Below are 55,422 nucleotides of genomic sequence, written 5' to 3'. Positions count from 1 at the left end.
GACGGTCGCCCCGTGCTCACCTTCGGCGGCGCGTACTCGAACCATCTGCGCGCCACGGCGGCCGCCGGCCGACTGCTCGGCTTCGGCACGATCGGGGTCGTACGGGGGGACGAGCTGGCCGGCCGCCCGCTGAACCCCTCGCTGGCGCGGTGCGTGGCGGACGGGATGCGGCTGGTGTTCGTGGACCGGTCCACGTACCGGGCCAAGACGGATCCGACGGTGCTGGCGCGCATCCTGGGGCTCGCGGCGGAGGCGAACCGTGCCGCGGGGGCCGCCATGGACGCCCCGTACGTCGTCCCCGAGGGCGGCAGCAACGCCCTCGCCGTGCGGGGCTGCGTCGAGCTCGGACGCGAACTGCGCGGTGCCGCCGACGTGGTCGCCGTCGCCTGCGGCACAGGAGGCACGCTGGCGGGCCTGGCGGCCGGTCTGGGCCCCGGGCAGAAGGCCCTCGGCGTCCCGGTCCTCAGAGGCGGCTTCCTGGGCGACGAGATACGCGCCCTCCAACACGCCGCCTTCGGGGGCCCCCGCGGCGACTGGAGCCTCGACGAGCGCTTCCACGGCGGCGGCTACGCCCGTACGACCCCCGCCCTGGACGCGTTCGCGCACGACTTCGAAGCGCGGCATGGACTCGCCATCGAGCGGCTGTATGTGGCCAAAATGCTCTACGGACTCGTCACCCTGGCCGAGGAGGGCGCGTTCGCCCCGGGCGTGACCGTCGCGGCGGTGGTCACGGGCACCCCGTCCTGACCTCAGCCGGTCTCCTCGCGGTAGGCCGCCGCCTCCTCCAGGTCCAGTCGGCGCAGCAGGGTGCGCATCATCTCGTCGTCGATGCGGCGCTCGTCCCGGAGCTGCACGAAGACCTCGCGCTCGGCGTCGATCATCTCCCGCGCCAACCGCCGGTAGGTGTCGTCCACCGTCTCCCCGGTGACCTCGTTGACCGCGCCGAGGCGTTCCCACACCGCGTTGCGGCGCCGTTCCAGGACGGTGCGGAGCCGTTCTGCCAGCGGCTGGGGCAGGGCGTTGCGCTCATCGCTCAGCAGGGCGTCGAGACGCTCCTCCGCGGCGCGGGACGCCTCGCTCTGGGCCTGGGCCTCCGCCAGGGTCTCCTGGTACGCGTCGCGGCCCGGCAGCTTCAGGATCCTGATCAGCGGCGGCAGTGTGAGGCCCTGGACGACGAGCGTCCCGATCACGGTCGTGAAGGTGAGGAAGAGGACGAGGTTGCGTGCGGGGAACTCCACACCGTCCGTCGTCACCGGGATCGAGAAGGCGATGGCGAGGGAGACGACTCCCCGCATCCCTGCCCAGCCGACGATCAGCGGCGCCCTCCAGTCCACCCCCGGTTCGCGCTCCCTGATGCGCTCGGACAGCCATCGGGGCAGGAAGGTGGCCGGGTAGACCCAGACGAACCGGACCACGACCACCGCGACGAACACGCCCACGGCGTACCAGATCGCCTCGGCGATCCCGTAGCGCCCGAGGCCCTGGACGACGTACGGCAACTGCAGCCCGATCAGGGCGAAGACGGCGGACTCCAGGATGAAGGCGACCATCTTCCACACGGCCTCCTCCTGGAGGCGGGTCGCGAAGTCCACCTGCCAGTTGCGGTGTCCGAGGAAGAGGCCGACGACGACCACCGCGAGGACTCCGGAGGCGCCGACCTCCTCGGCCGCCGCGTAGGCGATGAAGGGGATCAGCAGAGAGAGGGTGTTCTGCAGCAGGGCCTCGCCGAGCCGGCAGCGGAGCCAGTGGATGGGGACCATCAGGACGAGACCGACGCCGATCCCGCCGATCGCCGCCAGCGCGAACTCGCCGATGCCGCCCGCCCAGCTGACGCCCTCCCCGACCGCCGCGGCGAGCGCGACCTTGAAGGCGGTGATGGCGGTGGCGTCGTTCACCAGGGACTCGCCCTGGAGGATGGTGGTGATCCGGTTCGGCAGCCCCAGCTTGCGGGCGATCGCGGTCGCCGCGACCGCGTCCGGCGGCGCGACGACCGCGCCCAGCACGAGCGCGGCGGTCAGCGGCAGGTCCGGGACGAGGACGTACGCGAGCCAGCCGACGGCCACGGTGGCGAAGAGGACGTACCCGACCGAGAGCAGGGCGACGGGCCGGATGTTGGCCCGCAGATCGAGGTACGAGGAGTCCACCGCCGCCGTGTAGAGGAGCGGGGGCAGGATGAGCGGAAGGATGATGTGCGGGTCGAGGGTGTAGTCCGGGACCCCGGGGACGTACGACGCGGCGAGACCGGCGGCCACCAGAAGCAGTGGCGCCGGTACGGGTGTCCGGCGGGCCAGGCCCGCCACCACGGCGCTCGCCGCGACGAGTCCCACCAGCTGTAGTGCGTCCATCCCTTGGCCCCGTCCCCGTCTTCGTTCCACCACGTAACCTGGCCATCATGAGCGAGTGCCCGCACCTTGCCGACATGCCGCGCCCCGAACCGGCGCCGCTGACCGACACCTGTCCCGAGTGCCTGGCGGACGGCACGCACCCCGTCCAGCTGCGGCTCTGCCTCAGCTGCGGGCACGTGGGATGCTGCGATTCCTCGTCGGGGCGGCACGCCACCGGGCACTTCTCGACCACCGGGCACCCCGTGATGCGGACCTTCGAACCGAACGAACGCTGGCGCTGGTGCTTCGTGGACGGTTCGATCGTCTGAGGGCTGGGTACGACACCCCGGCGATCGACTGCCGGTCGTCGCACAATTGGGCCCCGCAGACCCCTAGCCACTGTCCGTACTCGTGGCCTTACCATGAGTGACAGACGGGGCGGGGGTCCCGCCAAGGACCCACGGCGACACGGCAGGATGGATCGCGATAGCGTCACGGCGGATTGTGCAACCGACTGCGCACCGCCCGGTTCGGGGGGCTTTCTCCCCTCGGGCCCCGAATGAGCTTGTGCCACCTTGGAGGTGAGGGTGTCCCAGATCGCAGGCGAGCCCGGGACCCAGGACTTCGTGGAAGTCCGGCTGCCCGCTGCGGGTGCCTACCTGTCCGTGCTGCGTACGGCCACGGCCGGTCTCGCGGCGCGCTTGGACTTCACCCTCGACGAGATCGAGGACTTGCGGATCGCGGTCGACGAGGCGTGCGCCATCCTGCTCCAGCAGGCCGTACCGGGGTCCGTACTGAGTTGCGTCTTCCGTCTGGTCGACGACTCGCTCGACGTGACGGTGTCGGCCCCGACGACCGACGGGCGGGCGCCGGAGCGGGACACCTTCGCGTGGACCGTGCTCTCCGCACTGGCCGGGAAGGTCGAGTCGTCCGTGGCGGAGGACCGCACCGTCTCCATCAGCCTGTACAAACAGCGCGGCGCGGGGCCAGGCCCGGCGTGAGGAGCGGGGACGCGACGGCCGGCATCCCTGAGCAGCAGGCGCGGCCGCATCCGGAGGTCGAGGTCGAGGTCGCTACGGAGCAGGCGGTCCACATGAGCGAGCACCAGCAGCACAACGAGGTTTCCGAGCCGCGGGAGGCGCCGGAGGCGCACGAGTCCCAGAAGGCTCCGGAGGCGCACCAGGGTGTCCGGGAGGTTCTGGAGACGCCCGAGCCGCGCGAGGCTCCGGATCCGCACGACCGGAGCGGGGCGCGCGCGCTCTTCATCGAGTTGCGCAAGCTCCCGGAGGGCTCTGCCGAAAAGGCGGAGCTGCGCAATCAGCTGGTACGGATGCATCTGCCGCTGGTCGAGCACCTGGCCCGGCGCTTCCGTAACCGGGGTGAGCCGCTCGACGACCTGACGCAGGTGGCGACGATCGGCCTGATCAAGTCGGTGGACCGGTTCGACCCGGAGCGGGGCGTCGAGTTCTCGACGTACGCGACTCCGACGGTCGTCGGCGAGATCAAGCGCCACTTCCGGGACAAGGGCTGGGCGGTCCGGGTGCCGCGCCGTCTGCAGGAGCTGCGGCTCTCGCTGACGACGGCGACGGCGGAGCTCTCCCAGCTTCACGGCCGCTCGCCGACGGTGCACGAGCTGGCGGAGCGGCTCGGGATCTCGGAGGAGGAGGTCCTGGAGGGCCTGGAGTCGGCGAACGCCTACTCGACGCTCTCGCTGGACGTCCCGGACACGGACGACGAGTCGCCGGCGGTCGCGGACACGCTGGGCGCGGAGGACGAGGCCCTGGAGGGCGTCGAGTACCGCGAGTCGCTCAAGCCTCTCCTGGAGGATCTGCCGCCCCGGGAGAAGCGGATCCTGCTGCTGCGCTTCTTCGGCAACATGACGCAGTCGCAGATCGCGCAGGAGGTCGGCATCTCGCAGATGCACGTCTCCCGGCTACTGGCCCGCACGCTGGCGCAGCTCCGGGAGAAGCTCCTCGTGGAGGAGTAGTCACGACACCGGCGGGCCGAAGGCCCGCCGGCAAGCCCGACGCGGGCGTTACGCCTCGCCGCGACGGCCGATGCCCAGGGCCTCGGTCGTCGCCGGGTTCACCAGGAGCACGAGGCCGGTCACGGCGAGGACCGCGAGGGCGATGCCGGCCGGGATCATGGCGCTGTTCGCCTGGAGGAGCTGCCAGGCGACCGGCAGCGCCAGGATCTGGGTGATGATCGCGGGGCCGCGGCTCCATCCCCGGCGCAGCAGCAGACCGCGTGCCGCCGCCCCCGGGATCAGACCGAGCGCGATCAGCGTCGCCCCGCCGGTGACCGCCTGGGTCAGGCTGTCGGGGTTGCCGGTGAGCCCGGTCACGAGCACGTACACGCCCCCGATCACCAGCGCGAGGGCCTCGATACCGGCCACCGCCGCGGCGGCGGTCAACCGGACAGGGCGGGGAGTCTGCTCCGTACTGCTCATACCCGGCAGGGTAGCCGGGGCCCGCTGCGGAGCTGTCCGGCAGGTGGCCGCGACTGGGATCGGTACCGCCGGGTAGGTACGCTGGCGGCCATGCGCGCACTTCTCGTGGTCAATCCGGCAGCCACCACCACCAGTGCGCGCACGCGTGACGTTCTCATCCACGCGCTCGCGAGCGAGATGAAGCTGGAGGCCGTCACCACCGAGTACCGCGGCCACGCCCGCGACCTCGGCCGCCGGGCCGCGGACTCCGCCGACATCGACATGGTCGTCGCCCTGGGTGGCGACGGCACGGTGAACGAGGTCGTGAACGGGCTGCTGCACGACGGGCCGGACCCGGACCGGCTCCCCGGTCTCGCGGTGGTGCCCGGCGGGTCCACCAATGTCTTCGCCCGCGCGCTGGGTCTACCCAACGACGCCGTCGAGGCGACCGGCGCGCTGCTCGACGCGCTTCGTGAGCGCCGGGCACGCACAGTGAGCCTCGGGCTCGCCTCCGGAACCCCGGGGACGGACGACGAGGGGGTGCCGGCCCGCTGGTTCACCTTCTGCGCCGGCTTCGGATTCGACGCCAGTGTCATCGGGCGAGTCGAACAGCAGCGGGAGCGCGGGAAGCGTTCGACCCACGCGCTGTACTTGCGCCAGGTGGTCCGCCAGTTCCTGGGGGAGTCGAACCGGCGGCACGGCACGATCACCCTGGACCGCCCCGGACACGACCCGGTCGAGGGTCTGGTCCTGTCGATAATCTGCAACACCTCCCCCTGGACCTACCTGGGCAATCGCCCGGTGTACGCGTCCCCGGAGGCATCCTTCGAGACCGCCCTGGACGTCCTCGGACTGAGCCGGCTCTCGACCCCGGCGGTGGCCCGGTACGCCACCCAGCTGCTCACTTCGTCCCCCGAGCGGGGCCCCCACGGCAAGCACGCCCTGTCTCTGCACGACCTGACCGACTTCACCTTGCATTCGAAGGTTCCGCTCCCTCTACAGATGGACGGAGACCACCTGGGACTGCGTACGAGCGTGACGTTCACAGGCGTTCGCCGTGCACTGCGTGTGATTGTGTGAGTGGAAGGGCCCAAAGTCCTTTCACTCGAACGTTTAGGCTGTCATCCACCCCTTAGAAGTACGGCTGTGACCTAGTCGACACCGAGGAATCAAAAAAAACTTTCCGGAAGGGGTTGTATCCGCTGCCGAGGTTTGCGAGTCTCTTCTTGGCGATCGGGACGGCCCGCAAGACCGGCCTCCACTGAGAGCCAGAACCCCTCCTCAGTCCAAGGACCACACCAGTTCATCTGGCAGTCGGCCCTTCACTTACGGGGGGATTCGTGAAAGCGTTCACATTCACAAGCAACCAGCTTGTAACACCCTAGAGAGGTAGCAGCCATGGACTGGCGTCACAACGCCGTTTGTCGTGAGGAAGACCCCGAGCTGTTCTTCCCCATCGGCAACACCGGTCCTGCGCTGCTGCAGATCGAGGAAGCCAAGGCCGTCTGCCGCCGCTGCCCCGTCATGGAGCAGTGCCTGCAGTGGGCGCTCGAGTCCGGCCAGGACTCCGGCGTCTGGGGTGGCCTCAGCGAGGACGAGCGCCGCGCGATGAAGCGCCGTGCCGCTCGCAACCGGGCGCGCAACGCCAGCGCCTGAGCACCCTGAAAGCCTGAGGCAAGCGGCGCGTACATCGCGTACGCAATCACCGCCCACGAGCCGCAGCGCGCAGCAGTAACCCACAGCATTCGAGCCCCGGACCGATCTCTTCGGTCCGGGGCTCGCTGCCGTGTTCACACCTTCCGGCCCCGCGCGCCGGCCTACTTCTGCGGCTGTACGGGGATGTCGAGCACGACCTTGGTCCCGCGCTCCGCACCCGGCTGCATGTCGAACGTGCCGCCCAACTCCCCCTCGACCAGGGTCCGCACGATCTGCAGGCCGAGGTTGCCGGCGCGCTGCGGGTCGAAGCCCTCGGGCAGACCGCGGCCGTCGTCCCGGACGGTGATCAGCAGTCGGGCGTCGGCGCGGGGTTCGCCGCGGACGGCCGTGACCTCGACCGTGCCCTGCTCCCCCTGCGCGAAGGCGTGCTCCAGGGCGTTCTGCAGCACTTCGGTGAGAACCATGGACAGCGGGGTGGCCACCTCGGCGTCGAGGATGCCGAAGCGGCCGTTGCGCCGGCAGGTCACCTTGCCCGGCGAGATCTCGGCGACCATCGCGATCACCCGGTCGGCGATCTCGTCGAACTCCACCCGCTCGTCCAGGTTCTGGGAGAGCGTCTCGTGCACGATGGCGATCGAACCGACCCTGCGCACGGCCTCGTTGAGGGCCTCGCGCCCACGGTCGGAGTCCATCCGGCGCGCCTGGAGGCGCAGCAGCGCGGCCACCGTCTGGAGGTTGTTCTTCACCCGGTGGTGGATCTCCCGGATGGTCGCGTCCTTGGTGATCAACTCGCGCTCGCGGCGTCGCAGTTCGGTGACGTCCCGGAGCAGCACGAGCGAACCGATGCGGGTGCCCTTGGGCTTGAGCGGAATCGCCCGCAGCTGGATCACACCGCCGTTGCCCTCGACCTCGGCCTCGCGGGGGGCGTAGCCGGAGGCCAGTTTGACCAGGGCCTCGTCGACGGGGCCACGGGAGGGGGCGAGTTCGGCGGTGATCTGGCCGAGGTGCTGACCGACGAGGTCGGCGGCGAGGCCGAGCCGGTGGTACGCGGAGAGGGCGTTGGGCGAGGCGTACTGGACGATGCCGTCCGCGTCGAGCCTGATCAGGCCGTCGCCGGCGCGCGGTGAGGCGTCCATGTCGACCGCTTCGCCGGGGAAGGGGAAGCTGCCGGCGGCGATCATCTGGGCCAGGTCCGAGGCGGACTGGAGGTACGTGAGCTCCAGCCGGGACGGGGTCCGCACGGTGAGCAGATTGGTGTTGCGGGCGATGACGCCGAGGACGCGGCCCTCGCGGCGTACGGGGATGGACTCGACCCGTACCGGGACCTCCTCGCGCCACTCGGGGTCGCCCTCGCGCACGATCCGGCCCTCGTCGAGGGCGGCGTCCAGGAGCGGGCGGCGGCCGCGCGGGACGAGGTGGCCGACCATGTCGTCCTGGTAGGAGGTGGGACCGGTGTTGGGCCGCATCTGGGCCACGGAGACGTACCGCGTGCCGTCGAGGGTGGGAACCCAGAGCACGAGGTCCGCGAAGGAGAGGTCGGAGAGCAGCTGCCACTCCGAGACCAGCAGGTGGAGCCACTCGAGGTCGGACTCACTCAGAGCGGTGTGCTGGCGGACGAGGTCGTTCATGGAGGGCACAGGTGCGAGCGTACCTGCGGAATTGAGACACGATGAACCTGGATCTCCCGGCGTTCGTGTTGGAGGATGGGCCGGGAAACACCGTGTGCATGTGGATGGACAGACGAGAATGGTCTAGTCCACAATGACGGTGCACCAGTTTCCATGAAGACCTCCGCCCTCCCCGCACAGGAGGGTGGAACGAGGTACCCGGCGCTCTCTGCCCTGACTGCGCCGAGACCTCCCACACGGCCGAGGGACCGCACACCCCCGGCCGGGCAACTCCGGGCTGCGGTGCCGGACGGGTTGAGGGTCCCGTCGGGCGCCGTAGCCCGCGGGTGTTTCCGGGGCCGTCGCCCTCGGTTCAGTTCTGCGCCGGCGCCGGCCACGCCAGCATCGCCGCCGCTGCCACGGCCTCCAGCTCCGTCCTGGTCGCACCGTCCCTGGACTGCTGGGACATACCCTGGATGACGGCTCCGTACAGCCGTGCCAGCGTGCCCGCGTCGGTGTCCGCCGGGAGCTCGCCCGCGTCGACGCCCTGCCGGATCCGGGCCTCGAACGACGCCAGATTGCTGTTGCGCCGCTCGCGCAGCGCCTCCTCGACCTCCGGGGTCGAGCAGTTGATCGCCGCGGAGATCATCAGGCAGCCGCGCGGATGGGACGGGTCGGTGAAGACGTCCGCCGCCTCCACGAGCATCCGGCCGAACGCACCGCGCGCCGTCGGCTCCTCCTCGAACGCCAGGCCGCCGTACGCGCCGTAACTGACGGCGTACGCCTGCACGACCTCCTCGAACAGCGCCTTCTTGTCGCCGAAGGCCGCGTAGAGGCTGGGCGCGCTGATACCCATGGCGCGCGTGAGGTCGGAGACGGACGTGGTCTCGTACCCGTGCTCCCAGAACGCCATCGTGGCCTGCTCCAGCGCCGTGAGGCGGTCGAAGGAGCGGGGGCGGCCGCGCTGCTTGGTCGTCATGGGACAGATTCTATAGCGGCCGTTACGAAACGATGCTACGGTTCTTTGTGTAACGACCGCTATGGAAATAAGGGGGGCGTCCGATGGGTGCGCTCAAGGGGAAGACGGCACTGGTCACGGGCGGTAGCCGGGGCATCGGGCGGGGTATCGCGGAGCGGCTCGGGCGGGACGGCGCGCGGGTGGCGGTGCACTACGGAGCCAACGAGACGGCGGCGAAGGAGACGGTCGCGGCGATCGAGGCGGCCGGCAGCGAGGCGTTCGCGATCGGTCAGGAGCTGGGACCGCCGGGGGACGCGGCGGCGCTGTGGGAGCGGTTCGACGCCCACGAGGACGGGCTCGACATCCTCGTCAACAATGCGGGGATCGGGGCCTCGCGGCCGTTCGCGACGATCGACGAGGCGGAGTACGACCGGCTCTTCGCGGTGAACACGAAGGCCCCGTTCTTCCTGGCGCAGCAGGGTGCCGAGCGGCTGCGCGACGGGGGCCGGATCATCAACATCTCCACCGGGCTGAGCCACGCCGCGATGATGCCGGAACTGATCGCGTACGCGATGTCCAAGAGCGCCCTGGACACCTTCACGCGCTATCTCTCCAAGGTGCTGGGCGCGCGGGGCATCACGGTGAACGCGGTGGCGCCGGGGATCGTGGACACGGACGTCAACGCGGACTGGCTGCGGGGGAACGAAGAGGCGTGGGCGGGCGCGGCGGCGCTGTCCGCCCTCGGGAAGGTCGGCACACCCGCGGACATAGCCGACGTGGTGGCCTTCCTGGCCTCGCACGACGGGCGCTGGGTGACAGGTCAGTGGATCGACGCCACGGGAGGCTCGATCGCCTGACCGGGGGCCGGGCTCCGGTGGCTGCTCGGGCCCCGCCGTTCGACGATGGGGAGGGTCCCGTCCGTCGACTGGAAGGGCCTGAGCGGATGGCCTCGGCTCTGCTAGATTGAACTTTGATTGGTCTATACCACCAGGCCCCTCACCAGCCCCTCACCAGATCGGCAGGCAAAGCGTGGAAGTTGTCATCGTCCCGGACGCCACGGCAGGCGGAGAGCTCATCGCGGACGGCATCGCCGGTCTTCTGCGTCGCAAGCCCGACGCCGTGCTCGGCGTCGCCACGGGTTCGACTCCGCTGCCCATCTACGAGGCCCTGATCGCCCAGGTCAAGGCCGGTTCCGTGGACGCCTCGCGCGCCCGGATCGCTCAGCTGGACGAGTACGTCGGACTGCCCACCGGGCACCCGGAGTCGTACCGCTCCACCGTGCTGCGCCAGGTCGTGGAGCCGCTCGGGCTCTCCCCGGAGGCCTTCATGGGGCCCGACGGCGCGGCGGAGGACGTCCAGGCGGCCTGCGAGGCCTACGACCAGGCGCTGCGCGACGCCGGCGGTGTGGACCTGCAGATCCTCGGCATCGGGACCGACGGGCACATCGGCTTCAACGAGCCGTGCTCCTCGCTCGCCTCCCGGACGCGGATCAAGACGCTCACCGAGCAGACCCGGGTCGACAACGCGCGCTTCTTCGACAACGACATCGAGCAGGTGCCGCACCACGTCATCACCCAGGGCATCGGCACCATCCTGGAGGCCCGCCACCTGGTCCTCCTGGCCACCGGCGAAGGCAAGGCCGACGCCGTGGCCCAGACCGTCGAGGGCCCGGTCGCCGCACTCGTGCCGGCCTCCGCGCTGCAGCTGCACCCGCACGCCACGGTCGTCGTGGACGAGGCCGCAGCGTCCAAGCTGAAGCTCGCGGACTACTTCCGCCACACGTTCGCCAACAAGCCCTCCTGGCAGGGCATCTAGGGCTTCGCCCGCACGACGAGGGGCCCGGCACCTGGTTCAGGTGCCGGGCCCCTCTCGTACCCGTCTCAGAGTCCGGCGATGGCCTCCGCCGCCGCCCGGCCGCAGACCCTGGCCGCGCCGTGCGTGGCGATGTGGAGGGCGCCGCGGGGCTCCGCCTCGTTCAGGCCCATCTCCACCACGACCGTGTCCGGCCGGACCGCGAGGAGGGCGTCCAGGGCCTCGGTCATCCACGGATGCCGATGGGCGTCCCGTACGACCGCGACGATCCGTCGCTCCCCCGCGGCGGCGAGGACCGCGTCCACCGCGGGCCGGTCGTAGGCGCCCGTCTCGGTGCCGGGCAGCAACCGCTCCAGCTCCGCCGCGACACCCCACGGTGTCTCGTCACCGACCGCGATGTTGGCGACCGGAGTGAAGGCGGCGACATAGGGAGCGCGGGTGACCGGGGTGTACGGCCGCTCCCCCGTCGTCCTCACGGCCCGGCGGGCGGCGACCAGTCCGATCTCGGTGCCGGGCGCGGTCCCCTCCTGCACTGCCGCGCCCGGCCCCGATACAGCCCCCCTGGCCCGGTGCGCCTGGGTCCAGGCCGCCAGGGCGCGTACACGCGCCGCGGCGTCGGCCAGCCGCTCCTCGGGCAGTTCACCGGTCCGTACCGCGTCGACCAGCGCGTCGCGCAGTCGCAGTACGGTGTCCTCGTCGGCCAGCCCGCCGCCGACGCAGATGGCGTCGGCGCCCGCGGCGATCGCGAGGACGGATCCACGCTCGATGCCGTACGTCGACGCGATGGCCTGCATCTCCATGCCATCGGTGACGATCAGCCCGTCGAAGCCCAGCTCCTTGCGCAGCAGACCGGTCAGGATCTGCGGGCTCAAGGTCGCCGGACGGTCCGGGTCGAGCGCGGAGAGCAGGATATGCGCGCTCATCACCGCTTTGGTACCCGCCGCGATCGCGGCGCGGAAAGGTACCAGCTCACGGGCGTGCAGTGTGTCCAGATCCACATCGATCCGGGGCATCGCGTGGTGGGAGTCCACGTTGGTGTCGCCATGCCCGGGGAAGTGCTTGGTGCAGGCGGCGACGCCGACGGCCTGGAGACCCTCGACGTACGCGACGGTGTGCCGGGCGACCAGTTCGGGGCCGGGGCCGAAGGACCGGACGCCGATGACCGGGTTGTCGGCGTTGGAGTTCACGTCGGCCGAGGGCGCCCAGTTGAGGTCGACCCCGCACGCGGCGAGCCGGCGGCCGAGCTCCTCGGCCACGGCGCGGGTGAGGTCCACGTCGTCGACGGAGCCCAGCGCGTAGTTGCCGGGGAAGGAGGAGCCGTTCCGCACCTCCAGGCGGGTGACGTCGCCGCCCTCCTCGTCGATGGCGACGAGGACGTCGTCACGCTCGGCCCGCAGCTGCGCGGTGAGCCGGGCGAGCTGATCGGGGGAGGCGATGTTCCGGCCGAACAGGCCGACGGAGGAGAGCCCCTCGCCGATCCTGCGGAGCAGCCAGTCGGGCGCCGTGGTGCCCACGAAGCCGGGCTGGAGGACGGTGAGCGCGTCGCGGGTCAGGGTGTCCGAGGCGCGTACGAGTGTGGTCATGGGGCGGCGTTATCCCTTCACCGCGCCGGCCGTCAGGCCGGCGGCCATCTTGCGCTGGACGAGGAGGAAGAGGATCACGATGGGGACGGCCATCATGGTGGAGCCCGCCATCATCGGGGCGTACTCCGTGCCGTTCTTCGTGATGAAGTTGGAGAGCCAGACGGTGGCCGTCTGGTTCTGCTGGCTCATCAGCATCAGCGCGTACAGGTACTCGTTCCACGCCTGGATGAAGCCGTAGACGGAGGTGGCGACCATGCCCGGGGCGAGCAGCGGGAAGACGACCCGGATGAAGGCGCCGGTGCGGGTGCAGCCGTCGACCTGGGCCGCCTCCTCCAGCTCCTTGGGGATGTTGACGATGAAGCCGCGCAGCGTCCACACCGTGAAGGGGAGGATGAAGGTCAGGTAGGTGATGATCAGGCCGGTGAGCCGGTCGTACTGGCCGAGGTCGTTGAGCATGAGGAAGACCGGGATGATCATCGCGACCAGCGGGACCATCTGGACCGCCAGGATGCCGACGATCACGATCTTGCGGCCGCGGAAGGCGAACCGGGAGATGGCCAGGGCGGCCAGCATGCCGACGACGATGCCGATCAGGACGACGGCGGAGGAGACGATGAGGCTGCGTCCGACGGGTCCCCAGAAGTCCGCGATCTCCAGCGCGCGCTTGAAGTTCTCGAGCGTGAAGGTCGAGGGGAAGAAGTGCGGGTCGGGGTCGATGGCGTCCTTGGCCGGCTTGAACGCCGTGTTCAGCATCCAGTAGACCGGGAAGCCGATCGTCGCGACGACGAAGAGCCCGATGAGGTTCCAGCCGAGCTTGGACTTGCGGCGGCGGGTGACGGCGGGGGCCGCGGTGGTCGTGGTCACTCCACCTCTCCGATCTTGAGCATCTGACGCATGTACACGGCGACCACTCCGAGCAGCAGGACGACCGTGACAAGCGCGATCGCGGAGCCGGTGCCGTAGTCGTTGACGACGAACGCCTTGTCGAACGAGTACGTGGTGAGCAGCTGGAACTCGGCCTCGGGGTGGCCGTTGCGCATCACGTAGACCTGCGGGAAGACACCCATGTCCCAGATCACCGAGAGGGTCGTCAGCATGACGATGATCGGCTTGAGGATGGGCAGGGTGACGAAGCGGAAGACGCCCCAGGCTCCGGCGCCGTCGAGGCGGGCGGCCTCTTCGAGCTCCTTGGGGACCTGGGTGAGGCCGGCGCTCAGGGTGATCACGACGAAGGGCACGGCGCCCCAGACGACGAGCAGCATGATCACGGCGAGGCCCTGCGGCCCGCTGGCGAACCAGTTGTGGCCGATCATGTCGACGCCCGGAAGCCTGCTCAGCAGCCAGTTGAGCACGCCGTAGTCGGCGTCGAAGAGCCACTTGAAGATGGCGGTGGCGACGATGATGGGCATGCCCCAGCTCGCCACGAGCACGATGTTGATGAGGGCCTTGACCCAGCCGGAGACCTTCTGCAGCAGCAGCGCGATCATCATGCCGAGGACCATGGTGAGGACGACCGCGCCGACCGTGAAGATCACGGTGCGCAGGACGACGGTCCAGAACTCGCTGTCGGCGAGGATCTTGGCGAAGTTGGAGAATCCGGCCGACTCCGCCTCCTGGAAGCCCCAGAGCTGCGGCTGTCCGAAGTGCTGGAAGGAGAGGGTGACCAGGCGCACGATCGGATAGCCGAGCACCAGGAGCAGAACGAGCAGGCATGGCGCGAGCAGGAGCCAGGGGACTCCGCCTCCGCCGTTGGTGGGCTTCTTCCCCGGCTTCGGGGCACCGGCCCCCGGGCCGGATGGTGGCGATTGCCGCACCGGCGGCACCTTCGCGGTGGTTGTGTCTGCGGCACTCATCCCGTGCTCCTCAGCGATCCCTCTCGTGGTACGGGAAGCAGGGCCCCGTCGTCGTGACCGACGGGGCCCTGCTCATAGGTCACTTGGTGTTGATGACCTTGTCGATCGCGGCGTCCGCGTCCTTGGCGGCGGCCTCGACCGACTTCTTGCCGTTCGCGATGTCGATCAGCATCGTCTTGAGGATCTGGGCCTTCTCGACCTGACCCCAGCCCGGAGCGGTCGGGACGAACCAGCTGGACTCGGCGGCCGTGGCGGCGACCGTGGTGGCCGGGTCGTTCTTCAGCGGGGCGAGGTCCGCCTTGTTGTTGGGCAGGTTGCCCTTGGCGACGAGGCCCTTCTGGCCCTCGGCGCCGGTGAAGGCGTTGATCCACTCGGCCGCGACGCCCTGCGCCTTGGACTTGACCGGGATGGCCAGGTCGGAGCCGCCGAGGAAGACCGGGAGGTTCTTGCCGGACGGGCCGGGCATCACGAAGTTCTCGAGCTTGTCGGCCAGTCCGCCGACCTTGTCGGTCTTCGGGTCGGCCGCGGTGGCGCCCTCCCAGCCGGCGGCGAACATCGCGGCGGCGTTGCCCTGGCCGAAGACGACCGGGCGGTCGGCCTCGTCCTTGGTCTTGTCGCCGTGCATGTACTTGTCGAGGATGGTCTTGTACTCGTTGAGGCCCTTGAGGGACTCCGTCGAGGACAGGTTCGACTTCCAGGTCTCGCCGTCCTGCTTGGCGATGGAGCCGCCGGCCTCGAAGACGAAGGACATCGCGGCGTACCAGTCGGGCGACGGCTGGTACCAGGCGCTGAACTTGTCGCCCTTCTTCTTCTGGATGGCGTCGAGCGCGGCGGTCAGCTCGGCCCAGGTCTTCGGGGCGGCCTTGACGCCGACCTCGGCGGCGATGTCCTTGCGCCAGGTGCCCACGCGGCCACCGGCGTAGTAGGGGACGCCGTAGGTCTTGCCGTTGTAGGTGACCGAGTCCTTGAGGGCGTCGAGCCACTTGTCCGAGTTCTCGAACTTCGACGCGTCGACCTCGGCGAAGGCGCCCTTGGCCATGTAGCTGATCATCTCGGAGTTGCCCATCTCGACAACGTCCGGGGCCTTGTCCGTGGCGAGCACCGCGTCGAGCTTGGTGTTCTTGTCCGGCCAGCCGTAGTACTCGTGCTTGATCTTGATGCCCGGGTGCTTCTTGGTGACCGCGTCGTCGGCGGCCTTGACCAGCTCGGGCCAGTTGTTCTGGGCGTCGACCGTCAGCCAGACGGTCAGCTCCTTGGCGTCTCCGCCGGCGTTGTCCCCGCTCTTGTCAGTACCGCCACACGCCGCGACGCCGACCATGATGCCCGCGACGCCGATCGCCGCGATGAGCTTGCGCTTCACGCCACCCTCCTCAGGGATGCCTGCAACCCCCCCACCGCGCGAAGACATACGTCGAGTAGTGCTCGTGGGGCTGGGACCTGGCCTTTAATGGTTTAGACCAGTACCCGGAGCTTGGCCTAGACCTTTAGGGGTGTCAAGGGTGTATAAGAAGGGCAGTCGCGTCCGTTATCGGACCGACACCTGAGGGAGGGCGACGACCCGTGACCGGTCCGTGCCACCATGTGAGCCGCGACAGACGGAGGAGCCGGTGACGGCAGCAGCACAGGAGTCGGGAAGGCAGGCCATGGCCACGGACGCGGGCAGTACGGAGAAAGACAGCGGGGTCACCACCCGCACCGCGCGCGTACCCAAGTACTACCGACTGAAGCGGCACTTGCTCGACATGACGGAGACCCTGCCGCCCGGCACACCGGTCCCGCCGGAGCGCACTCTCGCCGCCGAGTTCGACACCTCGCGCACCACCGTGCGCCAGGCCCTGCAGGAGCTGGTCGTCGAGGGCCGGCTGGAACGCATCCAGGGCAAGGGCACCTTCGTGGCCAAGCCCAAGGTCTCGCAGGCGCTCCAGCTCACCTCGTACACCGAGGACATGCGCGCCCAGGGCCTGGAGCCCACCTCGCAGCTGCTCGACATCGGGTACGTCACCGCCGACGACACCCTCGCCGGGCTGCTCGACATCTCGCCGGGCGGACGCGTGCTGCGGATCGAGCGGCTGCGCCTCGCGAGCGGCGAGCCGATGGCGATCGAGACCACACACCTGTCGGCCAAGCGCTTCCCGGCGCTGCGGCGGTCGCTGGTGAAGTACACCTCGCTCTACACGGCACTCGCCGAGGTGTACGACGTCCATCTGGCCGAGGCCGAGGAGACCATCGAGACCTCCCTCGCCACCCCGCGCGAGGCCGGTCTGCTCGGTACGGACGTGGGCCTGCCGATGCTGATGCTCTCCCGCCACTCGCTGGACGCGCAGGGCGAGCCGGTCGAGTGGGTGCGGTCGGTCTACCGCGGCGACCGGTACAAGTTCGTGGCCAGGCTTCAGCGACCCAACGGCTGAGCGGAACACGCCACTTCGGCGTGAACCGATGCCCCGGCACATCCGTGAGGAGTGTCGGGGCATTGTCGTCTCCACTGAGCCGCACAGATCGACACCCGTCCGTTATTCGGACGGGGGTTCCATGGAGCGAAACAGTCCCCTAGATTTCACGCGCATTACGCAGGTGATCCATGCGATCCATGGTGTTCAGCGAGGGGACGGAGTCGCCGTATGTCTGAAGTGACACAAGGGAAACAACCGGTCGTCACACCGGTCCGTGTGGTGGTCGCGCTCTGTCTGATCGCGCCATTCGTGGCGATGCTCTGGGTGAGCTCGTACGCGAAGGTCGAACCGACCTTCGCCGGCATCCCGTTCTTCTACTGGTACCAGATGGCCTGGGTCGTCATCTCGACCGTGCTGACCATGATCGCTTACAAGCTGTGGCAGCGTGACCAGCGCGCCCGCAAGGAAGGTGCGTCGAAGTGAAGGACGGCGTGAACGGCGTCGCACTCGCCGTCTTCATCTTCTTCTTCCTGGCCGTCACGGTCATGGGATTCCTCGCCTCGCGCTGGCGCAGAGCCGAGAACGAGAACAGCCTCGACGAATGGGGTCTGGGCGGCCGCTCGTTCGGCACCTGGGTGACCTGGTTCCTGCTCGGCGGCGACCTCTACACCGCGTACACCTTCGTCGCCGTCCCTGCGGCCATCTACGCGGCGGGCGCGGCCGGCTTCTTCGCCGTCCCGTACACGATCCTCGTGTACCCGCTGATCTTCACCTTCCTGCCCCGCCTCTGGTCGGTGTCGCACAAGCACGGCTATGTCACCACCTCCGACTTCGTCCGCGGCCGCTTCGGCTCCAAAGGCCTGTCGCTCGCGGTCGCCGTCACCGGCATCCTCGCGACGATGCCGTACATCGCGCTCCAGCTGGTCGGCATCCAGGCCGTCCTGGACGTGATGGGCGTGGGCGGCGGCGAGAACACGCACTGGTTCATCAAGGACCTGCCGCTGCTCATCGCCTTCGGTGTCCTCGCGGCGTACACCTACTCCTCGGGTCTGCGCGCTCCGGCGCTCATCGCCTTCGTCAAGGACACGCTGATCTACATCGTCATCGCGGTGGCGATCATCTACATCCCGATCAAGCTGGGCGGCTTCGACGAGATCTTCGCCAAGGCCGGCGAGGCGTACGCGACGATCAACCCCGCCACCGAGAAGCCGCGCGGTGCGCTGGTGCCGGGCGAGATGGGCCAGTGGGGCTACGCGACGCTCGCGCTCGGCTCCGCGCTCGCGCTCTTCATGTACCCGCACTCGATCACGGCGACGCTCTCCTCGCGCAGCCGTGACGTGATCCGCCGCAACACCACGATCCTGCCGCTGTACTCGCTGATGCTGGGCCTGCTGGCGCTGCTCGGCTTCATGGCGATCGCCGCCGGCGTGAAGGTGACCAACGGTCAGCTCGCGATCCCGCAGCTGTTCGAGAACATGTTCCCCGACTGGTTCGCCGGCGTGGCCTTCGCCGCCATCGGCATCGGCGCGCTGGTGCCGGCCGCGATCATGTCGATCGCCGCCGCCAACCTCTTCACCCGCAACATCTACAAGGACTTCCTGAAGCCGGACGCCACGCCGGAGCAGGAGACCAAGGTGTCCAAGCTGGTGTCGCTCCTGGTGAAGGTCGGCGCGCTCGCCTTCGTCCTCACCATGGACAAGACGGTGGCGATCAACTTCCAGCTGCTCGGTGGCATCTGGATCCTGCAGACCCTCCCGGCGCTGGTCGGCGGTCTGTTCACCCGCTGGTTCCACCGCTGGGCGCTGCTCGCCGGCTGGGCCGTCGGCATGGTCTACGGCACGGCGGCGGCGTACGGCGTGGCCAGCCCGACCCAGAAGCACTTCGGCGGCTCGTCCGCCGAGATCCCGGGCATCGGCGAGATCGGCTACATCGGCCTCACCGCCTTCGTGATCAACGTGATCGTCACCGTCGTCCTCACCTTCGTCCTGAAGGCCGTCAAAGCCCCCGAGGGCGTCGACGAGACGTCTCCGTCGGACTACACGGCGGACGCGGGCGACTCGGGCGTGAAGCCGCTGCCCAAGGTCGGCGCCGGTCACTGACCGTTCCGGTCCGCGCGAGGGCCCGGGGTCTCCGAGAGGAGACCCCGGGCCCTTCGCCGTGTCCCCGAGGCAGACTTCACCCCATGGACTTCACCATCAGGGCGGTACGGCCCGAGGAGTACGAGGCCCTCGGCGAGGTCACCGCGCGCGCCTTTCTCGACGACGGACACCTCGACTTCGGCGAGGACGACTCCTATCTGCATGTGCTGCGGGACGTGGCCAGGCGGGACGCCGAGGCGGAGGTACTGGTGGCGGTGGACCGCGCCGGGACGGTGCTCGGCGGCGTGACCTTCGCCATGGGCGGCGGGGAGTGGGCCGACATCGCGGGCGAGGGCGAGGCCGAGTTCCGGATGCTCGCCGTGGCGAAGGGCGCGCGGGGCCGGGGTGTCGGCGAGGCGCTCGTACGGTTCTGTGTGGAGCGGGCCAGGGAGACCCCGGGATGCCGGCGACTGGTGCTCTCCACCCAGTCGACCATGGCCTCCGCGCACCGGATCTACGAGCGGATGGGCTTCGTCCGTACCCCAGAACGGGACTGGAAACCGCTCGCCGACATGGATCCCCTGTACACGTACGGCCTGGAGCTCTGAGCCGCCAACGACACAACATGTGGGGGGTGCTTCGAGGAGCGCCCCCCACATGTATGCTCATGCTCGCTGTCCTCGCAGGGGAATCCGGTGCAAATCCGGAACTGTCCCGCAACGGTGTGGTTTCTGTGTGCTTGCACGCCGGCCGAGTCCGAAGACCTGCGGACAGCGCGCCCGGTCCTTCCGTTCCGGGTGCACAGACGTCCGGGCCTCGCGGAGTGGGCCGCGGCGCGGCGCTGCCCTGCGTACGGGCGCGCCGCCGCCCGCCTTCCCCCGCCGGCCCCGAGCCGAGCGAGGGAGAGCCCCCACGTGACCATCGCGCCCGCCGATCCGGCCGCAGCGATCGAGAGCGACGGACCCGGGACCGTACTTCTGCGGACCCTGACCGACCTCACCGCCGATCTCCCCGACACCGACCCCGGCAAGGTCGCCGCCGCCGCGCTGCGTGGCCGCAACGCCGGTTCGGACGAGGCCGAGCTGCGCGAGCTGGCCACGGAGGCGGCCGCCGGTCTGATCGCCGAGGACCCCGCGTACTCCCGGCTCGCCGCCCGGCTCCTGACCATCACCATCGCCGACGAGGCGGCCGGACAGGGCGCGTACTCCTTCTCCGCCTCGGTCGCCGTCGGTCACCACGAGGGCCTGATCGCCGACCGCACCGCCGAGTTCGTCCGGCTGCACGCCGAGCGGCTCGACACGCTCATCGACGCGGACGCCGACGACCGCTTCGGCTACTTCGGTCTGCGCACCCTCTTCTCCCGCTACCTGCTGCGCCACCCGATCACCCGCAAGGTGATCGAGACCCCGCAGCACTTCATGCTGCGCGTCGCCTGCGGCCTGGCCGAGGACGACTCCACCCGCGCGCTGGACGAGGTCGCGGCGCTGTACGGGATGATGAGCCGGCTCGACTACCTGCCCTCCTCCCCCACGCTCTTCAACTCCGGCACCCGCCACCCGCAGATGTCCTCCTGCTATCTGCTGGACTCCCCGCTGGACGAGCTGGACTCGATCTACGACCGCTACCACCAGGTCGCGCGTCTGTCGAAGCACGCCGGCGGCATCGGGCTCTCGTACTCCCGCATCCGCGCCCGCGGTTCGCTGATCCGCGGCACCAACGGGCACTCCAACGGCATCGTGCCGTTCCTGAAGACGCTCGACGCCTCCGTCGCCGCCGTGAACCAGGGCGGCCGGCGCAAGGGCGCGGCCGCGGTCTACCTGGAGACCTGGCACGCGGACATCGAGGAGTTCCTGGAGCTGCGCGACAACACCGGTGAGGACGCCCGGCGTACGCACAACCTGAACCTCGCGCACTGGATCCCGGACGAGTTCATGCGCCGGGTCAACGCGGACGCCGACTGGTCGCTGTTCTCCCCGGCCGACGTGCCCGAGCTGGTCGACCTGTGGGGCGAGGAGTTCGACGCCGCGTACCGGGCCGCCGAGGCGAAGGGCCTGGCCCGCAAGACCATGCCGGCCCGTGACCTGTACGGCCGGATGATGCGGACCCTGGCCCAGACCGGCAACGGCTGGATGACGTTCAAGGACGCCTCGAACCGTACGGCCAACCAGACGGCCGAGCCGGGCCACACGGTCCACTCCTCCAACCTCTGCACGGAGATCCTGGAGGTCACGGACGACGGGGAGACGGCCGTCTGCAACCTGGGCTCGGTCAACCTCGGCGCCTTCGTCCTGAACGGCTCCATCGACTGGGAGCGGCTCGACGCGACCGTCCGTACGGCCGTCACGTTCCTCGACCGGGTCGTGGACATCAACTTCTACCCGACCGAGCAGGCCGGCAACTCCAACGCCCGCTGGCGCCCGGTGGGCCTGGGCGCGATGGGTCTCCAGGACGTCTTCTTCCAGCTGAAGCTGCCGTTCGACTCCCCCGAGGCACGCGCGCTGTCCACCCGTATCGCCGAGCGGATCATGCTCGCCGCGTACGAGGCGTCCGCCGACCTCGCCGAGCGCAACGGGCCGCTGCCGGCCTGGGACAAGACCCGCACGGCGCGCGGTGTGCTGCACCCCGACCACTACGACGTCGAGCTCAACTGGCCCGAGCGCTGGGCCGCGCTGCGCGAGCGGATCGCCGCCGTCGGGATGCGCAACAGCCTCCTCCTCGCCATCGCGCCGACAGCGACCATCGCCTCGATCGCGGGCGTGTACGAGTGCATCGAGCCGCAGGTCTCCAACCTGTTCAAGCGCGAGACGCTCTCCGGCGAGTTCCTCCAGGTCAACTCGTACCTGGTCGACGAGCTGAAGAAGCTCGGCGTGTGGGACGCGCAGACCCGTGAGGCGCTGCGCGAGTCCAACGGCTCGGTGGCAGGCTTCACCTGGGTCCCGGCCGAGGTCCGCGAGCTGTACCGCACGGCGTGGGAGATCCCGCAGCGCGGCCTGATCGACATGGCGGCGGCCCGTACGCCGTTCCTGGACCAGTCGCAGTCCCTGAACCTGTTCCTGGAGACGCCGACGATCGGCAAGCTGTCGTCGATGTACGCGTACGCCTGGAAGCAGGGCCTGAAGACGACGTACTACCTGCGCTCCCGCCCGGCGACGCGGATCGCCCGCGCGGCCCAGGCCGCGACGCCCACCGCCGCCACCATCCCCGTCCAGCAGGTCGCCGACCCCGACGCCGTCGCCTGCTCCCTTGAGAACCCCGAGTCCTGCGAGGCCTGCCAGTAATGAGCTCCAACGAACAGAAGAACCTCCTCGACCCGGGCTTCGAGCTGACTCTCCGCCCCATGCGCTACCCGGACTTCTACGAGCGCTACCGGGACGCGATCAAGAACACGTGGACGGTGGAGGAGGTCGACCTCCACTCGGACGTCGCCGACCTCGCCAAGCTGACGCCGGGTGAGCAGCACATGATCGGCCGTCTGGTCGCGTTCTTCGCGACCGGTGACTCGATCGTCGCCAACAACCTCGTGCTGACGCTGTACAAGCACATCAACTCCCCCGAGGCGCGGCTGTACCTCTCGCGCCAGCTGTTCGAGGAGGCCGTGCACGTCCAGTTCTATCTGACGCTGCTCGACACCTACCTGCCCGACCCGGAGGACCGCGCCGCCGCGTTCGCCGCCGTCGAGAACATCCCCTCCATCCGCGAGAAGGCGCAGTTCTGCTTCAAGTGGATGGACTCGGTCGAGAAGATCGACCGGCTGGAGACGCAGGCCGACCGCCGTCGCTTCCTGCTGAACCTGATCTGCTTCGCCGCGTGCATCGAGGGCCTGTTCTTCTACGGCGCCTTCGCCTACGTGTACTGGTTCCGGTCCCGCGGTCTGCTGCACGGGCTCGCAACCGGCACCAACTGGGTGTTCCGCGACGAAAGTTGCCACATGGACGCCGCTTTCGCGTTCGTCGACACCGTACGGCAGGAAGAGCCCGAGCTCTTCGACGACGAGCTCGGCCGACAGATCACCGCCATGATCAAGGAAGCCGTCGAAGCGGAACTGCAGTTCGGCCGCGACCTCTGCGGTGACGGCCTCCCCGGCATGAACACCGAGTCGATGCGCGAGTACCTCCAGTGCGTCGCCGACCAGCGCCTCGTACGCCTCGGCCTCTCCCCGGTCTACGGCTCCGACAACCCCTTCTCCTTCATGGAACTCCAGGGCGTCCAGGAGCTGACGAACTTCTTCGAGCGCCGTCCGTCCGCGTACCAGGTGGCGGTCGAGGGCTCGGTGGACCTGGACGAGGACTTCTAGGTCCCGGCCGCAGATGACGAAGGGCCCCGCTCCGGGGGGAGCGGGGCCTTCGTCATGCACTCGTACGAGAGCGGGAGCGAGATCAGTCGTTCGGGACGGTCTCGTAGCGCGGGGTGCCCTCTTCCATCTGGCGCAGCGCGTCCTTGCGGTCGCGCTTGGAGAGGCGGTCGATGTACAGGTAGCCGTACAGGTGGTCCGTCTCGTGCTGGAGGCAGCGGGCGAAGTAGCCGGTGCCGCGGACCTTGATCGGGTTGCCCTGGGCGTCCTGGCCGTGGACCTCGGCGTAGTCCGGGCGGGCCAGCGAGGCGTACGCGGTCGGGACCGACAGGCAGCCCTCGTTGGAGTCGTCCAGAACGCGGCGGTCGGCAGGCAGGTCCTGGAGCACCGGGTTGACGACGACACCGGTGTGCCGCACGCCCTCGTCGTCGGGGCAGTCGTAGACGAAGACCTTGAGGTCCACACCGATCTGGTTCGCGGCCAGGCCCACGCCCTCGGCCGCCTTCTGGCTGGCGAACATGTCGTCGATCAGGGCGGCGAGCTCGTCTCCGAACTCGGTGACCTCCTTGCACTCCTTGTGGAGCACCGGGTTGCCGACGACCGTGATCGGGCGCGCCGTGCCGCGCTCGCGGTACGCGAGCTCACGCGCCTCGCAGTCCTCCGTGTCGACGACGAAACCGTCGTTGATCTGCTCGTCAGTCTCCTGCTGCGCCATTCCGCCGCACGCCTTCCTCAGAACCCCAGTCGATGGTCCCGTACAGCCTAAGGGCAGGATCCGGGCAGTTCAGCAGACCTCTTCGAGATCCCGCCACTCGCGGTTGTCGGGGCTGTCCGCCACCCAGCCGTCGAGGAGCCCGCGGACCAGGCCGACGGGCGCGGCGATCCCGCACTCCCGTTCGGGGACCCAGAGCTCGCCGGGCGAGCGGTGACCGAGGGGGCCGGGGTGTCCCGGTTCGCTGTGGTCGTGGGGGTCGAGATGCTCGCCCTCGCCCTCGGCGCTGGGCATCGTCGACTCGGAGCAGGCGCGACAGAGCAGCCGGACCGACGAGGACCAGTCCTCGGCGGCGAATCCGGCGTCCGCGGCGAGCTGCTCCAGGGCGTCGCGGTCGGCCTCGGTGGCGGCCTCCAGGAGGACCACCCAGGTGGGGACGGGCGAGGGGGCCCACAGCTCGATCTCGTCGAAGACGGGGTAGGAGGGGCCCGCGGTGGTGGTGCGCTCGCCGTTGGGCACGCCGTCGTGGAGGACGACCTCGCCCCAGCGCCGGCCGGAGGACGGCAGCGGGATGGACAGCACCTCGATACGGGCCGGGTCGAGCCTGCGGCCCCACACGACCTCGGCCTCGCCCTCGGGCGAGAGCCGGACGGCGGCGCTGCCGAGCTCCATGCCGGCGGGCTCACCGGTCCCGGAGGAGGCCCCGGGCACCTTCAGCCCGTACGCCTGCCAGGCGCGGCGGGCCAGCGGCCAGTCCTGGAGCGCGGTGGCGGCGATGCCGACATTCCACCAGTCCGGGGCGCCGGTCTCCTTGTCGAGGAGCGCGACGGCGCGCAGCCCGGCGGCCCGCGCCTGCTCCCAGTCGTGCCGGAACTTGTGCAGCAGCGCCAGGTTGAACCAGGACTCCGAGAGCCAGGGCTCCAGATCCGCCGCGCGCGTGAGCAGCGCACCCGCGTCCTCGTACCGGCCGTCGCCGATCAGCGTGAACGCGCGGTCGGTGGCCTGCCGCCACGAGGCGGAGGGCCGATGCCGTACCTTCCCGAAGATCCTCACGATTCCCGCCTGCCGGTCGCTTCACCCTCTTGTTCGCATCCAACCATGCCCGGTTGGACGCGCGCTCATTACCCATGGGTTACCCAGGAGGGACAGGGGTGACGCCGCCCCTTGCCAGGACTCTGGCGAGGGATTCCACGACCTTCGGCTGATGGTCGCGGGCCGTGGACAGGCGGAGCCTTTCGAGGGCGGCGAGCGCCCCGCCGGCGCTGTGGCCCGCGAGGTCGTCGTAGGCGTTGACGGTACGGACGATCCGGGCGGGCAGGGGTTGGTCGCGGTACGGATCGGCCTGCCGTTCCACGACGACGGCCACGGCCGCGGGGACCCCGGTCTGGCGGACGACCGCGCCGCCGAGGAGGGCGATCCGGCGCTGCTCCTCGGCCGGGAGGAGAGCCGTGGCACCCTCCGGGACGGGGTCGACGAGGGAGAGCTGCCCGATGTCGTGCATGAGCGCCGCGTACTCCAGGACGGTCAGCTCGGACCCGGAGAGCCCCAGCTCGCGCCCGACGGCGCCGCTGAGGGCGGCGACGCGGTGGGCGTGGCCGGGCGCGGTGTAGCCGGCGATCTCGGTGGCGCGGGCGAGGGAGGCGATGGTCTGCCGGTTGGTGGTGCGCACGGCCGCGTAGCGCCGGAAGGAGACCTGGGTGAGCAGCAGCGGTACGCAGAAGACGGGCAGCGCCCAGAGCCCCGCGGCGGCCACTCCGAGGGCCATCACGGTGCCGGTGGCGCAGACCGCGGAGCCGATGCCGAGGAGGGCGCGGAGCTCGTCGCGCAGGAGGGGGCCGTACGGGATGGGGGTACTTCCCGTACGCCGCAGGGCGCGACGGGGGAGGGTGCGGGCCCGGAGCATCAGGGCGGCGAGCACGGCGTCGCACAGGGAGGTGAGGACGAGCAGAAGCAGCAGGTAGAGGGCGTAGGAGGGGCCCTGGCCGAGGTAGTGGGTGAGCTCGCCCGAGTTGTAGAGCGGCTGGAAGCAGAGGGCGGCGAAGGCCACCGTGAGAATGCGCCGCTCCAGGTGGTGAAGGCCGGGGCCCTTGCCCCGGGCGATGTGCGGAACGATCCCGGCGAGCCCCGCCGCGACGACGACCGCGATGACCTGGAGCACGCCGTGGGTGGTGGTGCGGCCCCCGCTCTCGCCGAGCAGGGCGTACGCGAGGGCTCCGGCGGCGGCGATCGGCGCGGGTTCCCTGCCCCGGAGCTCGCCGAGCACGGGCGGGGCGCCCCAGCGGGCGAGCTCGCCGAGCGCGATGAGCACGCCGAAGGCGAGGGCGTGACCGGGCTCGTCGATCCCGTACCAGAGCGTGGAGGCGAGTCCGGCGACGGTGAGGACGAGCGCGGTCCCGTGGACCGCGCCGACGGTGACCGCCCCGGGCCTCATGCGCGCCGACCGGGCGGGACGTGGGCCTTCGGCGCAGAGGGGCCCGCGCGGCGGGCCTCGGCGCCGCGGGCGCGAGCGGCCGCGGACGGGACGGCGTCCGCGCGGGGCGCCCGGACGTGGGGAGGAGCGGGGGCGGGGGCGGACGGGTTGCCCGTGCCGGGGCTCCGCGCGGGATCGGGCGGGTCGCCGGCGCCGGAGATCCGCACGGGATCCGGCGGGTCGCCCGCGCCGGAGATCCTCGCCGGCGGAACGCCCGCGCCAGGGAGCGGTGGCTCGTCGGCGGTGACGGCCGTCTGCCAGCCGTGAAGGTCGAGCGCCCGGACCAGGGCCCGTACCATCCGCGGGTCGAAGTGCGTGCCCGCGCACCGCTCCAGTTCCGCCACCGCCGTCCCCACCGGCCGCGCCCTGCTGTAGCACCGGGTCGACGTCATGGCGTCGAAGGCGTCGGCGACCGCCACCACCCGGGCGAACTCCGGGATCTGGGCGCCCCTGAGCCCGTACGGGTAGCCGGTCCCGTCCATCTTCTCGTGGTGGTGCAGGATCGCCGCCCGTGCCTCGCCCAGGAAGCCGATGCCCCGGACCATCTCGTGTCCGTACTCCGGGTGCAGTTCGATGATCCGGCGCTCCTCGGGTGTCAGCGGTCCGTCCTTCGTGAGCACCCGGGTCGGTACGCCGAGCTTGCCGACGTCGTGGAGGATCCCCGCGAAGCGGAGGATCTCCAGGCGCTCCTCCGCCATGCCCAGCTCACGGGCGATCAGCACGGAGGCCCGGCCGACCCGTTCGCTGTGTCCCCGGGTGTACTTGTCCTTGATGTCGACGGCCTGGACCAGGGCGCGGATCGTCGCCTGGTGCGCGGCGCTTTCGCGGTGGTACTGGGCGAAGATCCAGCACGAGATGTACATCGGCAGCAGGACGAAGAGCGCGGCGACGGGGCCGTACGTGCTGCGCCACAGCACCGCCATCATCAGCCCGGCGAGTCCGTGCACGGCGTGCGGGGCGAGGGCGCGGACGAAGAGGCCGCGCCAGGCGGTGCCCGGGGCGAGGCCCTCGGCCGTCGTCCGGATTCCGCCGTCGAGGGCGGTCAGGACCAGGCAGAAGGTGAGCGCGGAGGCCCCGGCCGGCAGCAGGACGTACGGGAAATCGGGGGTGTGCTTCCCGTGGCCGAGGACGTCGTCGCAGCTCAGGACGGCGGCGACCAGGGACGCGGTCCAGACGGCGAGCACGAGCTGACCGGCCCGCCACAGTCGGCGTACGCCGGCCGGCCGCTGCTCGACGCGGGAGAGCAGCGCTCCGGGCAGCGCTGTCAGCGCGGCGGCGGAGGGCGGCAGGAGCAGCGCCGAGGCCAGCAGGACCGGAAAGAACGATCCGGCTCCCAAGGGCACCGAGCCGCCCAGCGCCCGGCCGAGCAGCGGGCAGCGGCCGGGCAGCTCGCACCCGGCGTAGAGGGCGGCGAGCAGCGCGACGGTGCCCCAGGGGGTCTGCGCGCCGGGGTGCAGGGCGGGCAGGACGCACCCGGCGGCGCCGAGGAGGGCGCAGCCGATGTACACCCGTGCCGCTCGCGGAATCGCCATCACGCCCATCACGCCTGTCACGCTAGCGAGTTGGACGGCGCGTGAGGGCGGTCGGCGCACGATTCGCACCATCGGGTGATACAAGCTGATGAACGCCTGAGGGCCGTCGCGATCACCTCGCGACGGCCCTCAGGCGGGATCGGCGGTCACTCCTGGGCGGTCGCCGTGATGTCCATGTCCTGCTCGGGCACCAGCTGGCCGGAGCGGATGAGGTCGATGCGGCCCATCACCTTGGCCCGCAGATCGGTGGGCACGTCGTCACTGCCGCAGCACCGCTTGACGAGCTTCTTCACCGCCTGCTCCAGGCCGTACTTCTCCAGGCACGGGGAGCACTCCTCGAAGTGCACCTCGAACTTGGTGCAGTCACTGTCGGGCATCTCATGGTCGAGGAACTCGTAGAGATGATCCAGGACCTCTGAGCAATCCGTCTCGTGCGGCTCTCCGCAGCTCATGAGCCCGAGCCTTTCAGATCGTTCGACGACTCTCCGGCGCCCGCGGGAACGAGCCCGCGATCACGGGCGTAGTCCTCGAGCATGCCGCGCAACTGGCGGCGGCCCCGGTGCAGTCGGGACATCACCGTACCGATGGGTGTACCCATGATGTCCGCGATCTCCTTGTACGCAAAGCCCTCGACATCCGCGAGATAGACGGCGATGCGGAATTCCTCGGGGATCGCCTGGAGCGCTTCCTTCACGTCGGAGTCCGGCAGGTGGTCGAGGGCCTGGGACTCCGCGGAGCGCAGACCGGTCGACATGTGCGACTCGGCGCGGGCGAGCTGCCAGTCCTCGATCTCCTCGGCGGCGCTGCGCTGGGGCTCACGCTGCTTCTTGCGGTACGAGTTGATGAAGGTGTTGGTCAGAATGCGGTACAGCCACGCCTTCAGATTCGTACCCTCGCGGAACTGGTGGAACGAGCCGTACGCCTTGGCATACGTCTCCTGCACCAGGTCCTCGGCGTCCGCGGGATTGCGCGTCATACGCAGCGCGGCGGAGTACATCTGGTCGAGGAATCCGAGGGCGTCCCGCTCGAAGCGCGCGTTGCGCTCCGCGGTCGTCTCCTCGGGGCCGTCGTCGGTCCCTGTGTCGGTCCCAGTGACCGGACCCACCTCCTCCAACGCTGCGGCGAACCCGAATGCGGACCCGCTCGATTCGGAGGATAGACGAGGAACCGCTCCGCCCGCCGCTCGAATAGGGGCGGCCTTGGGAGCGGGCAGCACTGTCCAGTCGAGGTCAGCGGCCTGCGCGCGCTCGGGGCAGATGGTCGAACCCATGCGACGGACTCCCTCTTCCTTGCTCTCACACCGACATGCGTGACAACCGTGGTCGCACGCTCAACATTCCCGGAGTGACGCGACCCACGAAGTGACTTCTTCGACGATGAGTTCGACGGTCCCGTCCGGTGTGACGGGGGCGCGTTTGGCGACGGCGAAGCTGTGATCGCCGTACGGGACCTCGACGAGTCGGTACGGCCCTTCGGGGAACTCCTCGGGCTTTCCGAAGGAATCGTTGCCGCCCTGGACGACCAGAGTGGGCAGGCCCGTCCCGAGCAGTTCATCGGCCCGGGAACGCTCCGGCCGGCCCGGCGGGTGCAGCGGGAAGCTCAGGGCGAGCACGGCGGCGGCCCCGAGCTCCTTCCCGGTCCGGCAGGCGACCCGGGCGCCGGCGCTGCGACCCCCGGCGATCACCGGGAGGCCGGGCTTCGTGAGCGCGGGCCAGATCCCGCGCCATCCGACGTCCAGGGTCTTCGGCGCGGGTGCCACCTTCTTCCCGGCGACCCGCCACGGCTGCTCGACGAGCGCCACCGTCACCCCCCGCGCCGGCAGCCTCCCGGCGAGGGCCTGGAGGTCCCGCGCCTCGATCCCGCCGCCGGCCCCATGGCTGAGGGCCAGGACCGTCCACGGCTTCTTGCCGGGGTGCCAGGTGATCCGGGCGTCCCCGGCGTCGGTCGTCACGTTCTCGCTCTTGGTCACGCGCCCATCCTGCCGCGCGGGACCGTCCGGGGCGGCGCTCAGAACAGCGTGCCGACCTCCGGGCCCTCCAGCTCGGTCAGGAGCTCCGGGCCGTTGTTGCGGACGTTGCTGACCGCCGTGGCCACCGGGTAGGCCCGCATCAGCCCCTCCGGCGGGGCCGCGAGCATCCCGCGCAGGTCCTCCACGTCCGTGTGCCGAGGGTCCAGCCAGGCGTCCCAGCGGTCCGGGGTCAGCATCAGCGGCATCCGGGGGTGGATGTCCGCGAGCGAGTGGGGACCCTCCTCCGGGGCGACGCCCAGCGGTCCCTTCTCCGCCTCCGTCGTGATCACGGAGCACGTCACCCACCACGCCGACGGGTGGTCGTCGGGCAGCGTGCGGTCGCGCCAGAACTCGTAGAGTCCGGCCATCGCGAAGACCGAGCCGTCCGCCGGGGTCACGAAGTAGGGCTGCTTCCGCGGCCGCTTCTTCTTCCCCTCGACCTCCAGCTCCCGCTCCCCCGAGCCGGTCACCCACTCGTAGTAGCCGTCGGCGGGCAGGATGCACCGCCGCGCGGAGAAGGCCCGCTTGAACGACGGCTTCTCGGCGATCGTCTCCGCCCGCGCGTTGATCATCCTGGCAGCGCCCTCCGGCGACTTCGACCAGGACGGCACCAGGCCCCACTTCAATGTCCGCAGCTGGCGAACCGGGCGTGGTGAATCCGCGTCTTTCAGGGGGCGTTCCAGGACCGCGTAGACCTCCTTGGTCGGGGCCACGTTCCAGTCGGGAGCCAGGGTCTCCTCGGGCTCCCACTTCTCGACCTCGAAGACACCCACCAGGTCCTCGGGCCGACGACTCGCTGCATACCGTCCGCACATACGTGCCACACTGCCACTCCCTCCCGTCTCCCGACCACCACCCCGCAACGACGGTGCTTCGCACCGGCACCAGTCTGATCCGACCCCGCTGAGGAGCCGATCCAGAAAATGAACGAAGTCCTCGGCACGCAGCCCGCCCCGGAAGAGTGGCTGGTGATCGTCACCGGCGTGGCCGCGCTGCTCGTCACGGTCCCCCGCGCGATATGGCGGCTGTCCCGCAACGCCATCACCATCGCCCACGAGGGCGGCCACGGTCTGATCGCCCTCCTCACCGGCCGCCGGCTGCAGTCCATCCGGCTCCACTCGGACACCAGCGGCCTCACGGTCTCCCGCGGCCGCCCGACCGGCATCGGCATGATCCTCACCGCCGCCGCCGGTTACACCGCCGCCCCGCTGCTCGGCCTCGGCGGCGCGTGGCTGCTGGCCGACCACCGGGTCACGCTGCTGCTCTGGCTGGCCACCGCGCTCCTGCTGGCCATGCTGGTGATGGTCCGCAACGCGTACGGGATCTTCACCGTGCTCCTGACCGGCGCCGCGTTCCTCCTGGTCTCCTGGCTGACCGGCCCGGACGTCCAGTCGGCGTTCGCGTACTCGGTCGTCTGGTTCCTGCTCCTCGGCGGCGTCCGGCCGGTCTTCGAGCTCCAGGGCAAGCGGCGCCACGGCGGCGCGCCGGACTCGGACGCCGACCAGCTCGCCCGTCTCACCCATGTCCACCCGGCCCTCTGGCTGTTCTTCTTCCACGCCGTCTCGATCTGTTCCCTGATCGGCGGAGGCCGCTGGCTGCTGGGGCTGTAGTCGGTGCGGGCCCCACTAAAGTGAGGGCATGACCGAAACCTCCTCGCACACCGACCTGCAGACAGACCCCTGGCCCGCCCCGCACGCGAGCGGTCCTGTCGACGCGACCGTCACCGTGCCCGGATCGAAGTCGGTCACCAACCGCGGCCTGGTCCTCGCCGCGCTCGCCGCCGAGCCGGGCTGGCTGCGCCGCCCGCTGCGCTCCCGCGACACGCTGCTGATGGCCGAGGCGCTGCGCACGCTGGGCGTGCGGATCGAGGAGGGCGTGGGCCCGGACGGTACGGGCGAGGCGTGGCGGATCATCCCGGCCGCGCTGCGCGGCCCGGCGACGGTGGACGTCGGCAACGCCGGTACGGTCATGCGCTTCCTGCCGCCGGTCGCGGCCCTCGCCGACGGCCCGGTGCACTTCGACGGCGACGCCCGTTCCCACGAGCGGCCGCTGAACGGCGTGATCGACGCGCTGCGTGTGCTCGGCGCGCGGATCGACGACGACGGGCGTGGCGCGCTGCCGATGACCGTGCACGGCGGCGGGGGGCTGGACGGTGGCCCTGTGGAGATCGACGCCTCCTCGTCCTCGCAGTTCGTCAGCGCGCTGCTGCTCTCCGCGCCGCGCTTCAACCAGGGCGTGGAGGTACGCCACGTCGGCGCGAACCTGCCCTCCATGCCCCACATCCGGATGACCGTCGACATGCTGCGCGTGGTCGGCGCCCAGGTCGACGAGCCGGAGACCGGGGGCGAGCCGAACGTTTGGCGGGTCTCTCCCTCGGCCCTGCTCGGCCGGGACCTGACCGTCGAGCCCGATCTGTCCAACGCCCAGCCGTTCCTGGCCGCGGCCCTGGTCACCGGTGGCCGGGTCACCGTTCCGGACTGGCCGGCGCGAACCACTCAGCCCGGTGACGCGCTGCGCGAGATCTTCACCGAGATGGGTGGCTCCTGCGAGCTGACCGAGGCGGGTCTCACCTTCACCGGCACCGGCCGGATCCACGGCATCGACGTCGACCTGAGCGAGGTCGGCGAGCTGACACCCGGCATCGCGGCGGTCGCGGCACTGGCCGACTCCCCCTCCACCCTGCGCGGCGTCGCCCATCTGCGGCTCCATGAGACGGACCGCCTGGCGGCCCTGACCAAGGAGATCAACGAACTCGGCGGCGATGTGACGGAGACCGAGGACGGTCTGCACATCCGCCCGCGCCCGCTGCACGGCGGTGTGTTCCACACGTACCACGACCACCGCATGGCGACGGCGGGCGCGATCATCGGCCTCGCGGTCGAGGGCGTGGAGATCGAGAACGTGGCGACGACCGCCAAGACCTTGCCCGACTTCCCCAGGATGTGGACCGAAATGCTCGGAGTCTGATCCATGCGGCGCTACGGCAAGCACACCGACGAGGACGACATCCGCCAGCGGCCCAACCGCAAGGGCAACCGTCCCCGTACCAGCATCCGTCCCAAGCACGAGGACGCGGTCGAGGGCATGGTCCTCACCGTGGACCGTGGCCGGCTCACGTGTCTCGTCGACGACCGGGTCGTCATGGCGATGAAGGCCCGCGAGCTGGGCCGCAAGGCCGCGGTCGTCGGCGACCGGGTCTCCCTCGTGGGCGATCTGTCCGGCGAGAAGGACACGCTGGCCCGGATCGTACGGATCGGTGAGCGCAGCTCCGTGCTCCGCCGCACGGCCGACGACGACGATCCGTTCGAGCGCGTGGTCGTGGCCAACGCCGACCAGCTGGCGATCGTCACGGCGCTCGCCGACCCCGAGCCCCGTCCGCGGCTCATCGACCGCTGTCTGGTCGCCGCGTACGACGGTGGACTGACCCCGCTCCTCGTCCTGACGAAGTCGGACCTGGCCAAGCCGGACGAGCTCCTGGAGATGTACGGCGCGCTCGGTGTGCCGCATGTGGTCACCACCCGCGACGAGTTCGTGGACGGGGTCGCCGCCGAGCGGGTGCACGAGCACCTCAAGGGGCGGACCACCGCGTTCGTCGGGCACTCCGGTGTCGGCAAGACGACCCTGGTCAACGCGCTGGTCCCGGCGGACCGGCGGCGGACCACGGGTGTCGTCAACGCGGTGACGGGCCGCGGCAGGCACACCACCACCTCCGCGCTCGCCCTGCCGCTCAACGACAAGGAGGGCGGCTGGGTCATCGACACCCCGGGCGTGCGCTCCTTCGGCCTGAACCACGTCGACCCGTCCCGGGTGATCCTCGCCTTCCCCGATCTCGTACCGGGTACGGAGAACTGTCCGCGCGCCTGCAGCCACGACGAGCCGGACTGCGCGCTGGACACATGGGTGGCCGAGGGGCACGCCGATCCGGCGCGGCTGTATTCACTGCGACGACTGCTCGCGACCAGGGAGCGACGCGAAGGCGACTGAATCGTGCACGTTTGCGGTCGGCTGCTGCTGGTAAGTGCATAATCGCACCAAGTGAGACGAAGCAGTCAGCGACGGCGTGGGAGGCACTGACGATGGCGTGGCTGCTGGTGGTGGTGGCGGGGCTGCTGGAAACGGGCTTCGCCGTCTGCCTGAAGCTCTCGCACGGGTTCACCCGGTTCTGGCCGACCGTCGCCTTCGCCTGCTTCGCCCTCGGGAGCTTCGGACTGCTGACCCTCGCCCTGCGCAAGCTGGATGTGGGCCCCGCGTACGCGGTGTGGACCGGCATCGGCGCGGCCGGGACGGCGATCTACGGCATGGTCTTCCTGGGTGACGTCGTGTCCACCCTGAAGATCGTCTCGATCACGCTGGTGATCGTCGGCGTCGTCGGCCTCCAGCTCTCGGGTTCGGCCCACTGACCGTCCGCCGCGGACGGCCCCGGGGCGACGACGTACGACAGCGCGAGGCGCAGGGCGACCTCGCACGACCGCAGCACGTCCTCACGTCCGCTCCCGGCGAGCGCCGTCGCGGCCCGGTCGCGGGCGAGTCCGAGCAGGTCCGCGGGCGAGGGCACCCCGGCGTCGGCGCGCCGCTGGGCGGGTACGGCGGAGGCGCGGGCACCGGCCCTCGTCGGGCGGGGCGTCGGGAGCCGCTCGCCCCAGGAGCCGGTGAGCAGCGCGCGCAGCACCGGGCGCGCGCCGGCCGCGGCGACGGTCCACTCGGCGACGGCGGCGAGGTTGCGCACGGGCGGGACGGGCCGGGCGAGGACCTGGTCCACGCCCTGGAGGTAGGCGTCCGCCTCGCGCCGTACCAGCGCGCGCGCCAGTCCTTCTTTGCTGCCGAACTCGTTGTAGAGGGTCTGCCGGGAGACTCCCGCGGCGGAGGCCACGTCGACCATCCGGACCGCGGACCAGGGCAGCCCCCCGAGCGCCGCCAGCGCGGCGTTCAGCAGGGCCTCACGGGCAGTAGGCATCGTCGCCTCCCGGCCAGAACGGTACTGCGCACAGAGTTGACGTGTGGCAACGCGCTGTCAAGGACTCCCGTAAGGCCACGTCCCTTCGAGGGATAGAGTTTCGACCATGGCCGATTACCACGACGATCTCCGCCTCGCCCATGTCCTCGCGGATGCCGCCGACGCGGCCACCATGGACCGGTTCAAGGCGCTCGACCTGAAGGTCGAGACCAAGCCGGACATGACGCCGGTCAGCGAGGCGGACAAGGCCGCGGAGGAGCTGATCCGCGGTCAGCTCCAGCGCGCCCGGCCGCGCGACGCGATCCTGGGCGAGGAGTACGGCGTGGAGGGCACGGGCCCGCGCCGCTGGGTGATCGACCCGATCGACGGCACCAAGAACTACGTGCGCGGCGTGCCGGTCTGGGCGACGCTGATCGCGCTGATGGAGGCCGGTGACACCGGCTTCCAGCCGGTGGTGGGCGTGGTCTCGGCTCCGGCGCTCGGCCGCCGCTGGTGGGCGGCGAAGGGAGCGGGCGCGTACACGGGCCGCAGCCTGACGTCGGCGACGCGGATCCAGGTCTCGAAGGTCTCGGAGCTCGGTGACGCCTCCTTCGCGTACTCCTCGTTGAGCGGCTGGGAGGAGCGCGATCGCCTCGACGGCTTCCTCGACCTCACGCGCGCGTGCTGGCGGACACGGGCGTACGGCGACTTCTGGCCGTACATGATGGTCGCCGAGGGCGCGGTGGACATCTGCGCCGAACCCGAGCTGTCCCTCTGGGACATGGCGGCCACGGCGATCGTCGTCCAGGAGGCGGGCGGCACGTTCACCGGCCTCGACGGGCGGCACGGCCCGCACAGCGGCAACGCGGCGGCGTCGAACGGCCTGCTCCACGGCGAGCTGCTGAGCTATCTGAACCAGAAGAGCTGACCCCCGCGCGCGGGGACCGTCTCGCACGCCCCCCGCGCCCCGCGTACTTGGTCACGCCCTCTTGTCGACCCCCTCGACCGATGCCACGCTGAGAGTCCCCCCACTTGTGAACTTGTGAAACCGTTCTCGTTGAAGGCGGGAACGGTTCACGAAGGAGGTGGCTCCCTTCATGCTCGTCCGTGACGCCATGAGCACGGTGGTCCTCACCATCGGCCCCGCCCACACCCTCCGTCAGGCCGCAAGACTGATGTCGGCGCGCCGCGTCGGCGCGGCCGTCGTCCACGACACCGACGCCGGCGGGCTCGGAATCCTCACCGAGCGCGACATCCTCAACTCGATCGGCGCCGACCAGAACCCCGACCACGAGACCGCGAGCTCCCACACCACCACCGACGTCGTCTTCGCCGCACCCACCTGGACCCTGGAGGAGGCGGCCGCCGCCATGACCCACGGCGGATTCCGCCATCTCGTCGTCCTGGACGGACACGGACCCGTGGGCATCGTCTCCGTACGCGACATCATCCGCTGCTGGACCCCGGCACACCGGCACGCGGCGCCCATGGCGAGCTGACACCGGAGCGGGCCGGACCTCCGTACGGAGGTCCGGCCCGCTCCTTCGCCACGACAAGCACCCTCGGCCGCGCAGGGCCTGGACGGCGGCGTCGAGCCGCTTGCCGAGGTCACCGATGGCCTTCAGCCTTGGCCAATGCCGTCGTCGATCCTACGATGGACAATGTCCAAGTCAAGTAGACATCCAAAGTAACACCCGTTCGGGACACCGATTCAGCCACTGTTAGTCTGGTTCTCATGAGTGACCTGTTGGAACGACTGCGCGGCCGCGGCTGGCGAATGACCGCGCAGCGACGCGTCGTGGCCGAGGTCCTCGACGGGGATCATGTGCATCTGACCGCCGACGAGGTCCATGCCCGTGCCGTGGAGCGACTGCCCGAGATCTCCCGGGCGACCGTCTACAACACGCTGGGCGAGATGGTCACCCTCGGTGAGGTCATGGAAGTGGCGACGGACGGCCGTGCCAAGCGGTACGACCCCAACGCCCACCGCCCGCACCAGCACCTGGTCTGCGGGCGTTGCGGTGCCATCCGCGACGTCCACCCCTCCGGCGACCCGCTGGCGGACCTGCCGGACACGGAGCGCTTCGGCTTCACGATCTCGGGCGTCGAGGTCACGTACCGCGGCCTCTGCCCGAACTGCGCCACCACAGCCTGAGACGACCGGACGACGGTCTCGGAGCCCCCACCGGACGGTGGGGGCTCCTTCCGTACCCCTCCGCGTGGGCACGCACGACGAAGGCCCGGATCCAGTGACTGGATCCGGGCCTTCGTTTGCTACTGAGTAGCGGGGACAGGATTTGAACCTGCGACCTCTGGGTTATGAGCCCAGCGAGCTACCGAGCTGCTCCACCCCGCGTCGGTGAACCCAACCTTACGGGACGCCCACGACCAGCGCAAATCACTTAAGCGGTCAGCTCCTGGTGCAGCGCCTCGCTCAGCCGGGCGGCCCGCTCGGCCACCTCCGCCGGGCCGAGCTCGACGGCCTTCGCACACCAGCGCCGGCCCTCCGACAGCTCACCCCGCCGGGCCGCGAGCAGCGCGAGCCGCAGGGCGGCGCGCCCGTGCCCGGCACGGGCGGCGCGGGTCCACCACAGCGCGGCCTCCCGCTCGCTGCCCTCGCGGGCGAGGAGCAGGCCGAGGTTGAAGGCTCCGTTACGACTGCCGGCCTCGGCCGCCTCGCGGTACCAGTGGGCCGCCTCCGTCACGTCGCCGCGCGCCGCGGCGAGCATCCCCACCCGCACCTGGGCGCGCCGGTGGCCCTGCTGAGCGGCCCGCTCGTACCACTCCTCGCACTCGGTCTTCGCCTCCTCGCGCGGCGCCCCGAGCGCGGGCGGGCCGGGGTCCGGCCGGCGCGCGTCGAGGACGGTGGCGAGCCGGAACGCGGCCTCGGCGCTGCCGCCGCCCGCCGCGCACCGCAGATGCCGCTCGGCGGACTGCTCGTCGCCGTCGCGCAGGCCGGCGATGCCGACCTGGAGGGCGGCCTCGGTGTGCCCCGCCGCGGCCGCGCGCTCGTACCAGCTCAGCGCCGTACGGTCGTCGTCGCGACCCGCGTAGAGGATGCCGAGATTGAAGGCGGCATCGACGCTGCCGGCCTCCGCGGCCTTGGAGAACCAGGGCTCGGCGCCGTCCGTGTCCCCGGCCTGGAGGAGGAGCACGGCGAGCGCGTTGGCGGCCTCGCGGTGACCCGCGTAGGCGGCGCGGCGGTACCACTGCTCGGCGTGCTGGACGCGGTCCTGGGCGGCGCAGAGCAGCCCGAGGTTGTACGCCCCGTTCACATCGCCCGCGTCCATGGCGGCGCGGTACCAGCGCTCGGCGGTCTGCTGCTCGCCCCGGGCCGCGTGCAGGGCGCCGAGCGCGTTGGCCGCGTTGCCGTCACCGTCCTGGGCGGCACGCAGCCACCACACGGCGGCGCTCTCCTCGTCGCCGGCGTCGCGCAGCAGGAAGCCGAGCGCGCAGGCGGCCTTGGCCTCGCCCTCCTTGGCGGAGCTCAGGTACCAGCGGCCGGCCTCCTTGAGCTCACCCCGCTTCTCCAGGATCGCCCCGAGGTGCAGCGCGGCCCGTCGGTGTCCGCGCGCGGCGGCCTGCCGGAACCACTGCTCGGCCTCGGCGAGTTCACCGGCGGGCGCACCGGTGGAGCCGGGGTCGCCCTTGACCGAATCGGCCTGCGCGGTGTCGTGGACGAGCGCGTCGCGGGCCGAGAGGCCGGAGGCGGACGGGCCTCGGGTCACCTCCTGGGCGCGCCGCTCCAGGGCGAGGGCGAGTCGGTACGCGGCCTCGCGGTGACCGCGCTCGGCGGCGGCGCGCAGCCAGCGCTCGGCGCCCACGTCGCTGCGGTGCTCCAGGAGGTCGGCGAGCGCGTAGGCACCCAGGGCGTGGCCCTGCTCGGCGGACTGGCGCAGCCAGTACTCCGCGGCGGGCTCGTCTCCGCGCTCGCGGTGGTGGCGGCCGAGCGCGTGGGCGGCGGGCGCGGAGCCCGCGACGGCGGCGACCCGCCACCAGCCCGCGGCCTCTTCGGCGTAGCCACGCTGGTGCAGCAGGACGCCCAGGTTGTTGGCGGCCGCGCGGTCCCCCTCGGCGGTGGCACCCCGCAGATACGGCTCGGCGCCGTCCAGGTCACCGCGGCGCAGCAGCAGCGCGCCGAGCACGCTCATGGACGCGGCGTCGCCGCTCTCGGCGGCACGCCGGTGGCGCGCCTCGGTCTCGGTCTCGTTCTCGGCGGTGGTGTCGATGGCCTCATCGCCGGCCACCACGGCCTCGATGATGTCGTCTGCGGCACTCTTGACATGCCGCTGCACAAACCGCCCTGTCTCCAACAGAGTTGCCCTGTCCCCCATAAATTCCATCGTCGCACCACCCGCAACGCGCGTACACCTGGTATACCGCAGCCAGTGAGGTCACTTCAGCGTTTTGTCGACATGCCCACAGAGAGATAAGTCAAACACGTCTCACCCCAACTCGCCCCATCCCCACCGCGCTTCGCGGCCCCCGCGCCCCCGCCGAGCACGACGAGGGCCCGGATCCTGATGGATCCGGGCCCTCGTCTTTCAGTAGCGGGGACAGGATTTGAACCTGCGACCTCTGGGTTATGAGCCCAGCGAGCTACCGAGCTGCTCCACCCCGCGTCGTTGTGTCTTTAAGGTATCACGACGCGGGGGTAGTGCCTGACCAGGCTGATCAGCCGCTCGATGGGGTCCCGACGGTCGACGGGCTCGGGCTGGTCGACGGTGTCGCCGCCGGCTTCTGCTCTCCCGGCTTCTGTTCCGCCGGCTTCTGCTCTCCCGGCTTCTGTTCCGCCGGCTTCTGGTCGGACGGGGTCAGCTTCGCGCCCGCGTCCGCCGCCTTCTGGAGCGCGTCCTGCAGGGCCTCCTGGGCCTTGCCGTAGGCGGTCCAGTCACCCTTCTGCAGAGCCGCCTCACCGTCGTCGTACGCCTTCTGCGCATCGGCGATGGCCTGCTTCAGCGCGGCGTCGTTCGTGCTCGGCGTCGTCGGCGGCTTCGTGCCCGGCTCCTCCGGCTTCTCGGGCGGCGTAGCGCCCTCCACCCCGAAGACGGCGTTGAGCGCCGCGGTGAGGTTGTCCTCGAACACCGTGGTGTCCTTGGTCGTGTCACCGTCCGGCTGGTCCGCGTCCACGTACGACACCGCGACCTTCTTCAGCAGCGGGTAGTGCGCGTTGCGGCCCTGGGCGTACACCGGCTCGACGTACAGGAATCCGCCGTCGAGCGGCACCGTCAGCAGGTTGCCGTACTGGATGTCGGAGTCGGCACCCTTCATGTCACGGACGAACGTGGCCACCGACGGAAGGCTGTTGAGCTTGTTCTGCACCTGCTCGGGTCCGGGGACCTCGGAGGTGACTCTCAACAGCCTTATGCGGCCGTAGTCCTTGCTGCCCGCGTCGGCGTCGACCGCCATGAAGCCGCCCAGGTTGGGCCGCCCGTTCGGGGTGAACGTCGTCGTCAGCGAGAACCGCTGCTGCTGGTCCCCGGGCATCTTCATGCTCAGGTAGTACGGCGGGACCGCGTTGCCGTCCTTGTTGGTCGGGTCGTTCGGCACCTGCCAGGCGTCCGAGCCGCTGTAGAACTGCGCCGGGTCCTTCACGTGGTACCGGGTGAGCAGCTCGCGCTGGACCTTGAACATGTCCTGCGGGTAGCGCAGGTGCTGCATGAGGTCGGGACTGATCGACTCACGCGGCTGCACCGTGTCCGGGAACGCCTTCATCCACGTCTTGAGGACCGGGTCTTCCTTGTCCCACTGGTACAGCTTGACCGTGCCGTCGTAGGCGTCGACGGTGGCCTTCACCGAGTTGCGGATGTAGTTGACCTGGTTCTGCTGGGCGACCACCGTTCGCTGCTGGTTGCCGACCGTCAGCGCGTCGGCCGTGGACTCGCCCAGCGTGGTGCGCGAGGCGTACGGGTAGCCGTTCGTCGTCGTGTACGCGTCGACGATCCACTGGATCTTGCCGCCGACGACGGCCGGGTAGGCGTCGCCGTCGATGGTCAGCCAGGGTGCGACCGCCTCGACGCGCTCCTTGGGCGTGCGGTTGTAGAGGATCCGCGAGCCCTCGCCGATGGCCCCCGAGTAGAGGATCTGCGGCTCGCTGAACGCGACCGCGTAGGCGGCGCGATTGAAGGTGTTGGAGAGGTTGACCCCGCTCTTGCCCTCGTAGCTGGTGGTCTTCTCGCCGTTCTCCTCGTAGTCCAGCTCCTTCTGCGGGCCGCCGACGATCGAGTACTGATCCGTCTTCTCGCCGTAGTAGATCCGCTGCTGGTACGGGCCGAGCATCCCCGTGGTCGGCAGACCGGCCTCGGTGAAGACCGGGGAGCCGTTGGCGTCCGTCTGCGTGCCCGCCGCCATGATCGCGCCATAGCCGTGGGTGTACGTGAAGTGGTCGTTGATCCAGTTCCGCTTCGGGATGCCCTTGATGTTGAGCTCACGCAGGCCGACGACGGTGTCCTGGCCCTTGTAGCGGTCGACGTCGAGGGTCGTCGGGAACTGGTAGTACTTCCGCTTCTGCTCCAGCTGCTGGAACGTCGGCGAGACGATGTTCGGGTCGATCAACCGATAGCTGGCCGCCGTGTCGGAGTTGGCGCGGAGCTGGTCCTTGGCCTTGACCGTGGACTTGCCCGAGTAGTTCTCCGGCTCGGTGCTGTCGATGTCGTACGCCTTGCGCGTGGCATCGATGTTCTTCTGGATGTACGGCGCTTCCTTGGCCTGCTCGTTCGGCTGGACCTGGAACTTCTGCACGATGGCCGGGTACAGGCCGCCGATCAGGATCGCCGACAGGACCATGAGGCCGAAGCCGATCACCGGCAGCTGCCAGGTGCGGCGCCACAGCGTCGCGAAGAACAGCACGGCGCAGATCGCGGCGATGCAGAAGAGGATCGTCTTCGCCGGCAGGTAGGCGTTGGCGTCGACGTACCGCAGACCCGTCCAGTTTCCGGCCGCCTTGAAGTCGCTGGACTTCACGGCGAGGCCATACCGGTCGAGCCAGTACGCCACGGCCTTCAGCGAGACGAAGACGCCGAGGATCACCGACAGGTGGCCCGTCGCGGCGGCGGTGGCGCGGGCACCGGGGCTGGTGACGCGCAATCCGCCGTACAGGTAGTGCGTCAGCGCGGCGGCGATCAGCGACAGGACGGTGGCGGCGAAGCCGAAGGCCAGCAGGAAGCGGTACCAGGGCAGGTCGAAGGCGTAGAACGACACGTCCAGCTGGAACTGGGGGTCCTTCTGGCCGAACGGAACCCCGTTCACCCACATCAGCCAGGTCCGCCACTGGCCGGAGGCCGAGGCGCCGGCGATCAGGCCCACCAGAGCGGTGATCGCGAGGAGCACCCACTTCTTGTAGGGGGCCAGACCCATCCGGTACCGGTCGAGGCTCTGCTGCTCCAGCGACATCGCGCTCAGCGGCGGCCGCAGTCGGTGCGCCAGCCAGATGTTGAACCCGACGGCGAGCCCCATGAGGAGACCGAAGACGGCGAAGAGGCCGATCTTGGTCCACAGGGTGGTGGTGAACACGGACGAGTACGCGACCGAGCGGTACCAGAGCCAGTCCGTCCAGAACCCGGCGAACATGACGAACGCCATGGCCAGGACGGCCAGCACGCCCAGGGTCATGAGCAGGGTGCGGGCCCGCCGGGACGGCCGACCGACTCTGATCCTTGGCCCGGACGGGCCCCCGCCGCCTCCGCGGTCCGGCATCTGGAAAGCCAACGTGCGCCCCTCGAGGTTGATGCGTCGATAAGCAGGCTCCGCGATCGTAGAGCCCACTGATGCAACTTACTGAGGCTTTACCTAGTTCCCGTCTTCGGGGGCAAAGGAGGCAGGATATGGGTCATGTCCAACGTTTCCTCCTCCGGCACCCCCATGGCCGCGAGCCCCCTCACCCGCGCGGTCCTCGAGATCGACGAGTACGCCTCCGGTCTCGGCTGGGACCGGCCGGCCCGGCTCTTCGCCCTCGTCGACACCGCCCGACTGCGTGCCAAGGAGCCGGGACTCGCCTCCCAGCTCGGTCTCGAAGGCGCGGAAGCCGCCGCCTTCACCCCCATCGAGCAGGAGGAGCTGCCGAAGGGGAAGGCCCTCGACGAGTTCCTCGGCACGATCGCCTGGCCGGACGCCGTGGCCGGCTGCGCGCTGACGGTGGAGCGGCTGATGCTGCCCCCGTCGGCCGAGGCGTCCGTGCCGGACGGCCTGGACGAGGCCGGTCTGGCGAAGTGGGTGGCACGGCACCCGGACCGCCAGGAGGTCCGGATGACCGTGGCCGTCCTCCGTGACGGAGCCCGCGAGGCGGCCATCCGGCTGCGCGAGAAGGACTCCCCGAACGAGGTGCTCACCGGGGCGGACCTGGTGCCGGGGCTCGCGGACGCCCTCGCGGCGACCTTCGAGTCCTGAGGCGTACGTGAAGGGGGCGCCCCGGTCGTCGACCGGGGCGCCCCCTTCACGTACGGGTGCGCGATCTAGCTCTTGGAGCAGCTGGGCAGGCTCTTCGTGTCGCCCTTGCGGAGCTTCTCCAACGACTTCGTCGCGTCGTCGATGGTGTCCACCTTGATGAGCGTGAGACCGTCGGGGATGTCGGAGGCGGCGGCCTCGCAGTTGTCGGCCGGGGTGAGGAAGTACCGGGCGCCCGCGTTGCGCGCGCCGACCAGCTTCATCTCGATACCGCCGATGGGGCCGACCTTGCCCGTCTCGTCGATGGTGCCGGTACCGGCGATGAACTTGCCGTCGGTGAGGCTCTCGGGCGTCAGCTTGTCGACGATGCCGAGGGCGAACATGAGACCGGCGCTGGGACCGCCGACGTCGGCGAGCTTGATGTCGATGGTGAACGGGAAGACGTGGTCGGTACCGGCCTGAATGCCGACGATCGCCCGGTCGCCCTCCTGGGACTTGACCGTGGTGATCGTGACCCTCTCGGTGGTGGTGGGCTCCTTGCCCGCCTTCTCGGCCGCGGCCGCCTCCTTGGCGGGGACGATCGTGAACTCGACCGGATCGCCCGGCTTGCGCTTGGTCACCTGCTTGGCGACGTCACCCGGCTCCTTCACGGCGACGCCGTCGACGGACTTGATGACGTCCCCGGCGTGCAGCTTGCCCTGGGCGGGGCTGTCCTTCACGACGGTGGCGACGACGACCCGGGTGGTCACCGGGATCTTCAACTCGTTGAGGGCCGCGACCTTGGCGCTCTCCTGGGACTGGGAGAACTCCTCGGCGTTCTCCTGGCTCGACTCCTCCTCCGTCTTGCCGTCCGGGTAGAGGGTCTCCTTGGGGACCACGACGTTGTCGTGGGCGAGCCAGCCGTAGACGGCCTCGACCACGTTCATGCGGTAGTCCGCACTGGTGACGCGGACCGTCGTCATGTTGAGATGCCCGTCGGTGGGGTACGTCCGGTGACCCGAGATCTGGAGGACCGGCTCCCCGTCGGCCTCGCCGAGCGTGTTGACCGTCGGACCGGGGCTCATCTCCGCGTACGGCACCGGCACCAGGACGCCCACACAGAGCAGAGTGATCAGGACCAGGGTGGAGGCGAGCATCGTCGCGGTGCGGCGTGGCATGGAACGACAGTACGGGACCGGTCTGTGAGTGCACCTGTGGGGCGGGTCCGTACGAGGCGGCCGGCGGTGGAAGATCAGCCGGAGACGTGGCTACTGCGTACGGTGGACGGCGACGTCGCCGCGGTCATCTGAGGGTCTTCACCTGCGATACCGGAATGGGAACGCTCCATCGCGTCCCGGAACCGTGCGTAGCCCGCGAGCTCGGCCACGTCCCCGATGGTCTTGCTCCTCTGGGCCCAGCTTCCCCATATCGCCGCAACGACGACTGCGAAAAGCGGAATCAGCAACCAGGCAAGCGCTGCCATCCCGACCTCCCATCCCCAAGAGCACCGCAATCGGCCGGGACCCGGCCGATCAGCAGATTAACGATCTGCAGCTACAACGCTGCTGCCAGGGGGCCGGTTACGCAAATCGGGGCAGGCGACTACACGACGTCGGCGCGGCGCCTTGCCAAGCGCTCCCGAGCGCCCAGCCCGGGGCGGGCGCTCAGCAGAAGCCGGCTCTCTCCCTGACTCCGTCCGGGTGACCCCCGGGCCCGGGGCGGGGCTCAGCAGGAGCCGACCCACTCCTCGGTGCCGTCGGAGAAGGTCTGGTGCTTCCAGATGGGGACCTCGTGCTTGAGGTCGTCGATCAGCTTGCGGCAGGCCTCGAAGGCCTCCCCGCGGTGAGGGCAGGAGACCGCGACGACGACCGCGAGGTCGCCCACCTGCAGGTCGCCCACCCGATGGACGGCGGCCAGCGCGCGGACGGGGTAGTCGGCGACGACCTTCTCGGCGACCCGGCGCAGCTCGGCCTCGGCGGACGGGTGGCAGGAGTACCCGAGCGCGTCGACGTCCGCGCCGCCGTCGTGGTTGCGCACGGTGCCCACGAAGAGGGTCGTGCCCCCGGCCGCGTCGTCGCCGACGGCCCGGAAGACCTCGTCGACGGAGAGCGGGGTCTCACGGATCGCGAGCAGCTTGATCGGGTCGGCTGCGACCTGCTCGCCGGGGTGGTCATGGGTGCGTGCCATGGGCCCATGGTGCCGTACCGAACGGACATCCCGGAATAGAGCTTTCGACCGGTGGGACGGACCCTCCGTAGGAGGGTCCTACATGCCGCGCCGCTTCCGCATCTGGCGCACGAGCGCAGCCGTGCCCAGCAGCGCCACCGTCGCACCGGCCGCGCCCGCCGCCGTGGCGTCCTTGCGGCCGAGCCGACGGCCCGCGACCGTGTGCCGGCCCTCGACCTCCTCCAGGAGCGCGGCGAGCACCTCTTCGTTGGTCCACCGCGGCCGCCAGCCGGCGTCGTGCAGCCGTCCGACGCTGACCACCCAGGGGTGCATCGTGTACGCCAGGTCCCCCGCCGGTGAGGGCGTGAGCCCGATCCGGTGCAGCCGGGCCGCCGCGCCGAGGGCGACCGCGGAGGGCAGCTCCATGCGCCGGATCCCGGAGAGTTCCTCGACCTCCTCCTGCTCCAGCCATCCGTCGCAGCCGACCGCGAACTCGCCGTCGACCTTCTCCAGGGCCGCGTACTCCAGCGCGCTGACAAGGTCGTCGACGTGGCAGAACTGCCAGGTGGGACGGGATCCGGCGACGACGAGCAGCCGCGGCGACTCGAAGTAGCGGGTCAGGGCGGTGTCCGTACCGCCGACCAGGACCGCGGGCCTGACGACGGTGACGTGCAGGCCCGGGTGGGCGCGGGGCGCGCGGCGGCCGAGCCGCTCGATCTCCAGCAGGTCACCGACGCCGGTCGCCTCGGCCGTCGCCCGCAGCTCGGCGTCCTCGGAGAGCGGGATGTCGTTGTCGGGCAGCGCGCCGTAGACCATGGCGGAGGTGCAGAGCACCACCCGGTGCACGCCCGCCGCCGCGGCGGCGGTGAGGACGGTCTGCGCGCCACGCACGTTGTAGGCCGTTCGGGCGGCGGCGTCCGACTCCAGGTCGAGGTCGACGGCGAGGTGCACGACGACGTCGGCGCCCCGCAGCTTCTCGGCGATCGCCGGGTCACGGACGTCGAGGATGTGCCACTGCGCCTCGGAGACCTCGCCGCGGCGCTCGTCGATCGCGATGACCTGCTTGATCTCCTCCGAGGCGGCAAGGCGCCTGGTCAGCAGGTCGCCGACCCCGGAGGCGGCGCCCGTGACCGCGACCACGGGGCCGCGCCCGGCGGACCGGGTTGAGATGTTTCGCGCTGCGCGAACCTGAGGATCTGGGGAACTCACCGGGCGTCTCCAGCGGTTGTCTTCAGTACGTACACGAATGACGCGTACGTACCAGGTGGCGTCCATCCTGCCGCAGGCCACGTCCCGGCGGAGCACCGAGCCCATATCCGGCCCGGATGTCTACGCTGGTGGTGTGCAGCCGGGCATCGAGCCGAGCCAGGAAAGCCGCCGTCGGAAGGAATCCGGCGGCCCTACGAGCCGAGGAAACCTGTGAGTGACTCCCCATTCGGATTCGGCCTTCCGCCGGAGGAGCCGGAGAACGGCGACGAGGGCAAGAAGAAGGACCCCGCCGGAGGTGGCCAGGGGTCCGGTGGCCAGGGCGGCGGCAACCCGTTCGGGGCCAATCCGTTCGGCTTCGGCGGTCTGCCGGGGATGGGCGGTCCCGGTGGCGCGGACAATCCCTTCGCCGCGATGTTCGGCTCGCTGAACCCCAACGACCTGGGCGCGGCCTTCCAGCAGCTCGGCCAGATGCTCTCGTACGAGGGCGGTCCCGTGAACTGGGACATGGCCAAGCAGATCGCCCGCCAGGTGGTCGCACAGGGCACGCCCGACGGCACCAAGGACGCCAGTGTCGGTCCGGCGGAGAAGGCCGCGGTCGAGGAGGCCGTACGCCTGGCCGACCTGTGGCTCGACGGTGTGACCTCGCTGCCCTCGGGGGCGAGCACGTCCGTGGCGTGGAGCCGTGCGGAGTGGGTCGAGGCGACGCTGCCGGCCTGGCAGCAGCTGGTGGACCCGGTGGCCGAGCGGGTCGGCGCGGCGATGGGTGATGTGCTGCCCGAGGAGATGCAGGCCATGGCGGGCCCGCTGATCGGCATGATGCGCTCGATGGGCGGTGCGATGTTCGGTCAGCAGATCGGGCAGGCCGTCGGCGCGCTCGCGGGCGAGGTCGTCGGTTCGACCGATGTGGGTCTGCCGCTGGGCCCGGCCGGCAAGGCGGCGCTGCTGCCGCTGAACATCGAGTCCCTCGGCAAGGACCTGGGTGTCCCCAAGGACGAGGTGCGGCTGTACCTGGCCCTGCGCGAGGCCGCCCACCAGCGGCTCTTCGCCCATGTGCCGTGGCTGCGCTCGCATCTGTTCGGCGCGGTCGAGGGCTATGCCCGAGGGATCAAGGTCGACACCTCGAAGCTGGAGGAGGCGGTGGGTCAGCTCGACCCGACGCACCCGGAGCAGCTTCAGGAGGCGCTGCAGCAGGGCATGTTCCAGCCCGAGGACACGCCGGAGCAGAAGGCCGCTCTGGCCCGTCTGGAGACGGCGCTCGCGCTGGTCGAGGGCTGGGTGGACGCGGTGGTCCACGAGGCCGCGAAGTCCCGGCTGACCTCGGCGGACGCGCTTCGCGAGACGCTGCGCAGGCGCCGGGCGAGCGGCGGTCCCGCCGAGCAGACCTTCGCGACCCTGATCGGTCTCGAACTGCGTCCGCGCCGGCTGCGGGACGCCTCGCGGCTGTGGGCCTCGCTCACGGACGCGCGCGGTGTCGACGGCCGCGACGACCTGTGGGAGCACCCGGACATGCTGCCGACGGCGTCCGATCTGGACGACCCGGACGGCTTCGTCCACCGCGAGCAGCTCGACTTCTCGGAGATCGACAAGATGCTGGGCGAGGCGGCCCGCGGTGACGGCGACGACGAGGGCAAGGACGACGGCGCCAAGTGAGCCTGCACGAAGACGCCGTTCTCGTACTGAAGTCGTACGGGTCGAACGGAGCGCAGGACGAGCTGCGCCAGACGTATCTGGACCACCTCGCGGCGCACGAGGACGGGATGTGGAAGGCCTGCGAGGCCGGGCATCTGACGGCCAGTGCGCTGGTGGTGGACCCGGAGCGCGGGCGGGTGCTCCTGACGCTGCACAAGAAGCTCGGCATGTGGCTGCAGATGGGCGGTCACTGCGAGCCGGGTGACACGACGCTGGCGGAGGCGGCGCTGCGGGAGGCGACGGAGGAGTCCGGCATCCCGGGCCTCACGCTGCTGCCCGGTGGCCCCGTGCGGCTCGACCGGCATCCGATCCCGGCGCCGTGCCACTGGCATCTGGATGTGCAGTACGCGGCGCTGGCACCGGCCGGCGCGGTGGAGGCGATCAGCGAGGAGTCGCTGGATCTGCGCTGGTTCGCGTACGACGAGGTGGCGTCCGTGGCCGACACCTCGGTCGTACGGCTGCTGGAGGGCACCCGCGCCCGTCTGTAGAGCAGGTATGAGCAAGGGGCGGCCTCATGGGAGGCCGCCCCTTGTCTGTGCCCGGTTCCCGGTGCGTCAGTTCCAGGCGTTGTTCTGGTTCTGCGCGTGCGAACCGTGCTGGCCCGCACCGAACTGGGCGGCGATGCCCTGGCCGATGGCCGCGTTCTGCGGCGGCATGACCTCGCTGGGCTGGACGAGGGCGAAGCCCTGTCCGAGGAAGCTGAGCTCCCAGCCCTCGCCCGTGTCGCCACGGCGGCGGCGGATGCTGGAGTTGTGCGTCTGCGCCTGCATCTGCACCCGCAGCCCGGTGGACCAGGCGACGATCGCGTCCGCGTCGACGTTGACGTACTTGTCCGGCGTGACGTGCATCATCAGCGGCTGACCGGAGGTCATCAGGGCGACCTTGCCGCGGCCGGAGATGTTCAGCTGGTACTTGCCGGAGCCGGAGATGCCGTACTGGCTGTCCACGGCGATGACCTCGGTGTTGAGGGTCGAGTCCAGCGCCAGGACGTAGGCGCTGTCGACGGTCATGCCCTCCTGCTCGACCTCCACGACGTGGATGTACTGGGCGAGGTTGGCGAAGTAGACCGTGCCCTGGCCGGAGCAGCGCATGAGGTCGAGACCTTCACCGGTCCGGGCCTGGGCGCGTCGCTGGCTGGGCGTCTTGTACTCGCCGTCGAAGTCGACGAGGCCCTGGTAGGCGACCATGGCGCCCTTGCGGGCGAGGATGTCGTCCGAGCCGTTCAGGGCGACCCGCAGCAGCTGCGGGTTCTGGATGACGTACCGTTCCTGGCTCTGCTGCTCGGCGTAGTTGAAAAGCGGGCTCTGCATGGTGTGTTCTCGCTCCCCCTCAGCCCCGGATCCGCAGGCGGTCGGTGCTGTCCTCGCTCGGCTGTACGACGACGATGCCCTGGCCGGAGAAGGCCATCTGGTACGCCTCGCCGCTGCCCCGCCCGATCAGGGAGGAGGCCTTGAAGCTGCGCTTGCCCTTGACCTTGAGCGCCGGCGACCAGGCGACGAGCGCGTCGGGGTCGACGTACGTCTCGTCCTCGCCACGCCCGCAGTCGACCACGATCGGCGTGCCGCGCGAGGTCAGGGCGACCCAGCCGGTGCCTGCGATCTCGACGTTGAACAGGCCCTGCCCGGCGAACTTGGCGAGGCCCTTGACCTTCTCGACGCCCCACTGGAGGTGGGCGTCGAAGGCCAGCAGGTTGGTGCCGTTGACCGACAGCGAGTCGTTGTTGAGGTTGATCACGACGACGTCCGCGCCGTAGTCGGCGAGGTAGAGCAGACCGTCGCCCGAGCACTTCATGATGGGCGCGCCCTCGCCGGTGACCCACTGCTGGGCGACCTGGCGGGCGGCGGGCGGGTTGGGCTCGTAGGTGACGAAGCCCTCGTAGGCGACCATCGAGCCGGTGCGCGCGTAGAGGTCCTGGCCGGAGGCCATGGCCACCTTGAGCATCGTGCGGCCGTGGTTCTCCATCCGGGCCGCCATCGGGGTCGGGGCGAAGCCCGCGAGTTGCTGGTTCATTCTTCGGGCTCCCTCAGACCTCGTACGGCTGGACGACGATGAAGTTGCCGGGGGCGCCCCGGAACTGGAGGTTCACCGTCTCCCCGCTGTGCCCGGGGTACGCGTTGCGGCGCAGCCGGACCTGGCTGGAGAGGATCACCTGCGACGCGGACGACCAGGCGACGACGGCGTTGCAGTCGGCGAAGGTGGTCGGCGTGACGGGCAGGACGACCGGGGTGCCGTGCGTCTTGACGACGACGGTGCCGGTGCCCTGGAACTGCATGGTGAACAGGGCGCCGCCGGGGATGCCGTGGCCCTCGACCCTCCGTACTTCGTACTGGAGGGACTCGTCGAAGGCGAGCACGTTCTCCGCGGAGACGCAGATGCCGTCGCCCTGGAGCTCGATCGGGTGGAGGTGGGCGCCCTCCTCCGCGAGGAAGACCTGGCCGCGGCCGGTGCAGCGCATCAGCTGCATCTCCTGGCCGGTGGCGTTGCCGACGATCCGGCCGGTGAACCCGGCGCCCTTGTGGCTGAAGTCGACCTTGCCCTGGTACATGACCATGCTGCCCTGGCGGGCGAGGACGGGGACGCCGCCCATCTGCAGGTCTACCCGCATGAGCTGCTGGTTCTGCGGGGTCCAGCGGGCGCCGGTCGCGGTCTCCTTGTACGGCTGGAGCGCGGCGGCGAGCCCGGCGCCGGTGGCCGGCACGCCCTGCGGGACGCCCATGTGGCCCGGCTGCATACCCGGCGGCGTGCCGGGGGGCTGCTGGCCGAACTGCGGCTGTCCGTACGGCGACGGCGCGGGCTGGCCGTACGCCGGTGCCTGGCCGTACGCCGGTGCCTGGCCCGGGACCTGCCCGAACTGCGGCTGCTGGGGCTGCTGCGGCATCGGCTGCTGCGGCTGGCCGTACGGGGACGGCGCGGGCGCGGGTGCGGCCGGAGGGGCCATGGGAGCGGCCATGGTGGGGGCCGCGTGCACCGGCTGGACCGGGGCCTGCGGCGCCGGAGCGGGCGCGGGCGCGGTCGGCGCACCGAACGCCGGCGGGGCGGTGGCCTGCGCGGGCGGGCCGAAGCCGGGGGCTCCCTGCGGTGCCTGGGCCGCGGGCTGCTCCTCGGCGACCTCGCCGCCGAAGTTCTTCAGCAGCGCGTCCAGGCCGCCGTCGAAGCCCTGCCCGATGGCGGCGAACCGCCAGACGTCCTTGAGGTAGAAGTCGCCGAGCATGACGGCGCGCTCGGTGGAGAACTCCGTTCCCGTGAACGGGTATCGGACGACCTCTTCACCACCCGCCACGATGCGGATGTAGCCCGGTCCGACCTGCGACATCTGGCCGGCACCGTCGATGGTCGCGGTGAACGACAGCTTGTGGATGTTCGCCGGGATACGGTCCAGCGTGACGCGGAAGGACTCGGTGTCGCCCGACTGCGCGCCGAGCAGCTGAATGGACTCCTCCGGCGACTTCGGCTGGTTGAAGAAGATGAAGTACCGGTCGTCCGACAACTGCTCGTTGGCGTCGAGGCCGAAACAGCTGATGTCGAAGGTCAGTCCGGGCGCGGAGATCTGCACCCCGACGTACAGATCGGTCCCCGGTGTCAGATCACTGATCTTGGCCTTGTGGCCGCGTTGGAATTCCCTGGCCATGCGTAACGACCGTCCCCCATCCCGAATGTGAATGCGTCGCGCCAGGCTAACGGCTGTACGTGACATTGAGCCAAGCTGGTACGCATTCGGTACAGGATTGACCAGCGGGGCGAGTGGGGGTGCTACTCCCCGCGTGCGGCGGGCAGATGCGGCAGCCGGTCCGCCGCGACCACGCCTTCGAGGTATCCGCGGGCCCGTTCGGTGCGCGGGTACGCCTCCAGGAGCCGCCAGAACCGGGGGCCGTGGCCCGGCACGAGGAGATGGGCCAGCTCGTGCACGAGGACGTAGTCGACGACGTACTCGGGCATGCCCTGGAGTCGGTGCGAGAGACGGATGCTGCCTTCCGATGGGGTGCAGGAGCCCCAGCGGGTGTTCTGGTTGGTCACCCAGCGTACGGACGTCGGCCGTGCCCGGCCGGCGAAGTACTGCTCCGACAACCGCTCGGCACGCTCGGTGAGTTCACTGTCGCCGAGGAGCCGCTTGCTCTCCTGGGCGGCCAGCTTGTCCAGCATGACCGTCACCCAGCGTTGCTCCTCCGCCTCGGACATCCGGGCCGGGATGAGCACGATGGTCCGGTCGCCCTCGCGGTAGGCGGAGACGGTTCTGCTCCGCCGGGAGCTTCTGCGGACCTCGACCGCACTCGTCCCCGAGCCGCGGGGCGGTTTGCTTGTCACGCTGCGCTGTGGGTCGGCGGGCACGGGCCCGACGTTACCCGCTGTCAGCATGGGAAGTCCCGCCTCCGGGACGGTTCGGCCGTGATCCCTTCACAGCGTGCACCATTTGAATGATTAATACCCCGCCCCTGTGGACAACTTTCCGCGTCCGTCTCGACTCGCGGGCAATCTGATGTTCGGCCGGCGGGGAACGGCCGAGCGCGAAGAGGACGACGGATCAAGATCACGGGGGCGGAAATGCATCCGATGCTGAAACCGGCGCTGCGGCGCGCCTGGCGGAATCTGCAGAGCGTGCAGTTCGGGGCCACTCCCGCACACGCGGTGGTGCTGGGCCCGGTCGACACGGCCACCGGCAGTCTGCTGGGTCTGCTCGACGGCACCCGCGGCATGGAACGGCTGCGGGACGAAGCCCGTGCGCTGGGGCTGCCGGACGGGGTGCTCGAGAGGCTGCTCGGACGGCTTGCGGAGGCGGGGCTGATCGCCGACGGCGCGGCCGGCCGGCCGGGAAAGGCCGGTGGCGCCACGCCGGCGAACAGCGCGCTCGATCCGCTCCGTGCCGATCTGGCCTCACTCTCCGTGATCCACCGGGAGCCGGACGGGGCGTTACGAAGACTGGCCGCCCGGCGCGCCCTGCGCGTCCAGGTCCGGGGCGCGGGACGGGTCGGCTCGGCGGTCGCCGCCCTGCTCTCGGCGTCCGGCGTGGGCCGCGTGGAGGTGCTGGACTCCGGATCGGTGGAGCCCTGGGAGGTGTCGCCGGGCGGGCTGCCGCCCGACGCGGTCGGCGAACGGCGGGCGGTGGCGGCGCGCAGACTCGTGGCGCGGTCGGCCCCGGGCGGCCGCGGACCACGGGCGCCGCGGCGCGAGCCGGGTGAGAGCGGGCACGAGCCCGGACTCTCACTCGTGGTGGTGACACCGAGGGACGGCCTCGCCGCCTACCTCCCGGATCCCGTCACCGCCGAGAGCTGGATCACGACGGGCATTCCCCATCTCTACGCGGGGGTGTTGGAGGCCACGGGTGTCGTCGGTCCGCTGGTGCTGCCGGGTGCGACGGCCTGTGCGGGGTGCATGCAGGAGACACGGACGGACCGGGAGCCGGTGTGGCCCCGGATGCTGGCGCAGTGGCGCTCGGGCCCGCCCCACGCCCTGCCGGCCTGTGATCTGGGTCTCGCGACGGCGGTGGCCGGATTGGCCGCGTCCCACGCCCTGGCGTTCCTGGACGGTGAGTTGCCGGCCTGCGCGGGGGCCCGGTTCGAGGCGTCGCTGCCGCTCCTGGAGTGGCGGGAGGAGCGGATGAGGCCACACCCGGCGTGTTCGTGCGGCGCGGTGGGGCGCGGAGAGGGGGAGCATGAGGCGGGGGTCCCGACCCCGCACGACACAATGGCGGGGTAACCGCCCTGCGCGGCACGGCATCTGGGTTTTGGAGGGGCGTATGTCTGATCTACCCCGGAAGGCGGTCACCCGGACCGCCAGGTTGGCCGCGTTGCCCTTGGGCTTCGCAGGACGGGCCACCTGGGGACTGGGCAAGCGGATCGGCGGCAAGTCCGCCGAGATCGTCGCCCGCGAGCTGCAACAGCGCACGGCCGAGCAGCTTTTCAAGGTGCTCGGGGAACTTAAGGGCGGGGCGATGAAGTTCGGGCAGGCCCTGTCCGTCTTCGAGTCGGCGCTGCCGGAGGAGGTGGCGGGCCCCTACCGGGCCGCGCTCACCAAGCTCCAGGAAGCGGCGCCCCCGATGCCGACCCGCACGGTGCACGGGGTGCTCGAGGAGCGGCTCGGCGAGGAGTGGCGTGAGCTGTTCGTGGAGTTCGAGGACAAGCCCGCGGCGGCGGCCTCCATCGGCCAGGTGCACCGGGCGGTGTGGCACGACGGCCGCGAGGTGGCGGTGAAGGTGCAGTACCCGGGGGCGGGCGAGGCGCTGCTGTCGGATCTGACGCAGCTGAGCCGGTTCGCCCGGCTGCTGGGCCCGCTGATCCCCGGCATGGACATCAAGCCGCTGATCACCGAACTGCGCGACCGTGTCTCGGAGGAGCTGGACTACGGCCTCGAGGCCCAGGCCCAGCGGGAGCACGCCGAGGTGTTCGAGGGCGACCCCGATGTGGTGGTGCCGCGGGTCGTGCACCAGTGCGAGCAGGTCCTTGTGACGGAGTGGATCGACGGGATTCCGCTCTCCGAGGTGATCGCGGACGGCACCGAGGAGCAGCGGAACCGGGCCGGCCAGCTGCTGGCGCGCTTCCTCTTCTCCGGCCCCGCCCGCACGGGGCTGCTGCATGCCGATCCGCACCCGGGCAACTTCCGGCTGCTGCCGGGCGGTGACGGCGAGGAAGGTCCGGAAGGCTGGCGGCTCGGGGTGCTGGACTTCGGCACCGTGGACCGGCTGCCGGGCGGGCTGCCGGAGACGATCGGCACCTGTCTGCGGCTGACCCTGGAGGGTGACGCGGAGACGGTCTACGAGCTGCTCCGCGAGGAGGGCTTCGTGAAGGAGTCCGTCGCTCTCGATCCGGACGCGGTGCTGGAGTACCTGCTGCCGATCATCGAGCCGGCCGAGGCCGAGGTGTTCGGGTTCACCCGGGGATGGATCAGGACCCAGGCCGGCCGGATCGCGGACCCCCGCTCCCCCGCGCACCAGCTGGGCAAGCAACTGAACCTGCCGCCGTCGTATCTCCTGATACACCGTGTGACGCTCAGCACCATCGGGGTGCTCTGCCAGCTGAACGCGAAGGTGCGGCTGCGGGACGAGCTGGAGGAGTGGCTGCCGGGCTTCGTCGCGGCCGAGTGAGCCGGCCGGGGAGACACCGCCGGGGCCGCCGTCACCACCAGGAGGAGTCGAGGCGGCCCTCGATGGACCGGATGTTCTCGCGGGCGCAGGCTTCGCAGAGATAGTGGCGGGCGCCGTTCTCCACCGAACAGGTCCACGTCACCGGGAGCTCCTCGGCGGTCTTCCCGCAGCGGGCGCAGACGATGGGCTCCTTGACGGGCGGGGCGTCGTTCACCCTCCTGACGATAGTCCGGAGGCGCCCGCACCGCGCCGCAACGCACCGCGGGGGCCGGTCCGTTCGGACCGGC

The 55,422-nt window shown here is 70.5% G+C and carries 54 protein-coding genes, 2 tRNA genes and 1 riboswitch (1 of these 57 cut by a window edge); of the genes, 26 read left to right on the top strand and 30 right to left on the bottom strand.

From position 1 onward, the window contains the following. Positions 1-747: the 3' portion of a 1-aminocyclopropane-1-carboxylate deaminase/D-cysteine desulfhydrase gene (locus tag ACZ561_RS31490; protein ID WP_471001457.1), read on the top strand. It extends 177 nt beyond the left edge of the window; 747 of the gene's 924 nt are visible here — the last part of the coding sequence; its start codon lies beyond the left edge, outside the window; its stop codon occupies positions 745-747. A 2-nt stretch (positions 748-749) separates the two neighbouring features. Here ACZ561_RS31490 and ACZ561_RS31485 read toward each other — a convergent pair whose 3' ends face one another. Continuing rightward, positions 750-2,345, bottom strand: a complete 1,596-nt coding sequence (locus tag ACZ561_RS31485; protein WP_471001454.1) for a Na+/H+ antiporter — start codon at positions 2,343-2,345, stop codon at positions 750-752. 47 nt (positions 2,346-2,392) lie between these two features. On the opposite strand from ACZ561_RS31485, the gene ACZ561_RS31480 reads away from it, so the two are divergent. The 3 genes from ACZ561_RS31480 to ACZ561_RS31470 all read left to right on the top strand — a co-directional run bounded on the left by ACZ561_RS31480 (position 2,393) and on the right by ACZ561_RS31470 (position 4,311). Then, complete coding sequence (locus tag ACZ561_RS31480; protein WP_471001450.1) at positions 2,393-2,653, top strand: UBP-type zinc finger domain-containing protein; 261 nt, start codon at positions 2,393-2,395, stop codon at positions 2,651-2,653. A gap of 258 nt (positions 2,654-2,911) precedes the next feature. Continuing rightward, positions 2,912-3,325: an ATP-binding protein gene (locus tag ACZ561_RS31475; protein WP_015036094.1), complete on the top strand. Its 414-nt coding sequence runs from the start codon at positions 2,912-2,914 to the stop codon at positions 3,323-3,325. Continuing rightward, entirely contained in the window at positions 3,322-4,311 is a 990-nt protein-coding gene (locus ACZ561_RS31470) for an RNA polymerase sigma factor SigF (RefSeq protein WP_376441436.1), read from the top strand. Before ACZ561_RS31475 ends, ACZ561_RS31470 begins: the two co-directional genes overlap by 4 nt. Positions 4,312-4,359: 48 nt before the next feature. On the opposite strand, the gene ACZ561_RS31465 is transcribed toward ACZ561_RS31470, so the two are convergent. Then, complete coding sequence (locus ACZ561_RS31465) at positions 4,360-4,773, bottom strand: hypothetical protein (protein WP_383558617.1); 414 nt, start codon at positions 4,771-4,773, stop codon at positions 4,360-4,362. A gap of 90 nt (positions 4,774-4,863) precedes the next feature. Between ACZ561_RS31465 and ACZ561_RS31460 the strand changes: the two genes are divergently transcribed. Continuing rightward, positions 4,864-5,832: a diacylglycerol/lipid kinase family protein gene (locus ACZ561_RS31460; protein ID WP_376441430.1), complete on the top strand. Its 969-nt coding sequence runs from the start codon at positions 4,864-4,866 to the stop codon at positions 5,830-5,832. A gap of 318 nt (positions 5,833-6,150) precedes the next feature. Next, complete coding sequence (locus ACZ561_RS31455) at positions 6,151-6,408, top strand: WhiB family transcriptional regulator (protein WP_003953983.1); 258 nt, start codon at positions 6,151-6,153, stop codon at positions 6,406-6,408. Between the two features lie 161 nt (positions 6,409-6,569). Here ACZ561_RS31455 and ACZ561_RS31450 read toward each other — a convergent pair whose 3' ends face one another. Together ACZ561_RS31450 and ACZ561_RS31445 are read right to left on the bottom strand one after the other, a co-directional pair. Beyond that, a complete protein-coding gene (locus tag ACZ561_RS31450) occupies positions 6,570-8,036 on the bottom strand; it encodes a sensor histidine kinase (RefSeq protein ID WP_376441461.1) in 1,467 nt (488 codons plus the stop codon). Between the two features lie 352 nt (positions 8,037-8,388). Then, positions 8,389-8,994 (bottom strand): TetR/AcrR family transcriptional regulator, encoded by a 606-nt coding sequence (locus ACZ561_RS31445; RefSeq protein ID WP_471001446.1) that lies wholly within the window; start codon positions 8,992-8,994, stop codon positions 8,389-8,391. A gap of 83 nt (positions 8,995-9,077) precedes the next feature. On the opposite strand from ACZ561_RS31445, the gene ACZ561_RS31440 reads away from it, so the two are divergent. Both ACZ561_RS31440 and nagB read left to right on the top strand, forming a co-directional pair. Then, complete coding sequence (locus tag ACZ561_RS31440; protein ID WP_471001443.1) at positions 9,078-9,830, top strand: SDR family oxidoreductase; 753 nt, start codon at positions 9,078-9,080, stop codon at positions 9,828-9,830. 172 nt (positions 9,831-10,002) lie between these two features. Then, positions 10,003-10,788 (top strand): glucosamine-6-phosphate deaminase, encoded by a 786-nt coding sequence (gene nagB / locus ACZ561_RS31435; protein ID WP_376441422.1) that lies wholly within the window; start codon positions 10,003-10,005, stop codon positions 10,786-10,788. Between the two features lie 65 nt (positions 10,789-10,853). Here nagB and ACZ561_RS31430 read toward each other — a convergent pair whose 3' ends face one another. From ACZ561_RS31430 to ACZ561_RS31415, 4 genes are all read right to left on the bottom strand, one after another. Further along, a complete protein-coding gene (locus tag ACZ561_RS31430; RefSeq protein ID WP_471001440.1) occupies positions 10,854-12,368 on the bottom strand; it encodes a glycoside hydrolase family 3 protein in 1,515 nt (504 codons plus the stop codon). Between the two features lie 9 nt (positions 12,369-12,377). Then, the gene (locus ACZ561_RS31425; protein ID WP_471001438.1) at positions 12,378-13,232 is read right to left on the bottom strand and encodes a carbohydrate ABC transporter permease; all 855 of its coding nucleotides are present in this window, start codon (positions 13,230-13,232) and stop codon (positions 12,378-12,380) included. Further along, complete coding sequence (locus tag ACZ561_RS31420; RefSeq protein ID WP_471001435.1) at positions 13,229-14,221, bottom strand: carbohydrate ABC transporter permease; 993 nt, start codon at positions 14,219-14,221, stop codon at positions 13,229-13,231. Before ACZ561_RS31420 ends, ACZ561_RS31425 begins: the two co-directional genes overlap by 4 nt. A 79-nt stretch (positions 14,222-14,300) precedes the next feature. After that, on the bottom strand, positions 14,301-15,581 hold the full coding sequence (locus ACZ561_RS31415) for an extracellular solute-binding protein (protein WP_471001432.1): 1,281 nt from the start codon (positions 15,579-15,581) through the stop codon (positions 14,301-14,303). Positions 15,582-15,864: 283 nt separating this feature from the next. Between ACZ561_RS31415 and ACZ561_RS31410 the strand changes: the two genes are divergently transcribed. From ACZ561_RS31410 to ACZ561_RS31385, 6 genes are all read left to right on the top strand, one after another. After that, positions 15,865-16,629 (top strand): GntR family transcriptional regulator, encoded by a 765-nt coding sequence (locus ACZ561_RS31410; RefSeq protein WP_329125380.1) that lies wholly within the window; start codon positions 15,865-15,867, stop codon positions 16,627-16,629. A 210-nt stretch (positions 16,630-16,839) separates the two neighbouring features. Next, on the top strand, positions 16,840-17,094 hold the full coding sequence (locus ACZ561_RS31405; RefSeq protein ID WP_361436479.1) for a DUF3311 domain-containing protein: 255 nt from the start codon (positions 16,840-16,842) through the stop codon (positions 17,092-17,094). Then, a complete protein-coding gene (gene mctP / locus ACZ561_RS31400; protein WP_471001428.1) occupies positions 17,091-18,710 on the top strand; it encodes a monocarboxylate uptake permease MctP in 1,620 nt (539 codons plus the stop codon). Before ACZ561_RS31405 ends, mctP begins: the two co-directional genes overlap by 4 nt. Positions 18,711-18,793: 83 nt before the next feature. Then, positions 18,794-19,297, top strand: coding sequence for a GNAT family N-acetyltransferase (locus ACZ561_RS31395; protein ID WP_471001425.1), 504 nt, complete (start codon positions 18,794-18,796; stop codon positions 19,295-19,297). A gap of 53 nt (positions 19,298-19,350) precedes the next feature. Continuing rightward, positions 19,351-19,475: riboswitch (cobalamin riboswitch) on the top strand. 128 nt (positions 19,476-19,603) lie between these two features. Further along, positions 19,604-21,967 carry a ribonucleoside-diphosphate reductase subunit alpha gene (locus ACZ561_RS31390; RefSeq protein WP_471001422.1) on the top strand — a complete coding sequence of 788 codons (2,364 nt, stop codon included), beginning with the start codon at positions 19,604-19,606 and terminating at the stop codon, positions 21,965-21,967. Further along, positions 21,967-22,983, top strand: a complete 1,017-nt coding sequence (locus ACZ561_RS31385; protein WP_471001419.1) for a ribonucleotide-diphosphate reductase subunit beta — start codon at positions 21,967-21,969, stop codon at positions 22,981-22,983. The genes ACZ561_RS31390 and ACZ561_RS31385 overlap by 1 nt, the downstream gene beginning before the upstream one ends. An 82-nt stretch (positions 22,984-23,065) precedes the next feature. Here ACZ561_RS31385 and def read toward each other — a convergent pair whose 3' ends face one another. The 8 genes from def to ACZ561_RS31345 all read right to left on the bottom strand — a co-directional run bounded on the left by def (position 23,066) and on the right by ACZ561_RS31345 (position 30,517). Further along, positions 23,066-23,695, bottom strand: a complete 630-nt coding sequence (gene def, locus ACZ561_RS31380; protein ID WP_376441391.1) for a peptide deformylase — start codon at positions 23,693-23,695, stop codon at positions 23,066-23,068. Positions 23,696-23,764: 69 nt separating this feature from the next. Beyond that, positions 23,765-24,745, bottom strand: coding sequence for a tetratricopeptide repeat protein (locus ACZ561_RS31375; protein ID WP_471001416.1), 981 nt, complete (start codon positions 24,743-24,745; stop codon positions 23,765-23,767). A gap of 79 nt (positions 24,746-24,824) precedes the next feature. Further along, positions 24,825-26,123, bottom strand: coding sequence for an HD-GYP domain-containing protein (locus ACZ561_RS31370; protein ID WP_471001413.1), 1,299 nt, complete (start codon positions 26,121-26,123; stop codon positions 24,825-24,827). Beyond that, positions 26,120-27,697, bottom strand: coding sequence for an HD domain-containing phosphohydrolase (locus ACZ561_RS31365; protein WP_471001511.1), 1,578 nt, complete (start codon positions 27,695-27,697; stop codon positions 26,120-26,122). Before ACZ561_RS31365 ends, ACZ561_RS31370 begins: the two co-directional genes overlap by 4 nt. Positions 27,698-27,840: 143 nt before the next feature. Next, the gene (gene rsrA, locus ACZ561_RS31360; RefSeq protein ID WP_376441382.1) at positions 27,841-28,146 is read right to left on the bottom strand and encodes a mycothiol system anti-sigma-R factor; all 306 of its coding nucleotides are present in this window, start codon (positions 28,144-28,146) and stop codon (positions 27,841-27,843) included. Next, the gene (locus ACZ561_RS31355) at positions 28,143-28,799 is read right to left on the bottom strand and encodes a sigma-70 family RNA polymerase sigma factor (protein ID WP_055641410.1); all 657 of its coding nucleotides are present in this window, start codon (positions 28,797-28,799) and stop codon (positions 28,143-28,145) included. Before ACZ561_RS31355 ends, rsrA begins: the two co-directional genes overlap by 4 nt. 225 nt (positions 28,800-29,024) lie before the next feature. After that, a complete protein-coding gene (locus ACZ561_RS31350; RefSeq protein WP_471001409.1) occupies positions 29,025-29,663 on the bottom strand; it encodes an alpha/beta hydrolase family protein in 639 nt (212 codons plus the stop codon). A 38-nt stretch (positions 29,664-29,701) separates the two neighbouring features. Continuing rightward, positions 29,702-30,517, bottom strand: a complete 816-nt coding sequence (locus ACZ561_RS31345; protein ID WP_471001406.1) for an SOS response-associated peptidase — start codon at positions 30,515-30,517, stop codon at positions 29,702-29,704. Between the two features lie 108 nt (positions 30,518-30,625). Between ACZ561_RS31345 and ACZ561_RS31340 the strand changes: the two genes are divergently transcribed. From ACZ561_RS31340 to ACZ561_RS31325, 4 genes are all read left to right on the top strand, one after another. Then, positions 30,626-31,312: a M50 family metallopeptidase gene (locus ACZ561_RS31340; protein WP_471001403.1), complete on the top strand. Its 687-nt coding sequence runs from the start codon at positions 30,626-30,628 to the stop codon at positions 31,310-31,312. 28 nt (positions 31,313-31,340) lie between these two features. Then, positions 31,341-32,669, top strand: coding sequence for a 3-phosphoshikimate 1-carboxyvinyltransferase (gene aroA / locus ACZ561_RS31335; protein ID WP_471001400.1), 1,329 nt, complete (start codon positions 31,341-31,343; stop codon positions 32,667-32,669). A 3-nt stretch (positions 32,670-32,672) separates the two neighbouring features. Next, positions 32,673-33,686, top strand: a complete 1,014-nt coding sequence (gene rsgA, locus ACZ561_RS31330) for a ribosome small subunit-dependent GTPase A (RefSeq protein ID WP_471001397.1) — start codon at positions 32,673-32,675, stop codon at positions 33,684-33,686. A 92-nt stretch (positions 33,687-33,778) separates the two neighbouring features. Further along, on the top strand, positions 33,779-34,102 hold the full coding sequence (locus ACZ561_RS31325; protein WP_376441362.1) for a DMT family transporter: 324 nt from the start codon (positions 33,779-33,781) through the stop codon (positions 34,100-34,102). Here ACZ561_RS31325 and ACZ561_RS31320 read toward each other — a convergent pair. Next, entirely contained in the window at positions 33,994-34,656 is a 663-nt protein-coding gene (locus tag ACZ561_RS31320) for a TetR/AcrR family transcriptional regulator (RefSeq protein ID WP_471001394.1), read from the bottom strand. The two genes, ACZ561_RS31325 and ACZ561_RS31320, sit on opposite strands and share 109 nt — an antisense overlap. Positions 34,657-34,762: 106 nt before the next feature. Here ACZ561_RS31320 and hisN point away from each other — a divergent pair, with 106 nt between their 5' ends. The 3 genes from hisN (at position 34,763) to ACZ561_RS31305 (ending at position 36,790) form a co-directional block, all read left to right on the top strand. Next, the gene (gene hisN / locus ACZ561_RS31315; RefSeq protein ID WP_376441356.1) at positions 34,763-35,563 is read left to right on the top strand and encodes a histidinol-phosphatase; all 801 of its coding nucleotides are present in this window, start codon (positions 34,763-34,765) and stop codon (positions 35,561-35,563) included. Positions 35,564-35,732: 169 nt separating this feature from the next. Next, entirely contained in the window at positions 35,733-36,134 is a 402-nt protein-coding gene (locus tag ACZ561_RS31310; protein WP_471001391.1) for a CBS domain-containing protein, read from the top strand. A gap of 236 nt (positions 36,135-36,370) precedes the next feature. Further along, a complete protein-coding gene (locus ACZ561_RS31305; protein ID WP_471001388.1) occupies positions 36,371-36,790 on the top strand; it encodes a Fur family transcriptional regulator in 420 nt (139 codons plus the stop codon). 127 nt (positions 36,791-36,917) lie between these two features. Here the strand turns inward: ACZ561_RS31305 and ACZ561_RS31300 are convergent. The 4 genes from ACZ561_RS31300 to ACZ561_RS31285 all read right to left on the bottom strand — a co-directional run bounded on the left by ACZ561_RS31300 (position 36,918) and on the right by ACZ561_RS31285 (position 42,330). Then, a tRNA-Met gene (locus ACZ561_RS31300) sits at positions 36,918-36,991 on the bottom strand. Between the two features lie 46 nt (positions 36,992-37,037). After that, entirely contained in the window at positions 37,038-38,978 is a 1,941-nt protein-coding gene (locus ACZ561_RS31295) for a tetratricopeptide repeat protein (RefSeq protein ID WP_471001385.1), read from the bottom strand. 205 nt (positions 38,979-39,183) lie between these two features. Next, positions 39,184-39,257: transfer RNA gene (locus ACZ561_RS31290), tRNA-Met, on the bottom strand. Between the two features lie 52 nt (positions 39,258-39,309). Beyond that, positions 39,310-42,330, bottom strand: coding sequence for a UPF0182 family membrane protein (locus ACZ561_RS31285; RefSeq protein WP_471001382.1), 3,021 nt, complete (start codon positions 42,328-42,330; stop codon positions 39,310-39,312). A gap of 135 nt (positions 42,331-42,465) precedes the next feature. Between ACZ561_RS31285 and ACZ561_RS31280 the strand changes: the two genes are divergently transcribed. Beyond that, complete coding sequence (locus ACZ561_RS31280; RefSeq protein ID WP_383563469.1) at positions 42,466-43,020, top strand: PPA1309 family protein; 555 nt, start codon at positions 42,466-42,468, stop codon at positions 43,018-43,020. Between the two features lie 65 nt (positions 43,021-43,085). Here ACZ561_RS31280 and ACZ561_RS31275 read toward each other — a convergent pair whose 3' ends face one another. The 4 genes from ACZ561_RS31275 to ACZ561_RS31260 all read right to left on the bottom strand — a co-directional run bounded on the left by ACZ561_RS31275 (position 43,086) and on the right by ACZ561_RS31260 (position 46,371). After that, positions 43,086-44,174: a YlbL family protein gene (locus ACZ561_RS31275; RefSeq protein ID WP_471001379.1), complete on the bottom strand. Its 1,089-nt coding sequence runs from the start codon at positions 44,172-44,174 to the stop codon at positions 43,086-43,088. Between the two features lie 74 nt (positions 44,175-44,248). Next, positions 44,249-44,479, bottom strand: a complete 231-nt coding sequence (locus ACZ561_RS31270) for a hypothetical protein (protein ID WP_471001376.1) — start codon at positions 44,477-44,479, stop codon at positions 44,249-44,251. A 242-nt stretch (positions 44,480-44,721) separates the two neighbouring features. Beyond that, positions 44,722-45,183, bottom strand: coding sequence for a molybdenum cofactor biosynthesis protein MoaE (locus ACZ561_RS31265; protein ID WP_471001373.1), 462 nt, complete (start codon positions 45,181-45,183; stop codon positions 44,722-44,724). Positions 45,184-45,261: 78 nt separating this feature from the next. Next, positions 45,262-46,371, bottom strand: coding sequence for an SDR family oxidoreductase (locus ACZ561_RS31260; protein ID WP_329116249.1), 1,110 nt, complete (start codon positions 46,369-46,371; stop codon positions 45,262-45,264). Between the two features lie 210 nt (positions 46,372-46,581). On the opposite strand from ACZ561_RS31260, the gene ACZ561_RS31255 reads away from it, so the two are divergent. Beyond that, positions 46,582-48,021: a zinc-dependent metalloprotease gene (locus ACZ561_RS31255; protein WP_471001369.1), complete on the top strand. Its 1,440-nt coding sequence runs from the start codon at positions 46,582-46,584 to the stop codon at positions 48,019-48,021. Next, positions 48,018-48,548 (top strand): NUDIX hydrolase, encoded by a 531-nt coding sequence (locus tag ACZ561_RS31250; RefSeq protein WP_471001366.1) that lies wholly within the window; start codon positions 48,018-48,020, stop codon positions 48,546-48,548. Before ACZ561_RS31255 ends, ACZ561_RS31250 begins: the two co-directional genes overlap by 4 nt. Before the next feature lie 66 nt (positions 48,549-48,614). On the opposite strand, the gene ACZ561_RS31245 is transcribed toward ACZ561_RS31250, so the two are convergent. From ACZ561_RS31245 to ACZ561_RS31230, 4 genes are all read right to left on the bottom strand, one after another. Beyond that, the gene (locus tag ACZ561_RS31245) at positions 48,615-49,370 is read right to left on the bottom strand and encodes an AIM24 family protein (RefSeq protein WP_376445891.1); all 756 of its coding nucleotides are present in this window, start codon (positions 49,368-49,370) and stop codon (positions 48,615-48,617) included. Positions 49,371-49,389: 19 nt separating this feature from the next. Beyond that, positions 49,390-50,070: an AIM24 family protein gene (locus ACZ561_RS31240; protein ID WP_329116257.1), complete on the bottom strand. Its 681-nt coding sequence runs from the start codon at positions 50,068-50,070 to the stop codon at positions 49,390-49,392. Between the two features lie 13 nt (positions 50,071-50,083). Beyond that, complete coding sequence (locus ACZ561_RS31235; protein ID WP_471001362.1) at positions 50,084-51,688, bottom strand: TerD family protein; 1,605 nt, start codon at positions 51,686-51,688, stop codon at positions 50,084-50,086. A gap of 122 nt (positions 51,689-51,810) precedes the next feature. Then, positions 51,811-52,413 carry a M48 metallopeptidase family protein gene (locus tag ACZ561_RS31230; protein WP_471001359.1) on the bottom strand — a complete coding sequence of 201 codons (603 nt, stop codon included), beginning with the start codon at positions 52,411-52,413 and terminating at the stop codon, positions 51,811-51,813. 186 nt (positions 52,414-52,599) lie between these two features. On the opposite strand from ACZ561_RS31230, the gene ACZ561_RS31225 reads away from it, so the two are divergent. Together ACZ561_RS31225 and ACZ561_RS31220 are read left to right on the top strand one after the other, a co-directional pair. Then, on the top strand, positions 52,600-53,751 hold the full coding sequence (locus tag ACZ561_RS31225) for a ThiF family adenylyltransferase (RefSeq protein WP_471001356.1): 1,152 nt from the start codon (positions 52,600-52,602) through the stop codon (positions 53,749-53,751). A 40-nt stretch (positions 53,752-53,791) separates the two neighbouring features. Further along, the gene (locus ACZ561_RS31220) at positions 53,792-55,135 is read left to right on the top strand and encodes an ABC1 kinase family protein (RefSeq protein WP_471001353.1); all 1,344 of its coding nucleotides are present in this window, start codon (positions 53,792-53,794) and stop codon (positions 55,133-55,135) included. A gap of 31 nt (positions 55,136-55,166) precedes the next feature. Here the strand turns inward: ACZ561_RS31220 and ACZ561_RS31215 are convergent, their stop codons facing one another. After that, the gene (locus ACZ561_RS31215; RefSeq protein ID WP_329116267.1) at positions 55,167-55,349 is read right to left on the bottom strand and encodes a hypothetical protein; all 183 of its coding nucleotides are present in this window, start codon (positions 55,347-55,349) and stop codon (positions 55,167-55,169) included. Positions 55,350-55,422: the final 73 nt, after the last annotated feature.

The organism is Streptomyces sp. NPDC039609, from assembly GCF_055596705.1.
The sequence above is the reverse complement of the archived record's forward strand: the minus strand, read 5'-3'. Positions and strand labels throughout refer to the sequence as shown.

Bases quoted from the DNA above. Each gene is read 5' to 3' on its own strand.
- ACZ561_RS31485 (WP_471001454.1), bottom strand. From the start codon at position 2,345: ATGGACGCACTACAGCTGGTGGGACTCGTCGCGGCGAGCGCCGTGGTG.
- ACZ561_RS31480 (WP_471001450.1), top strand. From the start codon at position 2,393: ATGAGCGAGTGCCCGCACCTTGCCGACATGCCGCGCCCCGAACCGGCG.
- ACZ561_RS31465 (WP_383558617.1), bottom strand. From the start codon at position 4,773: ATGAGCAGTACGGAGCAGACTCCCCGCCCTGTCCGGTTGACCGCCGCC.
- ACZ561_RS31460 (WP_376441430.1), top strand. From the start codon at position 4,864: ATGCGCGCACTTCTCGTGGTCAATCCGGCAGCCACCACCACCAGTGCG.
- ACZ561_RS31455 (WP_003953983.1), top strand. From the start codon at position 6,151: ATGGACTGGCGTCACAACGCCGTTTGTCGTGAGGAAGACCCCGAGCTG.
- ACZ561_RS31450 (WP_376441461.1), bottom strand. From the start codon at position 8,036: ATGAACGACCTCGTCCGCCAGCACACCGCTCTGAGTGAGTCCGACCTC.
- ACZ561_RS31445 (WP_471001446.1), bottom strand. From the start codon at position 8,994: ATGACGACCAAGCAGCGCGGCCGCCCCCGCTCCTTCGACCGCCTCACG.
- ACZ561_RS31440 (WP_471001443.1), top strand. From the start codon at position 9,078: ATGGGTGCGCTCAAGGGGAAGACGGCACTGGTCACGGGCGGTAGCCGG.
- ACZ561_RS31430 (WP_471001440.1), bottom strand. From the start codon at position 12,368: ATGACCACACTCGTACGCGCCTCGGACACCCTGACCCGCGACGCGCTC.
- ACZ561_RS31420 (WP_471001435.1), bottom strand. From the start codon at position 14,221: ATGAGTGCCGCAGACACAACCACCGCGAAGGTGCCGCCGGTGCGGCAA.
- ACZ561_RS31410 (WP_329125380.1), top strand. From the start codon at position 15,865: ATGGCCACGGACGCGGGCAGTACGGAGAAAGACAGCGGGGTCACCACC.
- ACZ561_RS31405 (WP_361436479.1), top strand. From the start codon at position 16,840: ATGTCTGAAGTGACACAAGGGAAACAACCGGTCGTCACACCGGTCCGT.
- ACZ561_RS31395 (WP_471001425.1), top strand. From the start codon at position 18,794: ATGGACTTCACCATCAGGGCGGTACGGCCCGAGGAGTACGAGGCCCTC.
- ACZ561_RS31385 (WP_471001419.1), top strand. From the start codon at position 21,967: ATGAGCTCCAACGAACAGAAGAACCTCCTCGACCCGGGCTTCGAGCTG.
- def (WP_376441391.1), bottom strand. From the start codon at position 23,695: ATGGCGCAGCAGGAGACTGACGAGCAGATCAACGACGGTTTCGTCGTC.
- ACZ561_RS31370 (WP_471001413.1), bottom strand. From the start codon at position 26,123: ATGAGGCCCGGGGCGGTCACCGTCGGCGCGGTCCACGGGACCGCGCTC.
- rsrA (WP_376441382.1), bottom strand. From the start codon at position 28,146: ATGAGCTGCGGAGAGCCGCACGAGACGGATTGCTCAGAGGTCCTGGAT.
- ACZ561_RS31345 (WP_471001406.1), bottom strand. From the start codon at position 30,517: ATGTGCGGACGGTATGCAGCGAGTCGTCGGCCCGAGGACCTGGTGGGT.
- ACZ561_RS31340 (WP_471001403.1), top strand. From the start codon at position 30,626: ATGAACGAAGTCCTCGGCACGCAGCCCGCCCCGGAAGAGTGGCTGGTG.
- aroA (WP_471001400.1), top strand. From the start codon at position 31,341: ATGACCGAAACCTCCTCGCACACCGACCTGCAGACAGACCCCTGGCCC.
- rsgA (WP_471001397.1), top strand. From the start codon at position 32,673: ATGCGGCGCTACGGCAAGCACACCGACGAGGACGACATCCGCCAGCGG.
- ACZ561_RS31325 (WP_376441362.1), top strand. From the start codon at position 33,779: ATGGCGTGGCTGCTGGTGGTGGTGGCGGGGCTGCTGGAAACGGGCTTC.
- ACZ561_RS31320 (WP_471001394.1), bottom strand. From the start codon at position 34,656: ATGCCTACTGCCCGTGAGGCCCTGCTGAACGCCGCGCTGGCGGCGCTC.
- hisN (WP_376441356.1), top strand. From the start codon at position 34,763: ATGGCCGATTACCACGACGATCTCCGCCTCGCCCATGTCCTCGCGGAT.
- ACZ561_RS31310 (WP_471001391.1), top strand. From the start codon at position 35,733: ATGCTCGTCCGTGACGCCATGAGCACGGTGGTCCTCACCATCGGCCCC.
- ACZ561_RS31305 (WP_471001388.1), top strand. From the start codon at position 36,371: ATGAGTGACCTGTTGGAACGACTGCGCGGCCGCGGCTGGCGAATGACC.
- ACZ561_RS31295 (WP_471001385.1), bottom strand. From the start codon at position 38,978: ATGGAATTTATGGGGGACAGGGCAACTCTGTTGGAGACAGGGCGGTTT.
- ACZ561_RS31285 (WP_471001382.1), bottom strand. From the start codon at position 42,330: ATGCCGGACCGCGGAGGCGGCGGGGGCCCGTCCGGGCCAAGGATCAGA.
- ACZ561_RS31280 (WP_383563469.1), top strand. From the start codon at position 42,466: ATGTCCAACGTTTCCTCCTCCGGCACCCCCATGGCCGCGAGCCCCCTC.
- ACZ561_RS31275 (WP_471001379.1), bottom strand. From the start codon at position 44,174: ATGCCACGCCGCACCGCGACGATGCTCGCCTCCACCCTGGTCCTGATC.
- ACZ561_RS31270 (WP_471001376.1), bottom strand. From the start codon at position 44,479: ATGGCAGCGCTTGCCTGGTTGCTGATTCCGCTTTTCGCAGTCGTCGTT.
- ACZ561_RS31265 (WP_471001373.1), bottom strand. From the start codon at position 45,183: ATGGCACGCACCCATGACCACCCCGGCGAGCAGGTCGCAGCCGACCCG.
- ACZ561_RS31245 (WP_376445891.1), bottom strand. From the start codon at position 49,370: ATGCAGAGCCCGCTTTTCAACTACGCCGAGCAGCAGAGCCAGGAACGG.
- ACZ561_RS31240 (WP_329116257.1), bottom strand. From the start codon at position 50,070: ATGAACCAGCAACTCGCGGGCTTCGCCCCGACCCCGATGGCGGCCCGG.
- ACZ561_RS31235 (WP_471001362.1), bottom strand. From the start codon at position 51,688: ATGGCCAGGGAATTCCAACGCGGCCACAAGGCCAAGATCAGTGATCTG.
- ACZ561_RS31230 (WP_471001359.1), bottom strand. From the start codon at position 52,413: ATGCTGACAGCGGGTAACGTCGGGCCCGTGCCCGCCGACCCACAGCGC.
- ACZ561_RS31225 (WP_471001356.1), top strand. From the start codon at position 52,600: ATGCATCCGATGCTGAAACCGGCGCTGCGGCGCGCCTGGCGGAATCTG.
- ACZ561_RS31220 (WP_471001353.1), top strand. From the start codon at position 53,792: ATGTCTGATCTACCCCGGAAGGCGGTCACCCGGACCGCCAGGTTGGCC.